Origin of the sequence: Nocardioides sp. CF8 (genome assembly GCF_000389985.1) — a bacterium.
In the GTDB taxonomy this organism is placed as follows: Bacteria; Actinomycetota; Actinomycetes; order Propionibacteriales; family Nocardioidaceae; genus Nocardioides; species Nocardioides allogilvus.
Genome location: NZ_CM001852.1, coordinates 2486784 through 2527540 on the forward strand (window position 1 = coordinate 2486784; position 40757 = coordinate 2527540).

Consider the following 40757-nt stretch of genomic DNA (forward strand, 5'->3'; position numbering starts at 1 on the left):
GCCGCGCGGCAGGGCGCGACGGAGGTGGTCGGGAGTGCGGGCCACCAGGGCGGCGACCTGCTCGGTCGTGGTCACCACCAGGTCGGGCGCGATCGGTGCCAGGACCCGCTCGCGCTCCGCGGGCGTGAGCGCGGGGTCGAGGGGCACCGGGAAGGTGCCGGCCGCCAGCAGCGAGATGACGAGGTCCACGTAGTCGTGGGAGCCGGGCACCAGCAGGGCGACCCGGGATCCCTCGCGCAGCTCGACGTGGTCCATGGCGCCATCCAAGCAAAGCCCGGACGGCGCGGACTCAGTGGCGGGGGACGAGGTGGTGGCGGAGCTCCACCGGACCGAGCTCGTCGTGGTCGTCGGCACGGGTGGCAGGCCCGGCGAACAGGTCGTGGCGTGCGTAGCTGACGAGCAGGGCTGCGATGGCGGTGGTCACGAGGACGAAGAGGAAAGTGGTCATGGCAGAAAGTCTGCGCTCGTTCTATTACTGCCACCAGTGGCAGGAATGACAGGGTTGATTGATTTACTGCCATCGGTGCGGCAGGGTGTTCCCATGCACAAGGTCGCGGTCGTGGTCCAGGACGGTGCCGAGCCCTTCGGGCTGGGCGCGATGTGCGAGGTGTGGGCCGAGCCCTACCACCCCGAGGACGACAACCCGGTCTTCGACTTCGTGGTCACCACCCCCCGCCCGGGGCGGGTCCGGGGCAGCGTCTTCGACCTGCACGTCGAGCTCGGCCTGGAGGCGGCGGCGGATGCCGACCTGGTCTGCGTGATCCCCAAGCGCGGCTATCTAGACCCTTCGCCCGAGGTCGTCGAGCTCGTCCAGCACGCCCACGACCGCGGCGCCTTCGTCTTCGCCCACTGCACGGCCGCGTTCGTGCTCGGCGAGGCCGGGCTGCTCGACGGCAAGCGGTGCACGACCCACTGGCGACACGTCGACGAGCTGGCCGCCCGTCATCCGCTCGCCCAGGTCGACGGCAACGTGCTCTACGTCCAGGAGGGCACCGTCGTCACCGGCGCGGGGTCTGCGGCCGGGCTCGACGCGGCCCTGCACCTGATGCGCCAGCAGTTCGGCTCACGCGTCGCCGCGTCGGCCGCTCGGCGCATCGTCGTGCCCCCGCACCGCGACGGCGGCCAGGCGCAGTTCATCGCGCGGCCGGTCCCGGTCTGCGAGTCGGAGGCACTCTCCCCGCTGCTCGCCTGGATCTCGGCCAACCTCGCCGAGGAGCTCACCGTCGAGGCGCTGGCCAGGCAGATGCACATGTCACCGCGGACCTTCGCGCGCCGCTTCAAGGACGAGACCGGCACGACGCCGTACAGCTGGGTGCTGGCCCAGCGCGTGCAGGCGGCCGAGGAGCTGCTCGAGCAGACACACCACTCCATCGACTGGATCGCCGGCGAGGTCGGCTTCGGCAACGCGGCGACCCTGCGCCACCACTTCGGCCGGTCGCGCGGCGTGAGTCCGGTCGAATATCGCCGTACGTTCAGCCAGACGGCCTGAGCCCCGGGCGTTCCATCCCCGAGCCTGCACCGCGCGGACGAACCGGCGCTCGGTAGCCTTGCGCGTGTGACGCACCAGCCGCTCTCCGCCATGTCCCGTGACGACCTCGCCACCCTGCTCCAGGAGCAACAGGCGGCCTATGCCGAGCTGAAGGCCAAGGGCCTCAAGCTCGACCTCACGCGGGGCAAGCCGTCGGCGGCCCAGCTCGACCTCGCCGACGAGCTGCTCAACCTGCCGCGCGGCTTCAAGGACAGCAGCGGCACCGACGTGCGCAACTACGGCGGCCTCACCGGCCTGACCGAGCTGCGCGAGATGTTCGCCGAGCTGTTGTGGGTCGAGCCCGAGCAGGTCGTCGCTGGCGGCAACTCCAGCCTCACCATGATGCGCGACTGCCTGATCTACATGTTGCTCTTCGGTGCCCGCGACAGCGACCGCGCGTGGAGCAAGGAAGACACGATCAAGTTCATCTGCCCGGTCCCCGGCTACGACCGGCACTTCACGTTGCTCGAGTCGCTGGGCATCGAGATGATCACCGTGCCGATGAACGACGACGGGCCCGACGCCGAGGCCGTGGCCGCGCTGGTCAAGGCAGACCGGTCCATCAAGGGCATGTGGGTCGTGCCGACCTATGCCAACCCGGCCGGCTCGATCTGCAGCCAGGAGGTCGCCGAGCGTCTCGCCTCGATGGACACCGCGGCCACCGACTTCAAGATCTTCTGGGACAACGCCTACGCCCTGCACCACCTCACGGAGGAGGAGGCCAAGAGCGCCGACATCCTCACCCTGGCCGCGGCGGCCGGTCACCCGGACCGCCCGATCATGTTCGCCTCGACCTCCAAGATCACCTTCGCCGGTGCGGGCGTCGCGTTCCTCGCGGCCTCCGAGGGCAACATCGCGTGGTACCTCGCGCACCTCGGCAACGGCTCCATCGGCCCGGACAAGGTCAACCACCTGCGCCACGTGCAGTTCTTCGGCTCCGCCCAGGGCGTGCGCGACCACATGGCCAAGCACCGCGCGATCATCGCGCCGAAGTTCGACGAGGTCGACCGGGTCTTCTCCGAGCGCCTCGGTGCCTACGACGTCGCGACCTGGAACAAGCCTGCCGGCGGCTACTTCGTCAACCTCGACGTGGTGCCCGGCACCGCGGCGCGCGTGGTGGCGCTGGCGAAGGAGGCCGGCATCGCCCTGACGCCCGCCGGCTCGTCCTTCCCCCACGGTGACGACCCCAACGACGCCAACATCCGGATCGCGCCGACGATGCCGCCGCTCGACGAGGTGACCGAGGCCATCGACGCCGTGGCCACCTGCGTGCTGCTCGCGGCGGCCGAGCAGCTCGCCGGGCAGGCGCAGGGCTGAGGCGTGCCGTTCCTGCCCTTCACCTTCTCCATCGTCGGCGTGCAGAAGGCGGGCACGTCGACGCTGCAGTGGATGCTCAACCAGCATCCCGAGGTGGCGCGACCTCCGCGCAAGGAGATGGGCTGGTTCGACGTGGACGGCGCGACCTGGCGCGACGCCGACCACTCGGCGTACGGCATCAAGCACGCGCGACCGGTCCACATCGCGCTCGGCGACGCCACCCCGCGCTACCTGCTGATGCCCGGATCCCTGGAGCGGATGCGTGAGCAGCGACCGGACATGCGCCTGATCGCGGTGTTCCGCGACCCGATCGACCGGCTGGTGAGCCAGTGGGTGATGGTGCGCGACCGCCAGCCGGACAAGGCCCCGGACTGGCCGGAGATGATGGCGTGGCGCCCCGAGGACTTCCCGACCGAGATGCCCCCGCAGTTCGTGGGACCGGGCGGGCGCGCGCGCTTCATGCGCGCGTCGGGGGTGATCCGCGGCTACTACGGCGGCCAGGTGCGCCACGGGCTGAGCGTCTTCCCGCGTGAGCAGTGGCTCTTCCTCGACTTCGCCACCCTGCTGGCCGAGCCCAACCCCACGCTCGACCGGGTGACCCGCCACATCGGCGTGGGCAGGTTCAAGCCCTACCCGCCGTTGAAGCGGCTGATGGCCGGTTCGCCGACCATCGCCGGCACCCCGCCCACGGGCGAGGACCTGATGACGCTCGCCCGCGCCCTGGAGCCCGAGCTGGCGGAGTACGTCGCGCTCACGGGGCTGTCCGTGGACCACTGGACGACCGAGCGCCTGCTCACCGGCGAGCTGGACGCCGACGAGCAGGCAGAGGCCTACGCCCGGAAGGCCGGCCTGGCCTGAGGCTCGGGCCGCGCTTCGCCGTACGCTCAAGCCGCGTCGTTGGGGAACCACATCGGGCTCAATCGAGTACTCGGGCCCGATCTTGTTCCCCAAGCGCGCGCCTGGGGAACGGAATCGGGCTGGCGAGTCGCCGTACGCCCGATCTGGTTCCCCAGCGCCAGCGGTGTGCTCAGGCGGCTGCGACGAGGCTGCCGCGCACCAACGCGGCGTAGTGGCCGCCGCGGAGCAGCAGCTCCTCGTGGGTGCCGAGCTCCACTATCCGCCCGTGGTCGAGCACCGCGATCCGGTCGGCGTTGCGCACGGTCGAGAGCCGGTGGGCGATGGTGATCGTGGTGCGGCCCCGGGCGAGGACGTCGAGGGACTCCTGGATCGCGCGCTCGGTCTCGTTGTCCAGGGCGCTGGTGGCCTCGTCGAGCACGAGGATCGCGGGATCGCGCAGCAGCGTGCGGGCAATGGCGAGGCGCTGCTTCTCACCGCCGGAGAACCGGTGACCGCGGGAGCCGACGACGGTGTCGTAGCCGTGGGGGAGGCTCGCGACCAGGTCGTGGATCCGGGCCTGGCGGCAGGCCGCCTCGATCTCCGCGTCGCTCGCGCCGGGGCGGGCGTGCAGGAGGTTCTCGCGGATGCTGGTGTGCATCAGGTAGGTCTCCTGGGTGACCATGCCGACCCTGCTCGCGAGGTCGGTGGCGGCCGCGTCGCGCACGTCGACACCGTCGATGAGCACGCGGCCCGAGGTCGGGTCGTGGAGGCGGGCCACCAGCCCGGCGAGGGTCGACTTGCCGCTCCCGGTCGTGCCCACGAGCGCGAGGCTGGAGCCGGCGGGCACGGTGAGGTGGATGTCGGTGAGGACGTCGCGGTCGGCGTCGTAGCCGAAGCCGACGTGCTCGAAGCGGACCTCGCCGCCGAGCCGGGGGAGCGGCGTGGGGTCGACCGGCTCCGGGAGGTCGATCGGCAGGTCGGCGTACTCGAAGATCCGGGAGAACAACGCCATCGAGGCCGTGATCTCGACGCCGACGTTGAGGAGTCCCATCAGTGGGCGGAACAGCGTGCCCTGTAGGGCGATGAAGGCGACGAGGGTGCCGATGGTCATGCCGCCGGACGTCGCGGGAAGGCCCGCGGCGAGGTAGATCGCGGCCGGGATGGCGGCGAAGACGACGTTCATCGTGGCCATCCGCCAGCGACCGGCGAGGCGGGAGCGGATCTCGAGGTCGACCAGGTCGGCCGAGGTCTCCTCGAAGCGCGTGCTGAGGGCGCCGCCGACACCGAGCGTCTTGGTGAGGAGCACGCCGCTGACGGAGAGTCCCTCCTCGATCTGCACGTGCAGGTCGGCGAGCCGGCGCTGCCGCTGGGCGGTGATCGTGTGGCGCATGCGAGCGACCTGGCGGGTGAGGAGGACCGCCGGCGGCAGGACGACCAGCGACAGCAGTGCCAGCCGCCAGCTCAGCGCCGCCATGGCGACGGCCGTGCCGACGACGACGGTGACGTTGGCCGCGATCGAGGTGGCGGTGCTGGTGACGACGCTCTGCATGCTGCCGATGTCGTTGACGAGGCGGGACTGGACGTCGCCGCCGCGGGTGCGGGTGAAGAAGCCGAGCGACTGTCGCTGGAGGTGGGCGAAGAGGTCGCTGCGCAGGCGGTGCATGACGCGCTGGCCGACGGAGGTCGAGAGCCAGGTCTGCACGACGCCGATGGCGGCGGTGGCGATCGCGACGCCGAGCATGGCGAGCACGAGCAGGACGAGCAGGCGCACGTCCTGTCGCGGCAGGGCCTCGTCGATGACGTGGCGCACCAGGAAGGGCTGTGCGAGGCCGATGGTCGAGCTGACCATGATCAGTGCGATGACCAGGGTGAGGGTGCCGCGGTGCGGCGCGAACAGGCGCGCGATCCGGGCGAGGGGCACGGGGTGGTCCGCGAGCTGCCGCTTGTCGGCGGGGTCGGGACGGCCGCTGCGGGAGCGGCGGGAGCCTGAGTGGTCATCCACGCGACCAGCTCCTCTCTGATTCGGAAAAGTTATTCGTGAGGTAACCTCACTATGAGGCTACAACGCAGATGCCACTACAGTTGTTCCCATGGATTCGCCCGCGTCCGACTCGACCGGAGACCTGCTGATGGCAGCCGCCCGGATGATCCGTCGCGAGACGGCCCAGGAGCTCGACGCGTGGGGGATCACCCCGGCGCAGTCGCGAGCGCTGAAGGTGATCGCCTCCTCCGAGCCGGTGCGCCCCTCCGTGCTCGCCACGTGGCTGCGGATCACACCACGCTCGGCGACCGAGGTCGCCGACGCGCTGGAGGGGCACGGCTGGATCGCCCGTGCCGCCGACCCCACCGACCGGCGGGCGACGACCCTGGCGCTGACCCCCGCGGGCCGGCTCCTGCTGCGGCGGATCGAGGACGTCCGCGGGCAGGCCGCGGAACGCGTGCTCGACGTCCTGAGCGAGCGCGACCGCCGTACCCTTGACCGGATCCTCACGAAGTTGGGAGAGCAGGCGTGACGTTGCGGGTGGGACTGACCGGAGGCATCGCCTCCGGCAAGAGCACGGTCTCGACGATGCTGGGCGAGCTGGGCGCGGTGGTCATCGATGCCGACGCGCTCGCCCGCGAGGTCGTGGAGCGGGGCACGCCCGGGCTGGACGCGGTCGTGGCGGAGTTCGGTCCGGCGCTGCTGACGCCCGAGGGTGACCTCGACCGGGCCGCCATGGGGTCGCTGGTGTTCGGCGACGTCGCCGCCCGCAAGCGCCTCGAGGCGATCGTGCACCCGCTGGTCTTCGAGCGCATGGTGGCGCTCGAGCAGGCCGCGGGCGACGACGACCTGGTCGTCCACGACATCCCGCTGCTGGCCGAGGGCGGCCGCGCCGACACCTTCGACGCCGTCGTGGTCGTCGACTGCCCGCCCGAGCTGCAGATCGCCCGCATGGTGTCGGACCGTGGCTGGAGCCGGGAGGACGCCGAGTCGCGGATCGCGGCCCAGGCCACCCGCGAGCAGCGACTGGCGATCGCGACCCACGTCATCGAGAACACCGGCACCATCGACGAGCTCCGTGACCGGGTCGTCGCGGTGTTCGTGTCGCTGCGGTCCGAGGCCTGAAGACATCCCGCGGGCCTGTTGCCTGCGCCGGAAGTGTGCTCGACTGGCTGGATGCTGTTGCGTGCGCCGTCAGTGAGCAGGGCCGAACAGGCCGTCCGACGCATCGAGCGTGCGGAAGGGATCGATGTCCTGGCCGACCGCGTCCGCGCGGGTGCCCAGGACGCGCTGGTCGCCCCACCCGGCCTCGACCGCCTGCTCGGCGGTGACTGGCTGGGCCACCGGGTCCACCCGGTCGCGGCGCAGGTGCCCCTCGGCGCCTGGCTGATGGCCACCCTGCTCGACGTCACCGGCTCGGAGAAGCACGCGGCTGCGGTCGACGCCCTCCTGCTCACGGGTTGCCTGTCCGCGCTGCCGACGGCCATCACCGGCGCCCACGACCTGGCCACCACGTCCGGGAGCGAGACGCGGGTGGCGCTGGTGCACGCGATCGCGATGGACGCCACCTTGGCGCTCTTCGTGACGGCGTTGGTCAAGCGCCGCCGCGGGGACCGGCGCACCGCGCGTCGCCTCGCGCTCGCCGGGACCGCCCTGGCCGGCGCGGGCGCCTACCTCGGAGGACACCTGGTCTTCCGGATGGGGGTCGGCGTCGAGCGGTGACCGGGGAGACGGCGGGTTTCGGGCGCGTACGGCGACGCGGGTAGCCTTCGCGCCGTGCGTACCCACCGAGCCGCGACCGTCCTGACCGTCGTGGCCTTCCTGTTCGCCGGGTGCACGTCGCAGGCCGAGGCTCCCGACGCCCCGGTGAACGGACCGGCGACGTCGTCGGCGCCGAGCGAGACGCCCGTTGACCCGGCGACGCCGCTCGGCTGGGGTCCCACCGTCGGTGAGCTCGACGAGGCACGCGCCCTCGTCGCCGACATGTCGAGCGAGCAGCTCGCCGGTCAGGTCATCGTGGGTCGCTACCTCGGCACCGATCCCGCCGAGGTCGCCACGATGCTGCGCGAGCACCACCTCGCCGGCATCTCCATCACCAACGGCAACATCGTCGACGAGGCGCAGGTGCGGGAGATGACCGCCGCGCTGACCCAGGCGTCGCTCGACGACGGGCGGGACTACCCGCCGGTGCTCGGGGTCGACCAGGAGGGCGGCTACGTGTCGCACCTGCGCGGCATCGCGACCGAGTTCCCCGCCTTCGACGCCGCCGGGGAAGCGATCGAGGCGGACGGTCCCAGCGGCCGGGAGGTGGTGCGCCGGGCGGCGTACGCCACCGGGCTCGAGCTGCGCGACCTCGGCTTCACCTGGGTCTTCGCCCCGGTGGCCGACGTGACCATCGGTGCGGCCGACCCGACGATCGGCACCCGCTCCGCCAGCGAGGACCCCGCGATCGCCGCCAAGGCGACCGCCGCCGCCGTACGCGGCTTCGACGCCTCCGGCGTCGTCTCGACGGTCAAGCACTTCCCGGGCCACGGTGCCGCCACCAGCGACAGCCACGACACCTTGCCGGTGCTGGAGTCGTCGCTGGCCGAGATCGAGGCGCACGACCTGCCGCCGTTCGAGGCGGCCATCGACACCCACGCGCCGGCGGTGATGCTCAGCCACCTCGACCTCACGGCGATCGCCCCGGGCGTGCCTGCGTCGCTGGCGCCGGAGGTCTACCGGATGCTGCGCGAGGACCTCGGGTTCGAGGGGGTCGCGATCACGGACTCCCTGGGCATGGGCGCGGTGGCCTCCAGCTTCAAGCCGGCCGTGGCCGCGCTCAACGCCGGGGCCGACCTGCTGCTGATGCCGGTCGACACGGTCGAGACGCACCGCGTGGTCACCAAGGCCCTCGAGGCCGGGGAGATCTCCCGCGAGCGGATCGAGGAGGCCGCGGCCCGGGTCGTGGCCGTGCAGCTGTGGCAGCAGCGTGCTGCCGCCCAGGAGCCGGTGCCGGCCGACGTGTCGACGCTGACCCAGGACGCCGCTGCCGCGCTGAGCGCTGCGGCGTACTGAGCGAAATCACCAAGACCCGCCCCGATGCGTGATCTGGGCGGGTCTGCTGCCTGGGAGGAAGGCTGGTGGAGCGGTCCTATGCGGCGGTGCTGCCGGTCGCGAGGTCCGGGTCGCCGATGCGGCGCAGCTTCTGCAGGGCCTCCCGCTCGAGCTGGCGGACCCGCTCGGCGGAGATGCCGTGCTTGGCACCGATGTCGGCCAGCTTGTGCTGGCGGCCGTCGTTGAGGCCGTAGCGCGCCCGGATGATGTCGGCTGCCCGCTCGTCGAGGTGGGAGACGAGGTCCTCGAGCCGCTGGCGCGCCTCGACGTCGAGGAACTCCAGGTCGGGCCCGGGCGCGGTCTCCTGCGCCATCAGGTCACCGAGCGAGGTGTCGCCGTCCTCGTCGACCGGGGTGTCGAGCGAGACGTGGTCGCGTCCCCACGACATGAGGTCGAGGACCCGGTCGACGTCCATGTCGAGCTCGGTGGCGATCTCGTGGGGCTCCGGGTCGCGGCCGAGCTGGCGCTCGAGGGTGCGACGGGCACCGGAGACCTGGTTGAGCTCCTCGACGACGTGCACGGGCAGGCGCACGACGCGGGCCTGCTGCGCGATGCCGCGCGTGATGGCCTGTCGCACCCACCACGTGGCATACGTCGAGAACTTGTAGCCCTTGGAGTAGTCGAACTTCTCGACCGCCCGGATCAGGCCGGTGTTGCCCTCCTGGATCAGGTCGAGCATCGGCATCTGCGAACGGCCGTACTTGCGGGCGATCGACACGACGAGGCGCAGGTTGGCGGAGATGAACTGGTCGACGGCCTTGCGGCCCTCCTCGGCCAGCCACTCCAGCTCCTCCTCGGTGGCGCGGCCCGGGGCGCCGCCCTTCTTGCGACCGACGCGGCCCTCCTCGAGCAGCTTCTCGGCCAGCAGGCCGGCCTCGATGGTCTTCGACAGCTCCACCTCGGTGATGGCGTCGAGCAAGGGCGTGCGGGCGATCTCGTCGAGGTAGAGCCCGACGCTGTCGCGACCTTCGATCTCGCGGGTCGCGCCGCGCGTGCCCCGGCCCGCCGCGCTGCGCGCCGGTGCGTTCTTGGTGATCTGTGTTGTGGTCATGGTCGCCTCCTCCGTGTGACGCGTTTCCCCGTTTGCATCACGTCGTGTTCAACGGCCCACGGTGCCCGGAGATTCCCGGTCGGTGTGGTCGCCCTTCATCTGCACTGACGTTCGGCAGTTCCGCAGAGTTGCAAGGACCGGCAACTCTCAGGGACTTCTCAGGGCTGTTCGGAGCGAACACGGATCCGGATCGCCCGGAGGGGTGGAGCACGCGGGCCGTCCACAGGGTGATCCACATCTGTGTGGAGAAGTGACTGTGTTCTGTGGAGCACAGGAGAACTTCTGTGGACACGCCTGTGGGACCGAAGGTTTGTTCGTCCAACCCCTTGCGCAGCCGGTGCGTGACGGCATAGAACTCTCTCTACCGGCACCGCTTGCGGAGCCGGGGATCAGACCGAAACGCAGAACTCTTCACGGCGAGCTTGCTCGCTGCGGGGGCCCGGTGACGGGGACCTCGGAGGTCGGCGGAGGTCGTGATCGATCGGACGTCACCGCAACCGGTCAAATCTGAGGGGCTCCTGACGCTCATACCGCCAGGAGCCCCTCACCCATTTCCGGCGAGCCACGCTCACCGGCCGGTGCTCAGTCCTCGGCGGGTCGGGCCGCGGGTGCGAGAGCGGGATCGTCGACGGAGAAGGACCGCACGGGCCCCGGCGGGGTCTCGGCCGTCTCGAAGCGCACCGTCACCACGCCCTTGCCGGACCCCCAGACCCAGCCCGCGCCCATCTCGGTGTGCTCGACGTCCATCCCGGGCGCGTAGCCGCGCCGGGCGGGCTCGACGGCCGGGAGCTCGATGTCGGGCTCGTCGGGCTCGGTGTCGCCGAAGAGGTCTTCCTGGATCCAGTCGGCGAGCCCGGAGACCCCCACCCCCAGCAACCGGACGCCGCCCGAGGTGTCCAGGTCGGTGAGCAGGCTCTTGGCCACGCGGGCGATGGTCGGGCCGCTGTCCGTGGGGGAGGGCAGCGTGGAGGAGCGGCTCACGGTGGTGAAGTCGTGCAGCCGCACTTTGATCGTCACCGTGCGCCCGGACAGGCCGTGCTTGCGCAGGCGCTCGCCGACGTGGCTTGCCTGCCGCGCCAGCAGGCCCTCCATCAGCCGGCGATCGGTCAGGTCGGTGTCGTAGGTGCCCTCCGAGCTCACCGACTTCGTCTCGCGGTCGGGCACCACCGGGCGGTCGTCCTGCGCCCGCGCGAGCCGGAAGAGGCCGTGGCCGTGCGCCTTCCCGAGCAGCCGGACGAGCTCCTCCTCGCTGACGGCCTCGAGGTTGGCGATGGTGTGGATGCCGGCTCGCCGCAGCCGCTCGGCGGTCGCGGGGCCGACACCGGGGATCACGGTCACCTTCATCGGTCGCAGGAGGTCGCGCTCGGTGCCGGGCGGCACCACGGTCAGGCCGTCGGGCTTGTCCAGCTCGCTGGCGATCTTGGCGATGAACTTCGAGGAGCCGATGCCCACGCTCCCGGTCAGCCCGCCGGTGACCTCGGCGACCTGCGCACGCAGCGCTTCGCCGTACGCCACGACCGTGGGGACCTCGAGGTCGGGAAGGCCGGCCTGCGCGAGGTCGACGAACGCCTCGTCGAGGGAGAGCGGCTCCACGAGCGGCGAGGCGGCACGCAGCACCGCCATCACCCGGCTGCTGGTCTCGCGGTAGGCGTGGAAGCGCCCGCTGAGGAAGGCGGCGTGGGGGCAGCGGGCGCGCGCCTCGCGGCTGGACATGGCCGAGCGAACGCCGAAGGCGCGGGCCTCGTAGGAGGCCGTGGCGACGACGCCCCGGCCACCGACGCCGCCGACGATCACGGGCTTGCCCCGCAAGGACGGCTTGTCACGCTGCTCGACGGCGGCGAAGAACGCATCGAGGTCGAGGTGCAGGACGGAAGCGGTGCTCCTCACAGGCTCACCGGTCGTCCCACGTCACCCCGGCATTCTCGCAGTCGCGTCCGCCTGCGCACCGCGCCGCTCCGCCCGACCCCCGGTTTTCCACAGGACGAAACCGGCCGGCATCCACCCGGCGGTGCCGGGGAAGCGTGTCGAGCATGACCACACCAGATCCCGTCTCCCGCCAGATGAAGGCCACCTGTCCCGAGGACCTGCTCGCCTTCGTGCCCGTCGCCATCGGCTTCGCGCCCACGAGCTCGGTCGTGCTGCTGAGCATCGAGGGCGCCCGGCCGTTCCATGCCCGCATCGACCTGCCCGCGGACGAGTCGGACGTCGACGACGTCCTCGAGGCGCTCCTGCGCCCGGCCTGCCGCAACCAGGTCACCAAGGTCGTCCTGGTCGTCTACGACGACGACACCGCCGTCGCCGACGAGACTGCCTGGTGCCTGCACGAGGGCTTCACCGAGGCCGGCATCGAGGTCTTCGAGCTGCTCCGCGTCCACGACGGCCACTACTTCGCAGTCCTGCCCGGCCGGAGCCCGGAGGCCTACCGCGGGATTCCCTTCGACGTCGGACACCACCGGTTCGCCGTCGAGTCGGTGTTCGGTGGGCGGGTGACGCATCCCTCGCGCGAGGCACTGGCCGCAACCGTGGCCTGCGACCCGGTCGGATCGGGGATCGTCGCCGGGCTGGTGCCCGAGGCCGTCCCCCTGCCCCCGGCGGCGGTGCGCCGGCTCATCGCCACCCACGCCGTGTCCGGCGCGACGGCACCGGCCGAGGAGGTCGCGGTGCTGGCCGTCTCGCTGGCGCTCCCCGACGTGCGGGACGAGGCCTGGCGCTGGCTGCGCCGGGAGAGCGCACGGTCGTACGTCGAGTTCTGGAGCGACGTCGTCCGGCGCACGCCGGAGGAGCTGGTCGCGGGACCGGCCGCGGTGCTCGCGTTCACCTGCTGGCTGGCGGGAGAAGGAGCGCTCGCGTGGTGCGCGGTCGACCGCGCCCGTGCGGTGGCTCCTGCGCACTCCCTGGCCGGCCTGGTGGCGGAGATGCTGACGTCCGCCACCTCGCCGGAGCTGTGGGAGGAGACCGCCCGGCGGATGGGCGAACGGGCGGACGGGGCTGCCTGATCGCTGCGCGGGTCCCCACGGCGCCCCGCGCATGGCTATCGTCTCGACATGGGCGAAGAAGTGGAGCAGCAGGAGTTCTCACGGGCCGACCGCACCGCGTACCGGGAGAAGGTGCGACGCAACCTCGACGTGTTCGCCCGGATGCTGCGCGAGGCCCGCTTCGACACCGATGACCCGATGACCGGGCTGGAGGTCGAGCTCAACCTCGTCGACGACGAGGGCAACCCCGCGCTGAAGAACGCCGAGGTGCTGGACGCGATCGCCTCACCCGAGTTCCAGACCGAGCTGGGCCAGTTCAACATCGAGATCAACGTCGCGCCCGCCACCCTGCGCGAGGGCGGGTTGACCATCTTCGAGGACAGTCTGCGGCGATCGCTCAACGAGGCCGAGTCCAAGGCCGCCCGGTCCGGTGCCCACCAGGTGATGATCGGCATCCTGCCCACCCTGGACGAGGGCCACATGACGGTGCACAGCCTCAGCTCCAACCCCCGCTACAAGCTGCTGAGCGAGCAGATCCTGTCCGCGCGGGGCGAGGACATCACCATCAACATCTCCGGTCGCGACCGGCTCTCGACGACGGCCGACTCGATCGTGCCGGAGGCGGCCTGCACCAGCACCCAGTTCCACGTGCAGACCTCGCCCGACGACTTCGCCGCCTACTGGAACGCCTCGCAGGCGATCGCCGGCGTGCAGCTCGCGGTGGGCGCCAACTCGCCGTACCTCCTCGGCAAGGAGCTGTGGCGCGAGACCCGGATCCCGCTCTTCGAGCAGGCGACCGACACCCGCAGCGACGAGCTCAAGGTGCAGGGGGTCCGGCCCCGGGTGTGGTTCGGCGAGCGCTGGATCACGTCGGTGTTCGACCTGTTCGAGGAGAATGTCCGCTACTTCCCGGCGCTGCTGCCCATCACCGACGACGAGGACCCGCTCGAGGTGCTGGAGGCGGGCGACACCCCCACCCTGTCGGAGCTGCGACTGCACAACGGCACGATCTACCGCTGGAACCGGCCGGTCTACGACATCGCCGGGGGAGTGCCGCACCTGCGCGTGGAGAACCGGCTGCTGGCCGCCGGGCCGACCGTGGCCGACACGATCGCCAACGCGGCCTTCTACTTCGGGCTCGTCCGCTCCCTGGCGGAGAGCGAGCGGCCGCTGTGGTCGCAGATGTCCTTCTCGGCCGCCGAGGAGAACTTCCACGTCGCCGCCCAGCAGGGTGTGGACGCGCAGATCTACTGGCCGGGCATCGGCCAGGTGCGCGCGACCGAGCTGGTCCTGCGCCGCCTGCTGCCGATGGCGCACGAAGGGCTCGATGCCTGGGGCGTCGAGGCCTCGGTGCGCGACCGGCTGCTGGGCATCATCGAGCAGCGGTGCCTGACGGGCACCAACGGTGCGGAGTGGTTCGTCGCCCGGATGCAGGCCCGCGAGGGCGAGGAGCGGTTCGACGCCTTGCGGGCCACGCTGCAGGACTATCGCGAGCGGATGCACACCAACGAGCCCGTGCACACCTGGGACTAGTCAGCTGCCCGGCGCGCCCGAGCGTCGGCGCAGCCGGCTCCACTCGCGCAGCACCTCGCTGCGGGGGTCGCGCCAGCCGGTGCGGGTGACCACGACGAACGGCACGTCCACCTCGGACTCCGCGCAGGCGGCGTACCACGCTGCGGACCAGGCGACGTCGGCGTCGTGCAGCGACAGCGAGCCGCTGCGGCTCAGCCACGCCCACCGGTGAGGGGCGGCGGCTCCTGTGCGCTGGAGGAGGGCGGCGCAGATGTCGGTGCGCAGGGCCTGGTCGAGGAGCTGTCCTCGCTCCACCACGTGTCGCGCGACGGCCAGGCCGGGGGCTCCCACCTGCACCGACACCGGCGCGCGCCCACGCGGTGCGGACTCCTTGAAGTCGATCACCGCCGCTCGCAGCACGGCGTGCTGGATGCGGGTGATCGGCGCGGACAGGGGCATGGGTCCACCATGCCCCGAGTGGACCGGTCGTGCGTCGCGTCGTCCACAGGCTCCCGCCGGGACCGCGGATTGGGTACGGTGCCGGGGAAGCCGGACGCAACGACGCGTGCGGCACCGCGAAGAGGAGACGCCATGGGCACCGTTGTCGTCGGATATGTTCCCAAGCCTGAGGGCGAGGCCGCCCTGGCCACCGCCATCTCGGAGGCCAAGCTCCGCGGCAGCAAGCTCGTCGTGGTCAACTCCCACCGCGGCGGGAACGACTTCGACCAGGGCAAGGCTCGCGCGGCCGAGGACGACATGGACGCCGTGCGCAAGACGCTGGACGCGGCCGGGGTCGAGTACGACATCCGTCAGCTCGTCCGCGGCTTCGAGCCGGCCGAGGACCTCATCAGCCTGGCCGAGGCCAACTCCGCAGAGCTGCTCGTGATCGGGCTGCGCCGCCGCTCGCCCGTCGGCAAGCTGATCCTGGGCTCCAACGCGCAGCGCATCCTGCTCGACGCGCACTGCCCGGTCCTGGCGGTCAAGGCCGACTGAGCCGGGCACGGTGGACGTCGTCGGGCAAGATGTGCGCATGGCCATCCAGATCACCGGCGACGCGAGTGCCGACAAGATCCTCGACGAGTCCCCCTTCGCCCTGCTGGCGGGGATGATGCTCGACCAGCAGTATCCGATGGAGCACGCGTTCCGCGGCCCGGCGAAGGTCACCGACCGCTTCGGGTCCTTCGACCCGGCGGCGATCGCTGCTGCCGACCCCGAGGAGTTCGCCGCGATGGCAGCCACGACGCCGGCGATCCACCGGTTCCCCGGCTCGATGGCCACCAAGCTCCAGGAGCTCGCCCGCATCGTCACCGACGACTACGACGGCGACGCCTCGCGGCTGTGGACCGAGGCGGCTGACGGCAAGGACCTGCTCAAGCGGGTGATGGCCCTGCCGGGCTTCGGAAAGCAGAAGGCGCAGATCTTCGTCGCCCTGCTGGCCAAGCAGCTCGGGGTGCGGCCCGACGGCTGGGAGCAGGCCGTGGGCGACTACGCGCTCGAGGGCTTCCGGTCCGTGGCCGACGTCGTCGATCCCGCCTCCTTGCAGAAGGTGCGCGACTACAAGAAGCAGAAGAAGGCGGCCGCCAAGGTCGCCTCGTCGGCCTGACGAGCACCGCGTGGAAACGCTGTGGAGGCGCCGTTGCCGGGCCTTGACCAAGACCGTGGCAGAATGACAACGCGGCTCTTGACTTGACCGGGCCTTGCCGCGCCCCGATGCCGTTTGACGAGAGGTGTTCGTGTCCCCGCACGCACGCAAGTTGCTCCCCGCAGAGGTGCTCACGCACCCGTCCATCGTTGCGCTGATCGAGCGCGGTTCCCCGGCCGGGAGTGTGACGCCCGAGGAAGTTCGACAAGCCAGTGACGACGCGGCCGTCGAACCCCGACACCTCAAGGCTCTGCTGGTCCACATCAGTGGCCTGGGCATCACCGTGAACGTCGATGCGGCGAGCACCCGGGCGGTGGCAGCCACGTCGAGCACCCGCAAGACGACCACGGCGGCCGCCAAGAAGACCGCGGCCAAGGCTCCGGCCAAGAAGGCCGCCGCCACCAAGGCCACCGCGGCGAAGCCGGCTCCGGTCGACGACGTCGAGGCGCCCGCCAAGAAGGCGCCCGCCAAGAAGGCCCCGGCGAAGAAGGCCGCGGCCAAGAAGGCTGACACGGTCGACGTCGCCGTCGACCTCGTGCCGGCCGTCGTCGGCCCCGACGGCAAGAAGCTGCTCCCTGACCTCCCGGACGAGCAGTTCGAGAAGGACGTCAAGGTCGACCCGACGATCAAGGAGGACGAGAAGCAGGCCTTCACCGTCTCCGCGTCGGACGACACGGACGAGCCCGAGCAGCAGGTCATGGTCGCCGGTGCGACCGCCGACCCGGTCAAGGACTACCTCAAGCAGATCGGCAAGGTGCCCCTCCTCAACGCCGAGATGGAGGTCGAGCTCGCCAAGCGGATCGAGGCCGGCCTCTTCTCCGAGGAGAAGCTCAACAAGGGCGGCAAGATCACCCCGAAGGTCCTCGAGGAGCTCGAGTGGATCTCCGAGGACGGCCGCCGCGCCAAGAACCACCTCCTCGAGGCCAACCTGCGTCTGGTCGTCTCGCTGGCCAAGCGCTACACCGGTCGCGGCATGCTCTTCCTGGACCTCATCCAGGAGGGCAACCTCGGCCTGATCCGCGCGGTCGAGAAGTTCGACTACACCAAGGGCTACAAGTTCTCGACCTACGCCACGTGGTGGATCCGTCAGGCCATCACCCGCGCGATGGCCGACCAGGCGCGCACCATCCGCATCCCGGTGCACATGGTCGAGGTCATCAACAAGCTCGCTCGCGTCCAGCGGCAGATGCTCCAGGACCTGGGCCGCGAGCCCACGCCCGAGGAGCTCGCCAAGGAGCTCGACATGACCCCCGAGAAGGTCATCGAGGTCCAGAAGTACGGCCGCGAGCCCATCTCGCTGCACACGCCCCTGGGTGAGGACGGCGACTCCGAGTTCGGCGACCTGATCGAGGACTCCGAGGCCATCGTGCCCGCCGACGCGGTCAGCTTCACGCTGCTGCAGGAGCAGCTGCACGCCGTGCTCGACACCCTCTCCGAGCGTGAGGCGGGTGTCGTGTCGATGCGCTTCGGTCTCACCGACGGCCAGCCCAAGACGCTCGACGAGATCGGCAAGGTCTACGGCGTGACGCGCGAGCGCATCCGTCAGATCGAGTCGAAGACGATGAGCAAGCTGCGCCACCCGTCGCGCTCGCAGGTGCTCCGGGACTACCTGGACTGATCGAGACCTCTCGTGCGAACCGCGGTCGCCCTGCTCTGTGCGGGGTCGGCCGCGGTTGCATTTGGCTGTACGGCGCCAGCAGACGAGCCCCGCGACCCGCCCGTCCAGCTGCCGTCCGTGGGCTTCGTGCTCTTCGACCCCGAGCTCGACGGCGCGCAGCCGGTCACGACCACCGTCGACCCCGACCACGTCTCCACGACCTACGAGTGGGCCGAGCACCAGGGGTTCACGCTCTCGCAGCAGCCTGACCCCGGCAGCGACCTGTGCGAGGCGCTGGCCGCTCGCCGGATGGCGGGGGACTCCTGCACGGTCACCGACGGGGTGATGGTGACGCGGATGGAGGAGATGAGTGGCGTCGCGCTGGTGCGCGGCGCGACCCTGCTCTTCGCCAGCGGGCTGGTCACCGAGGCCGACGCTGGGTTGCTCGACCGCGCGACGGAGGCGCTGCGGGCCGCCCCGGAGACGACCCTCGACGACCTGGGCGACGTGCGTGCGGGCACAGCGGCACCGGCCGAGCCCGTCACCGCACCGGTGGTCCCGGACGACTTCGAGGTCGCGACCGCGATGAAGGCGGTCCGGCACCTGGCCGGCACCATCGGTCCGCGGGAGGCGACGAGCCCGGCCTACGCGCGCGCGGCCCGCTGGGTGGGCAGGCAGTTCGACCGGCTCGGCTACACCGTGCAGCGGCAGCGCATCGCCGTACCCGCCGGAAGCTCGTGGGGCGTGCCCGTCGACGCGGGACGGTCGCTGAACGTCGTCGCCCGGCCGCCCGGGTTCGAGCCGGAGCAGCCCCACCTCGTCGTCGGGGCCCACCTCGACACCGTGCCGCAGGCGCCCGGGGCCGAGGACAATGCGTCGGGCATCGGCGTCATGCTGGCCGTCGCCGAGGCGACGGCGCTGCGCCACACCCGGCTGCCGGTCGTCTTCGTCGCCTTCGGGGCGGAGGAGCCGCGGAGCGGGACCGATCCCGAGCAGCACCACTTCGGGTCACGGGCCTACGTGCGGACGCTGTCGCCGGGGGAGCGCGACGCGATTCGCGGCATGGTCTCGCTCGATCGCGTCGGGGTCGGCGCGCGGGTGCCGGTGGGTTCGGCCGACGACACCGACCCGGTCCAGCGGCAGCTGCTCGCGGCCGCTCGACATGCCGGTGTGCCGACGACTCCCGACCCCGACCAACGCAGCAGCGACCACTGGTCCTTCGTGCGTACCGGGCTGCCGGGAGCGCGCTTGGGCAGCACGCCGTACGTCGGCTACCACTCGGCGCAGGACGTGGTGTCCGTCGTCGAGCCTGCCCAGGTCGAGCGGGTGGGCCGGCTGCTGCTGGCCTGGCTGGCCCCGCGCTGACGCGTCAGAAGCCTGCGCAGCGTCGGAGCGCTGCCAGGTCTGCCTCGAAGCCGGCCGCACTCGTGAGCTCTTGCGGCAGGCCGTCGGTGCCGATCCGGGCCGGCGCCCACTCGCGGTCGACCACTCGCGCGCGACCGGAGGGATCGGCCGGCGGCCGGACGGTGAGGGTGAGCACGCCGGTGGTCGCAGTGGGGGTGTACCAGGCGTAGTTGCCCAGGCCGTAGGCCACGTAGCCGGGTCCGAGCCGTCCGTCGCCCTGGAGCTGGTGCGCGTGGCTGCCGACGACCACGTCGGCGCCTCGATCCACCAGGTCGGCGGCGAGGGTGCGCTGGTCGTCGGTGGGGCAGTCCTCGCCCTGGATGCCCCAGTGCAGGTAGACGACGACCACGTCGGCGGTCTCGTCGGCAGCGGCGACGGCGCGCAGCAGCCGCCGCGGGTCGACGGCGTCGGCGGTGCCGGGGGAGCCGTCGGTCGCGGCCCAGTGCCCGGTGGGGTCCGCGGTCGGGTCGGTGGCGGCGAGCGTGGCCCCGATGGTCGCGACGGTGGTGCCCCGGATCTCGGTGAGGGCCGGTGCGAAGGCGTCGTCGCGGTTGCGGCCGATCCCGACGACCGTCAACGAAGGCTCGGTCTCGTCGAACGTCTCCTTCAGGAGTGCGAGGCCGAAGTCGAGCGCATGGTTGTTGGCCATCGAGGCCACGTCGATCCCGGCCTCGGCCAGCGCCCGGAAGGCTGTGGGCGGCGCCTGGAAGGTGAACCTCTTGGCCGGGTCGGGGCGGCCGCCGGTCCCGACCGAGGTCTCCAGGTTGACGATCGCCAGGTCAGCGGCCGCGAGCGTGCCGGTGACCGGCGCCAGCGCCGTGGCCGGGTCGTCGAGCCGCGCGCGCAGCGCGCCCTCGAAGTGGATGTCGCCGGCCACCGCGATCGTCAGCGTGCGCGGGGTGCTGGGGGCTGCCGTGGCGGGGCTGGTGGTCCCGGTCGTCGCTGCGTGCACCTCGGGGGCCTCGTCGGCTGGTGGCGTCGCCGTACAGGCAGGCAGCGCGAGCATCGCGACGACGAGCGGCCACCTCATGGCCTCACAGTAGGGGTCAGCCGGCCGCGACCAGGGCGACGCACAGGCCGCAGAACCCCAGGCCGAGCGCCTGGCCGCGATGGATGTGCTCGCGCAGGACGGTCGCCGCCAGCAGGATCGTGAAGGCGGGGTAGAGCGAGGTGAGCACGGCGGCCACCGTCAGCAGGCCGGACTGGGTGGCGAGCAGGAAGGCGAGCGCGGCAGCGCTGGCCAGCACGCCGGCCAGCAGGCCGCCGGTGACCTCGGACCGTGCGGTCGGGCGCCAGGGGGCCCTGAGCATGGTCGCGGTGAGGACCACGGCGACCAGGGCCGCCGCCTGGGCGACAGCGAGCGGCCAGAAGCCGGCACCGTCGGGGACCTGGCCGATGGCGGCGAAGAGCAGGCCGAAGCCGAGGCCGGCGAGGATGCCGTCGACCAGACCTGCGGCCAGGCTGCCGTCACCACCCGGCTCGCGGCTGACCAGCCAGATGCCGGGGACGGCGGCGGCGATGCCGAGCCAGACGAGCAGCTCGGGCCGCTCACCGGCAGAAACGCCCACCGCGACGGGCAGGATGGCCGCGCCAACGGCCGAGATCGGCGCCACGACGCCCATCCGGCCGGCGGCGAAGCCGCGGTAGAGGAAGGCGCCGCCGAGGCCCGACCCGACACCGCCCAGGGCGCCCCAGGCGAGGTCGGTGCCGCTGGCGTGGCCGGCGGTGCCGAGCGCGATCAGGACCGAGCAGGCGAAGGCGCCGATCGCGCACATGAACGCCACCGGCCAGGCGGAGGTGCGACGTGATGCGAGGCCACCGGCGAAGTCAGACAGGCCGTAGGCCAGCGCAGCGGCCAGGGCCAGCACGATGCCCATCAGCCGGTCACCACGATGCCGACGATCCAGGTGGCGACGGCCAGCAGCGACGCCGTGAGCTCGATCACGATGGAGAGGCCGACCGCACGGAGGGCGTGCCGGGTCGCCGGGCCGGCGGCTGCCGCACCGAGGCGGCGGCGCTCGGCGGCGTACACCCCGAGGACGAAGCCGATGAACAGCCCGACGACCGGGACCACGAAGAAGCCGACGATGCCAACCACGCCGCCCACCACGAGCGTGGAGCGCGGGACGCCGGCTGCCTTGAGGCGGCGGCCGGGGACGACGTACTTCACGATCGTCCCGATGGCCAGGAACCCCAGCGCGATCGCGACGACGACCCAGCCGGTGGAGGTGTTGAGGTCGATTGCCCAGAGCAGCAGCCCGCCGACGAGCAGGAGCAGCCCCGGGATCACCGGGACGATGATGCCGGCGATGCCGACCGCGAGCAGCGCGGCCACGACGAGTTCGGTGAAGGTCACGGGGGGAGCCTTCCACAACGACGACGGCCCCCGACCGGATGGTCGGGGGCCGTCGTGGCGTAGGTGGGTGGCGGCTCAGTCGCTGTCGCGAGCACCGGCCGGCGTGGGCTCGAGCTTGTGCGTCTCGTCGTGCACGTGGGACGCGATCGAACGGAGCTTGTCTCCGTGCTCCCGGGCGTGGTGGGCACAGAAGAGCAACTCACCGCCGGTCTGCAGCTCGACACGCAGGTAGGCCTGGGCACCGCAGCGGTCGCAGCGGTCAGCTGCCGTCAGGGCGGCAGGCTGGGGGGCAATGGCTGTAGTCACATCGGCCTCATTTCTCTCCATCGGTGTCTGGCCCAACGTAGTCACCGGGTCAAAGATTCCCGGCTGGTGCAATCGGGGTGGGACGTGGCCATCCAATCATTGATACGTGTACCCCGTTGGGCGTATCCCCAACCGTGGGACGTGCCTGGTGTTCGTTGCGTTGCGGTCGAACGGATTGCGTGATGCGAATGTGATCACGCTAGACCTGTCATGTCCTCGAGGGCGGCAAGCGTGCCCTGCGCCGCTCCACGGCGTGTCGCGGGTAGGTTTTCTCCTTGTGGCAGCACCGGCAGACAACACGTACAACGCGGCACACCTCCTCGTCCTCGAGGGGCTCGATGCGGTTCGCAAGCGCCCCGGCATGTACATCGGCTCGACGGACACCCGCGGGCTGATGCACTGCCTGTGGGAGATCATCGACAACGGTGTCGACGAGGCGCTCGCGGGCGTCGCCCACCGCGTCGAGATCACCCTGCACCCCGACGACTCGGTCGAGGTCTACGACGACGGTCGCGGCATCCCGACGGACAAGGAGCCCAAGACCGGGCTCCCCGGCGTCGAGGTGGTCGCCACCAAGCTGCACGCCGGCGGCAAGTTCGGCGGCGGCTCCTACGTCGCGACCGGTGGCCTGCACGGCGTCGGACTATCGGTGGTCAACGCGCTGTCATCGCGGATGGACATCGACGTCGATCGTTCGCCCACCCAGCAGGGCCTGTCGTTCCAGCGCGGCGTGCCCGGCGTCTTCGACGGCGAGGGCCCCACGGCTTCCTTCAAGCCGCAGTCGGGCCTGACCCGCAAGGGCAAGCGGGTCGCGAAGGACAAGACCGGCACCCGCATCCACTTCTGGCCGGACCGGCAGATCTTCACCAAGGACGCCGGCGTCGAGATCGAGGGCCTGCTGGGCCGCGCCCGCCAGACGTCGTACATCGTCCCCGGCCTCGAGCTGGTCATCAACGACCAGCGCGGTCCGGAGCCCGTCTGCGAGAAGTTCCTGCACGAGGGCGGCATCAGCGAGTTCGCCGACTTCCTCTCCCAGGGGGAGCCAGTCACCGACATCCTGCGCCTGCAGGGCATGGACACCTTCACCGAGACCGTGCCGTTGCTCGACGACAAGGGGCACATGACGCCGCAGGAGGTCGAGCGCGAGCTGACCGTCGACGTCGCGCTGCGCTGGTCCAACACCTACGACACCCAGGTCCGCTCCTTCGTCAACGTGATCGCGACGCCCAAGGGCGGCACGCACGTCAGCGGCTTCGAGTCGGCGATCACCTCGACGTTCAACGACGTGATGCGCTCGGCCAAGGTGCTCAAGGTCAACGACGACAACGTGATCAAGGACGACGTGCTCGAGGGCATGACCGGCGTCGTGACGGTCCGGCTGGCCGAGCCGCAGTTCGAGGGCCAGACCAAGGAGATCCTCGGCACCCCGGCGGCTCGCAACGTCGTGCGCAAGGTCGTCGCCGCCGAGCTCAAAAACTTCCTCACCTCCACCAAGCGGGCCGAGAAGGCCCAGGCCAAGCTGGTCATGGAGAAGGTCGTCGGCGCCTCCAAGACCCGGATCGCGGCCAAGCAGCACAAGGAGACCCAGCGCCGGAAGAACGCGCTCGAGTCCTCCGCGCTGCCGGCCAAGCTCGCAGACTGCCGCTCGGCCGACAACGAGCGCACCGAGCTGTTCATCGTCGAGGGTGACTCGGCGTTGGGTACGGCGAAGTTCGCGCGTGACTCCGAGTACCAGGCGCTGCTCCCGATCCGCGGGAAGATCCTCAACGTCCAGAAGGCCTCGGTGGGCGACATGCTCAAGAACACCGAGTGCGCCTCGATCATCCAGGTCGTCGGCGCCGGCTCGGGGCGTACCTTCGACCTCGAGTCCGCCCGCTACGGGCGGATCATCTTCATGGCCGACGCGGACTCCGACGGCTCGCACATCCGCTGCCTGCTCGCCACCCTGTTCTTCAAGTACATGCCCGAGCTGCTCAAGGAAGGGCGGGTCTACACCGCCGTACCCCCGCTGCACCGCATCGAGCTGACCAACCCCAAGAAGGGGATGGACAAGTACGTCTACACCTACTCCGACGACGAGCTGCACCGCCGCCTCGCCGAGCTGAAGAAGAAGAACGTGCGCTGGAAGGAACCCCCGCAGCGCTACAAGGGCCTCGGTGAGATGGACGCCGACCAGCTGTCCGAGACGACCATGGACCCCCGCCACCGCACCCTGCGCCGGCTGACCGTCGACGACGCCGAGGTCGCTGCCCAGGTCTTCGAGCTGCTGATGGGCTCCGACGTCGCGCCGCGCAAGGAGTTCATCGTGCAGGGCGCCTATGAGGTCGACGTCGAGTCCCTCGACGCCTAGGACGCGTGAAGCGCACGCGTTCTGACGCGTGGAAACGCACGCGTTCGCTGCGTCGTCACTACGCTGCTCGCCATGATGAGAGCTGCAGAAGATGTCGCCCTGGGAACGCAGATGGCTGTTGGTGGTCTGGAGTTCCTGGCCCTCAGCCTGGTGATGTGGGCAGTCGCGGCATACGTCGCCTACTGGGTGCTGCGGAAGGCGATCGCGCACGGGATCCAGGACGCACAGCGACATGGCGAGAACCGGAGCGACAACGAGTTGCGCGCCCCGGACGCACCCCTCGATCGCTAGGTGCCCGACTGTGTGGCTTCGGTGTCACATGGAGACACCGAAGCCACACGGTCGTCGCGTCAGGGGAGGAGGGTGCGCAGCGACGCGTGCGCCTCGACCAGGGACGGGCCGTACCACGTGATCAGCCGGCCCGACACGAGCTCGGTGGGCGTCGTGAAGGCCTCCGGGCCGTCGTCGGCGGTGAAGACGTAGGGCTCGTCGGGCAGCAGCACCGCGTCGGCTCCGGCGCCGTCGATGACGGCCAGGTCGAGGCTCGGATAGCGGTCGGGCTGGTCGGTGAAGACGTTGACAAGGCCCGCGCGGGCGAGCAGGTCACCGGTGAAGGTGTTGCGGCCGACCACCATCCACGGATCCCGCCAGATGGGTACGGCGACGCGCGCACGCGCCACCATCGGCTCCCCGCACCACAGCTCACGAGCCTGGGCGAGCCAGGCAGGTCGCTGCCAGCGCAGCACGTCGTCGAAGAGCTCCTCCATGGCGTCGATCGCCTGAGGGACGGTCTCGATGACGCTGACCCACACCTCGACGCCAGCATCGCGCAGACGGCGTACGTCGAGCTCGCGGTTCTCCTCCTTGTTCGTGATCACCACGTCCGGAGCCAGGGCGATGATCGCCTTGGTGTCGGGATTCTTGGTGCCCCGCACTCGCCGTACGTCGAGGTCGGCCGGGTGGGTGCACCAGTCGGTCACGCCGACCAGGGCACCCGCGTCGACGCTGGCGATCGCCTCCGTCAGCGACGGGACGAGGCTGACCACCCGGCGCAGGCCGCCGTGGCCACTCTCGGGCTCGGTTTCGTCCCGCCCGTCGCCCGGGCTCGCAGGCTCGCCCGGGCGGGGCTTGCTCAACCCCTTCGCCTTCGCGTGCTCGCTTCGCGAGTCCGCGCGCTCAGACATTGCGCCGGTACTGCCCGCCCACCTCGAAGAACGCCTCGGTGACCTGCTGCAGCGAGCACACCCGTGCGGCGTCCATCAGCACGGCGAAGACGTTGTCGCCGTTGACCGCGGCCTCCTTGAGGCGCGCGAGCGCCTCGGCCGCCTCGTCGGCGTGCGCGGACTGGAAGGCGCGGACCCGCGAGAGCTGCGACTCCTTCTCGGCCTCGGTGGCGCGGGCGAGCTCGACCTCGGGCGGGGAGACATCGGAGTCGGGCTTCACGAACGTGTTGACGCCGACGATCGGCAGCGAGCCGTCGTGCTTGCGGTGCTCGTAGAGCATCGACTCGTCCTGGATGCGACCACGCTGGTAGCCGGTCTCCATGGCGCCCAGCACGCCGCCGCGCTCGTTGATGGAGTCGAACTCGGCCAGCACCGCCTTCTCGACCAGGTCGGTGAGCTCGTCGATGATGAAGGAGCCCTGGAGCGGGTTCTCGTTCATCGCGAGGCCCCACTCGCGGTTGATGATCAGCTGGATCGCCAGGGCCCGGCGCACGGATTCCTCGGTGGGCGTGGTGACGGCCTCGTCGTAGGCGTTGGTGTGCAGCGAGTTGGCGTTGTCGTAGATCGCGATCAGGGCCTGCAGCGTGGTGCGGATGTCGTTGAAGTCCATCTCCTGCGCGTGCAGCGAGCGGCCGCTCGTCTGCACGTGGTACTTCAGCTTCTGCGAGCGCTCGTTGGCGCCGTACTTCTCCTTCATCGTGACCGCCCAGATGCGGCGGGCGACGCGACCGATGACGCTGTACTCGGGGTCCATGCCGTTGGAGAAGAAGAAGGACAGGTTGGGCGCGAAGTCGTCGATGTCCATGCCGCGCGCGAGGTAGGACTCGACGTAGGTGAAGCCGTTGGACAGCGTGAAGGCGAGCTGGCTGATCGGGTTCGCCCCGGCCTCGGCGATGTGATAGCCGGAGATCGACACGGAGTAGAAGTTCTGGACCTCGTTGTCGATGAAGTACTGCTGGATGTCGCCCATCATCCGCAGCGAGAACTCGGTGGAGAACAGCGCGGTGTTCTGGCCCTGGTCCTCCTTGAGGATGTCGGCCTGCACCGTGCCGCGCACCTGCTTGAGCGCGTCGGCGGCGGAGATGCCGCGCTCGGCGGCCTGGTCGATGGCGGTGTTGAGGAAGAAGGCCAGCACCGTCGGCGCCGGGCCGTTGATGGTCAGCGACACCGACGTCGAGGGCGCGATCAGGTCGAAGCCGTCGAACAGGACCTTCATGTCGTCGAGCGTCGCGACGGAGACGCCCGAGGTGCCGACCTTGCCGTAGACGTCGGGACGCGGGTCGGGGTCGCGGCCGTAGAGCGTGACCGAGTCGAAGGCGGTCGACAGGCGCGTGGCCTCGCCCTCGTGGCTGAGGATCTTGAAGCGGCGGTTGGTGCGCGCCGGGTCACCCTCGCCGGCGAACATCCGGGCCGGGTCCTCGCCGTCGCGCTTGAACACGAAGACACCGGCGGTGTAGGGGAAGTAGCCCGGGAGGTTCTCGTTGCGCCAGAACTTCACCAGCTCGCCGTGGTCGGTGAACCGGGGGAGGGCGACGCGGGGGATCTTGTTGCCGGACAGCGACTCGCGGGTCAGCTTGGTGTGGATCTCCTTGCCGCGTACGACGACGACCTGCTCGTCTCCGGAGTAGGACTGCACGACAGCGGGCCACGCGGCGATCTGGTCGCTGACCTCGTGCGGCAGCTGGCGCTGGGCGGACTCGAGCAGGTCCTCCACGCCGCTGGTGTCCTTGTCGGCGGACACCAGCTCGCCCTGCACGATGTCGAGCCGCTGCACCCGACGCGCTGCCTCGGCGAGGCGGTCGGTCTGTGCGTGGTAGCCGCGCACGGTCTCGGTGATCTCGGCGAGGTAGCGCACGCGATCGGTCGGGACGACCTGGCGGATTCCGGACGAGTGGCGTACGTCGACGTGCGGGAGGGTCCCCTCCCCGATCGGCAGCCCGCTGGCCCCGAGGGTGTCGCGCAGGTGCTGGTAGAGCGCCGTGACGCCGTCGTCGTTGAAGGTGGCCGCGCTGGTGCCGAAGACCGGCATCTCGTGGGGCTGCTTGCCGAAGGCGCCACGGTTGCGGACCAGCTGCCGACCGACGTCACGCAGCGCGTCCTTGGCGCCACGGCGCTCGAACTTGTTGATCGCGACGGTGTCGGCGAAGTCGAGCATGTCGATCTTCTCGAGCTGCGAGGCGGCGCCGAACTCCGGCGTCATGACGTAGAGGGAGTGGTCGACGAAGGGCACGATCGCCGCGTCACCCTGGCCGATGCCGGGTGTCTCGACGATCACCAGGTCGAAGCCGGCGGCCTTCATCACCGCGATGACGGTGTCGAGGTGCTCGGGGACCTCGTGGGCGCCACGGGTGGCGAGCGAGCGGAAGAAGATCCGGTCGCCGTCGAGCGAGTTGGCGCGGATGCGGTCACCCAGGAGGGCGCCCCCACCCTTGCGGCGCGTCGGGTCGACCGCGATCACGGCGACGCGGAGCTTGTCCTGCTGGTCGACGCGGAAGCGCCGCACGAGCTCATCGGTCAGCGACGACTTGCCCGAGCCGCCGGTGCCGGTGATGCCGAGCACGGGGGCGGTGTGGGCGGCAGCCGCCTGGTTGATGCGGGCGAGCATGTCGTCGCTCAGCTGGCCGGTCTCGGCGCCGGTCAGCGCGCGCGCGATGGCGTGCCGGTCGCCGGCCAGGACACCGTCGATGTCGGCGGGCGCGGTCTGCCACGGGTCGAAGTCGCAGTCGGCGACGACCGAGTTGATCATCCCGACGAGGCCCATCCGCTGGCCGTCCTCGGGGGAGAAGATGATGACCCCGGACTCGCGGAGACGTTTGATCTCGGCTGGCACGATGACGCCGCCACCACCGCCGACGACCTTCACGTGGTCGGCACCGGCCGCCTTCAGCGACTCGACGAGGTACTCGAAGTACTCGACATGGCCGCCCTGGTAGGACGACACAGCGATGCCCTGGGCGTCCTCCTCGAGCGCCGCGTCGACGACCTCCTGGACGGAGCGGTTGTGACCGAGGTGGATCACCTCGCAGCCCTGGCTCATGAAGATCCGCCGCATGATGTTGATCGAGGCGTCGTGCCCGTCGAACAGGGCTGACGCCGTGACGAGGCGGACCGGGTGCTGGGGCTGGTGGAGCTCGACCATGAGGATCCTTGCGAGAGTAGTTGGATGTCCTACTACCGCAATAGTAGGACATCCAACTAACTACTGTGAAGTAGCCGACGCCGTCACGTGGTCGCCGGCAGCCTCACGCAGCTCGCCGAGCAGATCGGTGAGCTGCAGGACCCCCGCGGTGGGGAGTCCGGGCTGCTCGAACACCTGGGTGTTGAGGCCGAGGGTGGCGCGGTCGACGACGTCGCGACCTGCGTCGGTCAGGGAGGCCAGGATCACGCGACGGTCGTCGTCGCGGCGCAGGCGTTCGACGTAGCCCTGCTTGACCAGTCGCTCGACCGCGCTGGTGACGCTGGTGGGGTGCACCTGGAGCAGGGACCCGAGCCGGGTCATCGGCATCGCGCCGGACTGGGCGAAGGACAGCAGGCGCAGCACCTCGTAGCGGGCGAAGGTCAGCTCGAGCGGGCGCAGGACCGCGTCGATGCGCTCCATCAGCAGCTGCTGCACGCGCACGATCGAGGTGACCATCGCCATGCCGTCGGCAGCGTCGTCCCAGCCGTGCCGGATCCACTGGCCGCGCGCCTCGTGGATCGGGTCCCTGTCTCGTGCCATGCGAACAGGCTACGGGAGATTCCTAGGACGTCCTAGGAACTGCCTTCGCGCCGAGCGGGCGCGTCAGAACTTCTGGTCGATCAACCCGGAGTCCACGTTGTAGAGGAACCCGCCGATGGCGACCGACTCGGGGATCAGCGGGTGCGAGCGCACCATCTGGACGTCCTCCTGCAGGGCCGCCACCTGGTCGGAGATGACGTGGAACTGCTGCCAGGAGGCGTCGACGCCCGCCGACCTGCCGACCTTGACGCGCAGGTCGGCCTCGGTGTTGGAGGCCATCGCGCACTTGGTGTGGGGCACGATCAGGATGCGGTTGACCCCGAGCAGGTGGACGCCGAGGACGAGCGCCTCAAGCGCCGCGCTGGTCACGCGGCCGCCGGGGTTGCGGAAGATCTTGGCATCGCCGTGGTGGAGGCCGAGCATACGCAGTGGGTCGATCCGGCTGTCCATGCACGTGACGATGGCGACGCCCGCATGGGCAACACCGTCGAAGTCGCCGAGCTCGAAGCTCTCCGCGAACTCCTGGTTGGCAGTGATCAGGTCGCTGAAGTCGTCCACGATCGCGAGATTAGCCGAGGTCAGGAGTCGGGATGTGCGAGGGCCACAGTGTGGACGCCTCGCCCGGGTCGAGCACCGTCGCGCGCACCGACGACGCGATGCGATAGGGCTGGGCCTCCAGCAGGGAGCCGAGCGCACGCCGCAGCCGCGACATCTCCGCCCGCACGGTGACGACCCGCGTCTCGTCGGCGAACAGGTCCTCGGCGAGCTGGGCGGCCGTGCGCCCCTGCGGCGAGCGGATGAGCGCCAACAGGATCTGGGTGTGCCGCGGGCTCGGGTGGTGCTGCCACGAGTGGCTGGCGGAGCTGACCCGCAGCTCCGGTCGTCCGCGCAGGTCCAGCACCAGCTCGGTGGCCTCGAGGTCGTCGTTGCCGAGGCGCAGCAGCCACCCTCCCGGCAGTGGCTGGACCGTCACGGCGCCCAGGGCGGGCAGCCAGGTCGACCCTGACGACAGGTCGCGGGGCAGCACCAGCCGGTCGGGGGCCGTGAAACCGGTGACCGCGGCGACGTGTCCACCCGGGTCGACCGCCAGTGCGCGCCCACCGACGCGAGCCACGACGGGAGCGGCATAGGCGCGGAGCCGTTCGAGTGCGATGGCGTGGTCGGTGCGGAGCTCTGCCTCGGCCAGGCGCGCGGTCACGCCGACGAGGGCGAGCACGGATCGGCGTACGGCGAAGCCCGGGCCGCTGATGTCCACCGCGCCCAGGCTCTCGCCCGACCACGGGTCACGGACGGGCGCAGCGGCGCAGCTCCAGCGGGTGTGGGACTGGACGTAGTGCTCCGGGCCCTGGATGTGTACGGGCTGGCCGAGCACCAGGCAGGTGCCGATGGCGTTGGTGCCGACATTGGCCTCGGTCCACGCGGACCCGGGCACGAAGCCGAGCCCGTCAGCCAGGCGGCGTACGCCCGAGCCGCCCCGACGCCACAGCACGCGCCCATCGGTGTCGGTCACCACGACCAGCAGGCCGTCGTCGACGGCGGGCGACAGGGAGCCGGTGATGCCCGGCAGCAGCGGCACCATGGCGCTGGTGCTGCGGCGGGACTCGACCTCGCTCTCCGTCAGGGGAGCGACGGCGGGCTCGGCGCCCGGCGCGAGCCCGCTGGCCCGGACCCGGCGCCACGACGCGCTGATCTCGGGACGAACCTCCTGGGGCGATCCATCGCCCGACAGCACCCGCTCACGGGCGCGCCATGGCTCGAGCTGGTCGCCCATGGCACCTCCGATCCCTTGCAACCCGGCTGCAACCCTCCCGCCGATGCTACGTCTCGGTGTGTCGTGGGTCACGTCGGAAGGAGACATCATGACCGAGACCCTCGACGCCCCCGTCGTCACCTCAGAGCAGGACCCGAGCGCCACCGCCACCGCGTGGCTCGACAGCTTCGAGGCGGCCCTGGCCGCCCGGGACGTGCCCGCCGCGGCCGCGCTGTTCGCCACCGAGTCCTACTGGCGAGACCTGGTGTCCTTCACCTGGAACATCACGACCGTGGAGGGGAGGGAGGGGATCACCGACCTCCTGCAGAGCACCCTCGCCGGCACCGATCCCTCCGGTTTCACGCTGGAGGAGCCCGCGGACGAGGCGGACGGGGTGATCACCGCCTGGATTCTGTTCGAGACGGGGGCCGGCCGGGGCCGCGGGCTGCTGCGGCTGGTCGAGGAGGACGGTGAGCGCAAGGCCTTCACCTTCCTGACCACGCTCTACGAGCTCAAGGGCTTCGAGGAGCCGAAGAACGAGCACCGGCCCCGCGGGGCCGAGCACGGCGCCGACAAGCAGCGCCAGACCTGGCTCGAGCGCAGGCAGGCCGAGGCCGAGAGCCTCGGCAGCACCACCCAGCCCTACGTGCTGGTCATCGGCGGCGGGCAGGGCGGGATCGCGCTCGGAGCCCGCCTGCGCCAGCTCGGCGTGCCCAGCCTGGTGATCGACAAGCATCCGCGACCTGGCGACCAGTGGCGCAACCGCTACAAGTCGCTGTGCCTGCACGACCCGGTCTGGTACGACCACCTTCCCTACCTGAAGTTCCCGGACAACTGGCCGGTCTTCGCGCCCAAGGACAAGATCGGCGACTGGCTCGAGTCCTACACGAAGATCATGGAGGTGCCCTACTGGTCGAGCACGACGGCGACCAGCGCCACCTGGTCCGAGGAGACCGGGGAGTGGACCGTCGAGGTCGAGCGGGAGGGCAAGCCGCTCACCTTGCGCCCGACGCAGCTGGTGTTCGCCACCGGGATGTCCGGCAAGCCCAACGTCCCTGACGTGCCGGGCACGGACGTCTTCGAGGGCGACCTGCACCACTCCTCGGCGCACCCCGGGCCGGATCCCTACCGGGGCAAGAAGGTCGTGGTGATCGGGAGCAACAACTCCGCCTTCGACATCTGCGGCGCACTGTGGGAGAACGACGTCGACGTCACGATGGTGCAGCGCAGCTCGACGCACATCGTCAAGAGCGACAGCCTGATGGAGATCGGGCTCGGTGACCTCTACTCCGAGCGGGCGGTCGCTGCGGGTGTCACGACGGAGAAGGCGGACCTGATCTTCGCGTCCCTGCCCTACCGGATCCTGCACACCTTCCAGATCCCGGCCTACGAGGCGATGGCGGAGAAGGACAAGGACTTCTACGAGCGGCTGGAGGCGGCCGGCTTCGAGCACGACTGGGGCGACGACGGCTCCGGCCTGTTCATGAAGTACCTGCGCCGCGGCTCGGGCTACTACATCGACGTCGGTGCCGCCGACCTCGTCGCCAACGGCGACGTGAAGCTGGTCCGCGGCCAGATCGACCACCTCACCGCGAACGAGGTGGTGCTGGCCGACGGCACCGAGCTGCCCGCCGACGTCGTCGTGTTCGCCACCGGCTACGGATCCATGAACGGCTGGGTGGCCGACCTGATCGACCAGGAGACCGCCGACCGGCTCGGCAAGGTGTGGGGCCTCGGCTCGGACACGACCAAGGACCCGGGGCCGTGGGAGGGCGAGCAGCGCAACATGTGGAAGCCCACCCAGATCGAGAACCTCTGGATGCACGGCGGCAACCTGCACCAGTCGCGGCACTACTCGCTCTACCTCGCGCTCCAGCTCAAGGCGAGGTTCGAGGGCATCGACACCCCGGTGCACGCATTGCAGGAGGTGCACCACACGGGCTGAGGCCCGCGGCAGGTCTCAGTGGATCGACAGGGCGTCCCTCGTGGAGAGGGGCGTCGCTGTCGCCGTACGGAACAGGACGAGGGCCAGGACGGCGGCGACGACCGCGCAGACGGCAGCGCCGTAGAACACGGTGTGCTCCTGGGCGATGCCGGCGACCCGGAGCAGGTCGGAGAACTCCTTGCAGCGGGTCTTGCCGTCGCAGACCTCGCGCACGGGCGGGATGACACCCTGCTCGGAGTAGTAGCGGCGCAGGCCGATCGTGGTGAGCGCGGAGATGCCGACGAGCATGCCGACCATCCGCGAGACCACGACGAAGGCGCTCGCGACGCCGTGCACGTCGTCGTCGGTGAAGGCGAGCAGGGCGGCGTTGACGGGGGCGAGGGCCAGCCCGAAGCCGAGCCCGCCGGTGATCAGCCCGAGGTTGGCGATCGGCTCCTCGACGGTCGTCAGCCCCCACTGCGCCATCAGCACGAAGCCGGCCGCGGCCAGCAGCATGCCGGCGGCGGTGACCACGCCGGGGGAGAGGCGTCGGATGAGGTAGCCGCCGATCACGGCCCCGACGGGCAGTGCGACGAGGAAACGCACGAGCACCAGCGCGGCGGCGAGCTGGGAGTCGGGATAGACCGTGGTGCGCGCGAAGAGCGGGATGTCGATCAGGGCAGCGATCAGCGCGGCCCCGATGAAGAAGCTGACCAGCAGCGCTCCCCACGCGGGGGTACGCCGCAGCGCACCGCGCGGAAGCAGGGGTGCCGCGGCCCGGCGCAGGTGCGCGACGAACAGCACGCTCGCAACCGCCGACCCGAGCAGGAACCACCAGCCGCGGTCGGAGAACACCTGGATCTTCGGATCGGCCGTCGCGAAGGCGAGGATCACGCCCGCGAGCGCGACCGCCAGCAGCAGGGCGCCGACCAGGTCGGCCTCGACGAGGCTGGCGCCCCAGCGGCGCAGGTCGAGCAGCGGCCGCTTCGCGACGAGGCAGCGCGCGACGAGCAGGAGCGCGGCACCGATCGCGATCAGGCCGATCGGGGTCAGCCAGCGACCGGACCCGACGTAGGGGATGAAGAGCTGACCCCACGTGAGGTCGCGCAGGAGCTCGGCGGGGCGGACGAAGACGAGGGCTCCGGCGACCAGGGTCGCCACGAGGAGGAGTGCGCCGAGGAGGTCGGGGCGTTTCACCTTGGTTTCGACACGGCGCTGGCGCGCCTGCTCAACCAGCGGTGAGTCGGCCGGCAGCTCAGCCAGCGGCGAGGCGATGGAGCGCAGGGCGGCCGCCAGCAGCAGGCCCACCGCGAGGTTGATCAGGAAGATCGCCCGCCAGTCGGCGAAGGCCAGCACCACCGCACCGAAGAGCGGGCCGATGACCGAGCCGATCTCCTGCACGGCCGAGACGATGCCGAGCGGGACGCCGCGGCGCTCCTTGGGATAGAGGTCGGCGACGAGTGCCAGCGTCGCCGGCACCAGCCCGCCACCACCGACGCCCTGGAGGAACCTGCCGATCACCATCGAGGGCATGTCGTAGGCCAGCGCGGTGACGAGCGAGCCCAGCGCGAAGAGCACGAGCGAGAAGACCAGCACCGGCACGCGACCGCGGAGGTCGGCGATCCTGCCGATGAGCGGGAGCATGGCGACGTACCCCAGCAGGAAGCCGGAGATGATCGGCGCTGCTCGCTGGAGCTGGTCGATCGGGACGCCGACGCTCGTCATCATGTCCGGCAGCGCCAGCACGACGACATAGGTGTCGGCGGCGGCGAAGGCGACCGCGACGGCCGCGAGGCTCAGCAGCGCCCGGGTCGGAGCCGACCCGGTCACCTCGCTCACGGGGCGACGATGTCCTTGCTCGTGCCGTAGTCGGCGAAGTCGACGGTGTAGGTCATCGCATCGCTCTTGGCGTAGAACACCCCGGTCAGGACGGCCTGGCGGAGCTCGCCGTCGTCGGAGACGAGGTATTCCGCCTCGAAGGTGTCACCCGACGAGCTGGGGATGACCTTCTTCATCGCGTCGCCCGGGACCGTGCCGGTGTAGGTGGTGAGGACCTCGGAGTTGTCGGCTCCGCCGCGGACGCTCTCGCCCTCCTCGAGGTCGGTGGTGACACCGAGCAGGGAGGCGAAGCCGGTCTCGGAGTTGACGAGCTGGGCCGGGTCGGGCGCGCCGTAGTCGCCGGGGTCGACGTCCTGCCAGCCCTCTGTGAACGGGATCTGGGCGTAGACGGTGCCGTCGACGGCCACCACCGGCACGTCGACGCTCTGGCCGGAGATGACCACGGTGATGGTGCCCTCGAAGGCGGGTGCGTTGGTGGCCACACCGGCGGCCCTGGTGATGCCGGTGACGCCCGCGGGCAGGTCCTCGGTCGACAGCGTGAGGTCGACGCCGCTCGTCTCACCGAGGGTGGTCGCGGCCGCGGCCAGCACCTCCTCGGGCGACGTGTCCTCGGAGGCCTTCTGCTCACCGTCACCGGTGCACGAGGTCAGGGCGAGAGCGGCGAGGAGGGACAGCGCAGCGGCGCGAGCAATCATGCGTTCAGCCTTGCACATCAGGCCCCGTCAGCAGGGGCACTCGCGACCGCGTCCACCGTCCGGTCCTTCAGGAGTACGGCGACCGGCCCTGCGACAGCGGCGATGGCCTGCGACCCCGGGATGCCCGAGCCGTCGCGGCGACCGGTCGCGGCCGGAAGCTCGATCGGTGCGCCGCTGGCAGCGGCTGCGCGCGCGGGCGCGGAGCCGGCCCAGGCGGTGACGAGGGTGTCCTCGCCCTTGAGGAAGCGGTGGCAGCGCACACCACCGGTGGCGCGGCCCTTGGCGGGGTACTCGCTGAACGGCGTCACCTTGACCGCGCCGGCCTCGGTGCCCGGCAGGGCGGTCGAGGCACCGGAGGCGGTCACGACGACGGAGTCCTCCGCGTCGACCACACCGAACCAGGCCACCCGCTCGCCGGGCGTCAGCCGGACCCCGGCGATGCCGCCCCCGGAGCGACCCTGCGGGCGCACGCCGTCGGCACCGAAGTGCAGCAGCTGGGCATCGGTGGTGATGAAGCACAGCGTCTCGTCGCCGGTGGTCAGCTCGATGGCACCGACGACCTCGTCGTCGTCCTTGAGCGAGATGACGTCCCAGTCGTCCTTGCCGAGCACCTCGGGGTTGACCCGCTTGACCACGCCGTCGCGGGTGCCGAGCGCGAGTCCGGGCCCCTCGGTCGCCAGGGACGTGAGGGCGAGCGCACGCTCGCCGCTGTCCAGTGAGAGCACCTCGCTGAGCGGCAGCCCGCCCTGGAGGTTGGGGTCGTTGGCGGAGTCGGGGAGGCCGGGCATGTCCAGCACGCCGACCTTGATCAGCCGACCGCGCGACGTCAGCACGCCCACCTCGCCCCGGACCGTGGTGCGCACCGCGGAGGTGATGACGTCGTGGTTGGCCCGGGACTCGCCCTGTCCGGGCAGGGTCGCGTTCGCCGTTCGCGCGACGAGGCCGCTGGAGGACAGGAAGACGAAGCACGGGTCGTCGGCCACCTCGAGGCTCGCGGCGGTGACCGTGGTGCCGGCGGAGGCGAGCAGGACGGTACGGCGCGGGGTGCCGTAGGTCTTGGCGACCTCGGCCAGCTCGTCGGAGACGACCTTCCGCAGCAGCTTCTCGTCGTTGATGATCGCGTCGAGCTGCTCGATCTCGCGCTCGAGCTCGGCCTTCTCCTTGTCCAGCTCGAGCCGGGAGAACTTCGTCAGCCGGCGCAGCGGCATGTCCAGGATCCAGTCGGCCTGGATCTGGCTCAGCTCGAAGATGTCGATCAACCGCTCCTTGGCCTGCGACGCGTTATCGGAGGAGCGGATGACCTGGATGACCTCGTCGATGTCGAGGATCGCGATGAGCAGTCCCTCGACCAGGTGCAGCCGGTCGGCGGCCTTGGTGCGGCGGAACACCGAGCGGCGGCGTACGACGTCGAAGCGGTGCTGGAGGAAGACCTCCAGCAGCTCCTTGAGCCCGAGCGTGCGCGGCTGGCCGTCGACGAGCGCGACGGTGTTGATGCCGAAGGAGTCCTCCATCGGCGTCATCTTGTAGAGCTGCTCGAGCAGCGCCTCGGGGACGAAGCCGTTCTTCACCTCGATGACCAGGCGCAGCCCGTGGCTGCGGTCGGTGAGGTCCTTGAGGTCGGCGATGCCCTGGATCTTCTTGGACAGCACGAGCGCCTTGATCCGCTCGATCACCCGCTCGGTGCCGACGCCGTAGGGGAGCTCGGTCACGACGATGCCCTTGCGGCGCGGCGTCACGGACTCGATCCGGGCGGTGGCGCGCATCTTGAAGGTGCCGCGCCCGGTCTCGTAGGCGTCGCGGACGCCGTCGAGGCCGACGATCTTGCCGCCGGTCGGCAGGTCGGGGCCGGGGATGAAGCGCATCAGGTCGTCGAGGCCGGCCTTGGGGTGGGTGATGAGGTGGCGCAGCGCCTGCACGACCTCGACCAGGTTGTGCGGCGCGATGTTGGTCGCCATGCCGACCGCGATGCCGGTCGTGCCGTTGACGATGAGGTTGGGGATGGCCGCGGGCAGGACCGTCGGCTCGGTCTCGCGCGAGTCGTAGTTGGGCTTGAAATCGACCGTGTCCTCGTCGATCGAGGCGGTCATCGCCACCGCGGAGGGCAGCATCCGGCACTCGGTGTAGCGCATGGCGGCGGGGGAGTCGTCGGGCGAGCCGAAGTTTCCGTGGCCGTCGATGAACGGCACCCGCATCGACCACGGCTGGGCCAGGCGCACGAGCGCGTCGTAGATGGCGTTGTCGCCGTGGGGGTGCAGCTTGCCCATCACCTCGCCGACGACGCGGGCGCTCTTGACGTGGCCCCGGTCGGGCCGCAGGTTCATCTCGTCCATCGTGTAGAGGATCCGCCGCTGGACGGGCTTGAGCCCGTCGCGGGCGTCGGGCAGGGCGCGCGAGTAGATGACGCTGTAGGCGTACTCGAGGAACGAGGCGCGCATCTCGTCACCGACGTCGATGTCGAGGATGTGCTCCTCGAAGTCGTCGGGGAGTGGTTGCTTGGTGGTACGTCGAGCCATGCGGGCATTGTCCCGGTCCGCGAGTCGTTCCGTGACTGGGGCACGCCGGTGGGCTGTCGGTATCAACGCAGGTTGACCCCGCGTCCGTGGCCGCACGGCGTCCCGTCACCGGGAATCACTGCGGACGGGTCATCCGGGACGCCGCGGCGGTGGTGGCGGATATGCCCGTATTCGTCCCCCAGGAGGTACGGCTTGCGGGACGTCCAGACTTCGCAGAATCCCGGAACGAGCAAAGTCGTGAATCGGCAGGCACGGTGCGGTCCAGGGCCTGGATCTGAGACTTCTCATCGACGCAGAGCACGATCGCGGACCCGCGGTATCAGTGAGTTCCAGCGTCATTCGGTGACCCTTGGATCCCTTTCTCAAGGCGGTAGCGCCGGTTCGAATCCGGTCGGGGGTACAGCACCACGAAGGGCCCGGTCAGCAGACCGGGCCCTTCGTCGTCCTCAGACCACGAGGCAGAACGGGTGGCCCGCTGGGTCGGCAAGCACGTACAGGGGGGCGTCCGTCACGTCGGTCCGGTCGTGGAGCAGGCGGGCTCCCAGGGCGATGGCGCGGTCGCGGTGCCGTTCCAGCTCGATGACGTCACGCACTGCGAAGTCCATGGGCATCTGCATGGGGACCGCCTCGGAGGGCCACGTCGGGGGGACGGTGTCGTCCTTGCGCTGGATGGTCACGACCCGGCGACCCGCCTCGTCGAGCAGGACGATCCACGTGGGCGCGTCGTGGCTCCCGTCGACGGGCGGCAGGTCGCGGTCCCGGTAGTGCAGCCCGAGCAGCTCACGGTAGAACTCGGCCAGGGCTCGCGGGTCGCGAGCGTCGATCGCCGTGTGGACCAGGGTGGGGTAGGCGGAGTCAGTCACCGGTGGGGATCCGGTCGACGATCTGGATCAGGTTGCCGCAGGTGTCGTCGAAGACGGCGACGGATCCCACGCCGATGGCTGTCGGCGGCTGCGTGAACACCACTCCCAGTCGGGACAGCCGCTCGTGCTCGGCGGCGACGTCGTCGACGGCGAGCTGCGCGAGCGGGATGCCGTCGCTGACGAGAGCGTCGCGGTACGGCTTGACCGCCGGGTGGTCCGCGGGCTCCAGCAGGAGCTCGGGCCCCTCGGTGTCGTCAGGTGACACCACGGTCAGCCAGGAGTTGTCTCCCAGCGGGACGTCGTGCTTCGTGATGAATCCCAGGATGTCCGTGTAGAACGCCAACGCCGCGCGCTGGTCGTCGACGTAGATGCTGGTGAGGCGGATCTTCATGGCGGTTTCTCCTCGGTGAGGGGCCAGCGTCGGGCGATGGCCGCGAGCGGTTCACGGTTGAAGTGGTGCACCTTGGTGCGGCCGCGTCGTTCACTGGCGACCAGGCCGGCATCCTCGAGCACCGCGAGGTGTTGCGAGATCGCCTGACGCGAGGACCCCACGCCGTGGCGGGTGGTGAGCATGGTGCAGATCTCGAACAGGGTCTGACCGTCCCGCTCGGCCAGTCCGTCGAGGATGAGCCGGCGAGTCTCATCGTCGAGCGCCCTGAACACGTCGACCATGTCTGGACTATAGGCAAGTGAACACTTGCCTGTCAATGGTCGCGTGGTGGTGTGCCGGCTCAGGAGGAGCCGGGCGGAGCGGGAGCGCGCGACAGCAGCAGCGTGGCCCGCGGGCCCGTGGGCGTCGCGTCGACCTCGACGCGACCGTCATGGGCGAGGGCGACGGCCTCCGCGAGCGCCAGGCCGAGACCGGTGGGGACCGACCGGAAGGCCTCGACGTTGTCCGAGCCTACGGCGCACTCTGCTGCGCGCTGCTATCACGACACCTCTTACTGCACCCGATGCGATCTGCTCGTCGGCCTCGGCGACCTGCACGTGACCGCGGTCGAGTACGACCACGACGTCGGACTGCTCACCGTTGGCGTTGAGTCGACGCGTGCGCCGATGGGCTGCACGACCTGTGGCGTGATCGCGCACAGCCACGGTCGCAGCGACGTCACGCTGGTCGACGCACCGTGCTTCGACCGGCCGGTGAGGTTGGTGTGGCGCAAGCGGACCTGGCGCTGCGAAGAGACTGCCTGCGCCACGAGGGTCTTCACTGAGCAAGACGAGCAGGTGGCCCGGCCGCGAGCGTTGCTGACCACGCGGGCATGCTGGTGGGCGATCAACCAGATGCGTCGCGAGCACGCCTCGATCAGCGGGATTGCACGCCAGCTCGGCACGACGTGGAACACCGTGTGGACCTCGATCCGCCCGCTGTTGCAGGAGATGGCTGACGACGAGACACGGTTCGGCGGCGTGAAGCGCCCCAGCGTCGATGAGCACGTGTGGCACCACGTCAGCGAGTTCCCGATCGCCGACGGCGGTCGTGGGCCGAAGCTGCTGACCGGGATGGTCGACCTCACCCCCCGACAAGGACGGCCACGCCCGCTGAGGAGGGCGTCTGCCGACCTCCTGCCGTTGACGGAGCTTGCGGGCGTGACAGCCTCCGCTCGTGTGGGCGCTCACCCAGCCGACTCGGGCACGGGATGCCGTCCGTGCCGGATGCGCTACGGTGCGATCCATCCATTGGATCCATCGAACGGTGGCGAGCATGAGCGGTCTGAGTCTCGGAATGCCCGGGGTCGACGCTGTGAGTTCGGGAACTCATTTCTGCGCGCTCTACTCGGGTCCGGCCGAGCGCGACCGGTTGTTGTACCCCTTCCTCGAGGAGGGGCTGAGGCACGGCGACAAGTGTTTGTGCCTGATCGACGACGTCGAGCCGGCGCTGGTCCGGGAGCGCGTCGTCGGGCAGCCCGGCGCCGACTACTCGCGACGCTCGGCGCAGCTCGACGTTGAACGCTCGTCGGACGCATACCTCCGCTCGGGGGAGTTCAGCGTCGAGGCCATGGTGAGCTTCCTGTCCGGCAGCGTGGACAAGGCGATCGCCGACAACTTCGACCTCATCAGAGCCGCCGGCGAGATGTCGTGGGTGCTGCCCGGCGTTCCGGGCTGGGACGACCTGTTCGTCTACGAGTCGTCCCTCAACCGCATGGTCGAGGAGATGCCCGCCATCCTCATCTGTCTCTACGACCTCCAGAAGTTCGGGGCGAGGATGCTCGTCCAAGTGCTCAAGACGCACCCCAAGGTCCTGCTAGATGTACCCGGCCAGGACGTTGGTAGCAGCGT

The 40757-nt window shown here is 70.5% G+C and carries 38 protein-coding genes and 1 pseudogene; 18 read left to right on the forward strand and 21 right to left on the reverse strand.

The annotated features are described in order from the left end of the window. Both CF8_RS12090 and CF8_RS22030 read right to left on the reverse strand, forming a co-directional pair. Positions 1–255: AMP-binding protein (locus CF8_RS12090; protein ID WP_036490878.1), on the reverse strand; the 255-nt coding region annotated here is incomplete at its 3' end. Positions 256–289: 34 nt separating this feature from the next. After that, entirely contained in the window at positions 290–448 is a 159-nt protein-coding gene (locus tag CF8_RS22030) for a hypothetical protein (RefSeq protein ID WP_156887214.1), read from the reverse strand. A gap of 93 nt (positions 449–541) precedes the next feature. Here CF8_RS22030 and CF8_RS12095 point away from each other — a divergent pair, with 93 nt between their 5' ends. From CF8_RS12095 to CF8_RS12105, 3 genes are all read left to right on the forward strand, one after another. Further along, a complete protein-coding gene (locus CF8_RS12095) occupies positions 542–1489 on the forward strand; it encodes a GlxA family transcriptional regulator (RefSeq protein ID WP_010833400.1) in 948 nt (315 codons plus the stop codon). A gap of 90 nt (positions 1490–1579) precedes the next feature. Continuing rightward, positions 1580–2845 carry an aminotransferase class I/II-fold pyridoxal phosphate-dependent enzyme gene (locus tag CF8_RS12100; protein WP_036492998.1) on the forward strand — a complete coding sequence of 422 codons (1266 nt, stop codon included), beginning with the start codon at positions 1580–1582 and terminating at the stop codon, positions 2843–2845. Between the two features lie 3 nt (positions 2846–2848). Beyond that, complete coding sequence (locus CF8_RS12105) at positions 2849–3703, forward strand: sulfotransferase domain-containing protein (RefSeq protein WP_010833402.1); 855 nt, start codon at positions 2849–2851, stop codon at positions 3701–3703. A gap of 169 nt (positions 3704–3872) precedes the next feature. On the opposite strand, the gene CF8_RS12110 is transcribed toward CF8_RS12105, so the two are convergent. Then, complete coding sequence (locus tag CF8_RS12110) at positions 3873–5684, reverse strand: ABC transporter ATP-binding protein (RefSeq protein WP_010833403.1); 1812 nt, start codon at positions 5682–5684, stop codon at positions 3873–3875. A gap of 88 nt (positions 5685–5772) precedes the next feature. Between CF8_RS12110 and CF8_RS12115 the strand changes: the two genes are divergently transcribed. The 4 genes from CF8_RS12115 to CF8_RS12130 all read left to right on the forward strand — a co-directional run bounded on the left by CF8_RS12115 (position 5773) and on the right by CF8_RS12130 (position 8720). Beyond that, complete coding sequence (locus CF8_RS12115; RefSeq protein ID WP_036490879.1) at positions 5773–6195, forward strand: MarR family winged helix-turn-helix transcriptional regulator; 423 nt, start codon at positions 5773–5775, stop codon at positions 6193–6195. Positions 6196–6197: 2 nt separating this feature from the next. Next, the gene (coaE, locus tag CF8_RS12120; RefSeq protein ID WP_036492999.1) at positions 6198–6788 is read left to right on the forward strand and encodes a dephospho-CoA kinase; all 591 of its coding nucleotides are present in this window, start codon (positions 6198–6200) and stop codon (positions 6786–6788) included. 72 nt (positions 6789–6860) lie between these two features. Next, positions 6861–7385 carry a DUF2231 domain-containing protein gene (locus tag CF8_RS12125; protein WP_051204209.1) on the forward strand — a complete coding sequence of 175 codons (525 nt, stop codon included), beginning with the start codon at positions 6861–6863 and terminating at the stop codon, positions 7383–7385. A gap of 54 nt (positions 7386–7439) precedes the next feature. After that, entirely contained in the window at positions 7440–8720 is a 1281-nt protein-coding gene (locus tag CF8_RS12130; protein WP_010833407.1) for a glycoside hydrolase family 3 N-terminal domain-containing protein, read from the forward strand. A 76-nt stretch (positions 8721–8796) separates the two neighbouring features. On the opposite strand, the gene CF8_RS12135 is transcribed toward CF8_RS12130, so the two are convergent. Both CF8_RS12135 and CF8_RS12140 read right to left on the reverse strand, forming a co-directional pair. Then, positions 8797–9810 carry a sigma-70 family RNA polymerase sigma factor gene (locus CF8_RS12135; RefSeq protein ID WP_010833408.1) on the reverse strand — a complete coding sequence of 338 codons (1014 nt, stop codon included), beginning with the start codon at positions 9808–9810 and terminating at the stop codon, positions 8797–8799. A gap of 582 nt (positions 9811–10392) precedes the next feature. Continuing rightward, on the reverse strand, positions 10393–11697 hold the full coding sequence (locus CF8_RS12140) for a DNA polymerase IV (protein WP_010833409.1): 1305 nt from the start codon (positions 11695–11697) through the stop codon (positions 10393–10395). A 143-nt stretch (positions 11698–11840) separates the two neighbouring features. Between CF8_RS12140 and CF8_RS12145 the strand changes: the two genes are divergently transcribed. Both CF8_RS12145 and CF8_RS12150 read left to right on the forward strand, forming a co-directional pair. After that, positions 11841–12806 (forward strand): DUF4192 domain-containing protein, encoded by a 966-nt coding sequence (locus CF8_RS12145; protein ID WP_084622862.1) that lies wholly within the window; start codon positions 11841–11843, stop codon positions 12804–12806. A 48-nt stretch (positions 12807–12854) separates the two neighbouring features. After that, complete coding sequence (locus CF8_RS12150; protein WP_010833411.1) at positions 12855–14318, forward strand: glutamate--cysteine ligase GCS2; 1464 nt, start codon at positions 12855–12857, stop codon at positions 14316–14318. Here CF8_RS12150 and CF8_RS20975 read toward each other — a convergent pair whose 3' ends face one another. After that, positions 14319–14756, reverse strand: a complete 438-nt coding sequence (locus tag CF8_RS20975; protein WP_010833412.1) for a hypothetical protein — start codon at positions 14754–14756, stop codon at positions 14319–14321. It lies immediately after the preceding gene. A gap of 132 nt (positions 14757–14888) precedes the next feature. On the opposite strand from CF8_RS20975, the gene CF8_RS12160 reads away from it, so the two are divergent. From CF8_RS12160 to CF8_RS23180, 4 genes are all read left to right on the forward strand, one after another. After that, positions 14889–15290 (forward strand): universal stress protein, encoded by a 402-nt coding sequence (locus CF8_RS12160; protein ID WP_010833413.1) that lies wholly within the window; start codon positions 14889–14891, stop codon positions 15288–15290. A 37-nt stretch (positions 15291–15327) separates the two neighbouring features. Then, positions 15328–15900, forward strand: coding sequence for an HhH-GPD-type base excision DNA repair protein (locus CF8_RS12165; protein ID WP_036490883.1), 573 nt, complete (start codon positions 15328–15330; stop codon positions 15898–15900). Between the two features lie 124 nt (positions 15901–16024). After that, positions 16025–17557 carry an RNA polymerase sigma factor gene (locus CF8_RS12170; RefSeq protein ID WP_036490887.1) on the forward strand — a complete coding sequence of 511 codons (1533 nt, stop codon included), beginning with the start codon at positions 16025–16027 and terminating at the stop codon, positions 17555–17557. Between the two features lie 12 nt (positions 17558–17569). Then, positions 17570–18901 carry a M28 family metallopeptidase gene (locus CF8_RS23180; RefSeq protein WP_232211500.1) on the forward strand — a complete coding sequence of 444 codons (1332 nt, stop codon included), beginning with the start codon at positions 17570–17572 and terminating at the stop codon, positions 18899–18901. Between the two features lie 4 nt (positions 18902–18905). Here the strand turns inward: CF8_RS23180 and CF8_RS12180 are convergent, their stop codons facing one another. The 4 genes from CF8_RS12180 to CF8_RS12195 all read right to left on the reverse strand — a co-directional run bounded on the left by CF8_RS12180 (position 18906) and on the right by CF8_RS12195 (position 21623). Continuing rightward, complete coding sequence (locus CF8_RS12180) at positions 18906–19970, reverse strand: CapA family protein (protein WP_010833417.1); 1065 nt, start codon at positions 19968–19970, stop codon at positions 18906–18908. Between the two features lie 16 nt (positions 19971–19986). Beyond that, positions 19987–20817, reverse strand: a complete 831-nt coding sequence (locus CF8_RS12185; RefSeq protein WP_010833418.1) for an EamA family transporter — start codon at positions 20815–20817, stop codon at positions 19987–19989. Continuing rightward, positions 20817–21296 carry a DUF456 domain-containing protein gene (locus CF8_RS12190; protein WP_010833419.1) on the reverse strand — a complete coding sequence of 160 codons (480 nt, stop codon included), beginning with the start codon at positions 21294–21296 and terminating at the stop codon, positions 20817–20819. The genes CF8_RS12185 and CF8_RS12190 overlap by 1 nt, the downstream gene beginning before the upstream one ends. Positions 21297–21371: 75 nt before the next feature. Next, a complete protein-coding gene (locus CF8_RS12195) occupies positions 21372–21623 on the reverse strand; it encodes a DUF7455 domain-containing protein (protein WP_198016834.1) in 252 nt (83 codons plus the stop codon). Positions 21624–21879: 256 nt separating this feature from the next. On the opposite strand from CF8_RS12195, the gene CF8_RS12200 reads away from it, so the two are divergent. Continuing rightward, a complete protein-coding gene (locus CF8_RS12200; protein ID WP_010833421.1) occupies positions 21880–23952 on the forward strand; it encodes a DNA gyrase/topoisomerase IV subunit B in 2073 nt (690 codons plus the stop codon). A 72-nt stretch (positions 23953–24024) separates the two neighbouring features. Beyond that, a complete protein-coding gene (locus CF8_RS12205; RefSeq protein ID WP_198016835.1) occupies positions 24025–24243 on the forward strand; it encodes a hypothetical protein in 219 nt (72 codons plus the stop codon). Between the two features lie 59 nt (positions 24244–24302). Here CF8_RS12205 and CF8_RS12210 read toward each other — a convergent pair whose 3' ends face one another. From CF8_RS12210 to CF8_RS12230, 5 genes are all read right to left on the reverse strand, one after another. Further along, entirely contained in the window at positions 24303–25088 is a 786-nt protein-coding gene (locus CF8_RS12210; RefSeq protein ID WP_332248892.1) for a helical backbone metal receptor, read from the reverse strand. 40 nt (positions 25089–25128) lie between these two features. After that, the gene (gene icmF / locus CF8_RS12215; RefSeq protein WP_010833423.1) at positions 25129–28314 is read right to left on the reverse strand and encodes a fused isobutyryl-CoA mutase/GTPase IcmF; all 3186 of its coding nucleotides are present in this window, start codon (positions 28312–28314) and stop codon (positions 25129–25131) included. A gap of 60 nt (positions 28315–28374) precedes the next feature. Further along, a complete protein-coding gene (locus tag CF8_RS12220) occupies positions 28375–28893 on the reverse strand; it encodes a MarR family winged helix-turn-helix transcriptional regulator (protein ID WP_010833424.1) in 519 nt (172 codons plus the stop codon). A 63-nt stretch (positions 28894–28956) separates the two neighbouring features. Beyond that, positions 28957–29451: a beta-class carbonic anhydrase gene (locus CF8_RS12225; RefSeq protein WP_010833425.1), complete on the reverse strand. Its 495-nt coding sequence runs from the start codon at positions 29449–29451 to the stop codon at positions 28957–28959. A 10-nt stretch (positions 29452–29461) separates the two neighbouring features. Beyond that, complete coding sequence (locus CF8_RS12230) at positions 29462–30664, reverse strand: GAF domain-containing protein (protein WP_010833426.1); 1203 nt, start codon at positions 30662–30664, stop codon at positions 29462–29464. Between the two features lie 88 nt (positions 30665–30752). Between CF8_RS12230 and CF8_RS12235 the strand changes: the two genes are divergently transcribed. Beyond that, positions 30753–32588 (forward strand): flavin-containing monooxygenase, encoded by a 1836-nt coding sequence (locus tag CF8_RS12235; RefSeq protein ID WP_036490892.1) that lies wholly within the window; start codon positions 30753–30755, stop codon positions 32586–32588. Between the two features lie 15 nt (positions 32589–32603). On the opposite strand, the gene CF8_RS12240 is transcribed toward CF8_RS12235, so the two are convergent. From CF8_RS12240 to CF8_RS12265, 6 genes are all read right to left on the reverse strand, one after another. Then, positions 32604–34406: an MFS transporter gene (locus CF8_RS12240; RefSeq protein WP_010833428.1), complete on the reverse strand. Its 1803-nt coding sequence runs from the start codon at positions 34404–34406 to the stop codon at positions 32604–32606. After that, on the reverse strand, positions 34403–35101 hold the full coding sequence (locus tag CF8_RS12245) for an LppX_LprAFG lipoprotein (RefSeq protein WP_198016842.1): 699 nt from the start codon (positions 35099–35101) through the stop codon (positions 34403–34405). The genes CF8_RS12240 and CF8_RS12245 overlap by 4 nt, the downstream gene beginning before the upstream one ends. A 17-nt stretch (positions 35102–35118) precedes the next feature. Beyond that, positions 35119–37614 (reverse strand): DNA gyrase/topoisomerase IV subunit A, encoded by a 2496-nt coding sequence (locus CF8_RS12250; protein WP_010833430.1) that lies wholly within the window; start codon positions 37612–37614, stop codon positions 35119–35121. Positions 37615–38060: 446 nt separating this feature from the next. Beyond that, entirely contained in the window at positions 38061–38477 is a 417-nt protein-coding gene (locus CF8_RS12255) for a VOC family protein (RefSeq protein WP_010833431.1), read from the reverse strand. Continuing rightward, on the reverse strand, positions 38470–38868 hold the full coding sequence (locus CF8_RS12260) for a VOC family protein (RefSeq protein WP_010833432.1): 399 nt from the start codon (positions 38866–38868) through the stop codon (positions 38470–38472). The genes CF8_RS12255 and CF8_RS12260 overlap by 8 nt, the downstream gene beginning before the upstream one ends. After that, positions 38865–39149 carry an ArsR/SmtB family transcription factor gene (locus tag CF8_RS12265; protein WP_010833433.1) on the reverse strand — a complete coding sequence of 95 codons (285 nt, stop codon included), beginning with the start codon at positions 39147–39149 and terminating at the stop codon, positions 38865–38867. Before CF8_RS12265 ends, CF8_RS12260 begins: the two co-directional genes overlap by 4 nt. Positions 39150–39533: 384 nt before the next feature. Here CF8_RS12265 and CF8_RS23690 point away from each other — a divergent pair. After that, positions 39534–39818, forward strand: a pseudogene (locus CF8_RS23690) (hypothetical protein); the annotation flags it as partial. Positions 39819–40182: 364 nt separating this feature from the next. Next, positions 40183–40757: MEDS domain-containing protein (locus CF8_RS23185; protein WP_232211501.1), on the forward strand; the 575-nt coding region annotated here is incomplete at its 3' end.

Bases quoted from the DNA above. Each gene is read 5' to 3' on its own strand.
- CF8_RS22030 (WP_156887214.1), bottom strand. From the start codon at position 448: ATGACCACTTTCCTCTTCGTCCTCGTGACCACCGCCATCGCAGCCCTG.
- CF8_RS12095 (WP_010833400.1), top strand. From the start codon at position 542: ATGCACAAGGTCGCGGTCGTGGTCCAGGACGGTGCCGAGCCCTTCGGG.
- CF8_RS12100 (WP_036492998.1), top strand. From the start codon at position 1,580: ATGTCCCGTGACGACCTCGCCACCCTGCTCCAGGAGCAACAGGCGGCC.
- CF8_RS12115 (WP_036490879.1), top strand. From the start codon at position 5,773: ATGGATTCGCCCGCGTCCGACTCGACCGGAGACCTGCTGATGGCAGCC.
- CF8_RS12135 (WP_010833408.1), bottom strand. From the start codon at position 9,810: ATGACCACAACACAGATCACCAAGAACGCACCGGCGCGCAGCGCGGCG.
- CF8_RS12145 (WP_084622862.1), top strand. From the start codon at position 11,841: ATGACCACACCAGATCCCGTCTCCCGCCAGATGAAGGCCACCTGTCCC.
- CF8_RS12150 (WP_010833411.1), top strand. From the start codon at position 12,855: ATGGGCGAAGAAGTGGAGCAGCAGGAGTTCTCACGGGCCGACCGCACC.
- CF8_RS20975 (WP_010833412.1), bottom strand. From the start codon at position 14,756: ATGCCCCTGTCCGCGCCGATCACCCGCATCCAGCACGCCGTGCTGCGA.
- CF8_RS12160 (WP_010833413.1), top strand. From the start codon at position 14,889: ATGGGCACCGTTGTCGTCGGATATGTTCCCAAGCCTGAGGGCGAGGCC.
- CF8_RS12165 (WP_036490883.1), top strand. From the start codon at position 15,328: ATGGCCATCCAGATCACCGGCGACGCGAGTGCCGACAAGATCCTCGAC.
- CF8_RS12180 (WP_010833417.1), bottom strand. From the start codon at position 19,970: ATGAGGTGGCCGCTCGTCGTCGCGATGCTCGCGCTGCCTGCCTGTACG.
- CF8_RS12185 (WP_010833418.1), bottom strand. From the start codon at position 20,817: ATGGGCATCGTGCTGGCCCTGGCCGCTGCGCTGGCCTACGGCCTGTCT.
- CF8_RS12195 (WP_198016834.1), bottom strand. From the start codon at position 21,623: ATGGAGAGAAATGAGGCCGATGTGACTACAGCCATTGCCCCCCAGCCT.
- CF8_RS12205 (WP_198016835.1), top strand. From the start codon at position 24,025: ATGATGAGAGCTGCAGAAGATGTCGCCCTGGGAACGCAGATGGCTGTT.
- icmF (WP_010833423.1), bottom strand. From the start codon at position 28,314: ATGGTCGAGCTCCACCAGCCCCAGCACCCGGTCCGCCTCGTCACGGCG.
- CF8_RS12220 (WP_010833424.1), bottom strand. From the start codon at position 28,893: ATGGCACGAGACAGGGACCCGATCCACGAGGCGCGCGGCCAGTGGATC.
- CF8_RS12230 (WP_010833426.1), bottom strand. From the start codon at position 30,664: ATGGGCGACCAGCTCGAGCCATGGCGCGCCCGTGAGCGGGTGCTGTCG.
- CF8_RS12235 (WP_036490892.1), top strand. From the start codon at position 30,753: ATGACCGAGACCCTCGACGCCCCCGTCGTCACCTCAGAGCAGGACCCG.
- CF8_RS12245 (WP_198016842.1), bottom strand. From the start codon at position 35,101: ATGATTGCTCGCGCCGCTGCGCTGTCCCTCCTCGCCGCTCTCGCCCTG.
- CF8_RS12250 (WP_010833430.1), bottom strand. From the start codon at position 37,614: ATGGCTCGACGTACCACCAAGCAACCACTCCCCGACGACTTCGAGGAG.
- CF8_RS12260 (WP_010833432.1), bottom strand. From the start codon at position 38,868: ATGAAGATCCGCCTCACCAGCATCTACGTCGACGACCAGCGCGCGGCG.
- CF8_RS12265 (WP_010833433.1), bottom strand. From the start codon at position 39,149: ATGGTCGACGTGTTCAGGGCGCTCGACGATGAGACTCGCCGGCTCATC.